This window comes from Couchioplanes azureus (assembly GCF_014648355.1).
Classification (GTDB): Bacteria; Actinomycetota; Actinomycetes; order Mycobacteriales; family Micromonosporaceae; genus Actinoplanes; species Actinoplanes azureus.
Map to the genome: position 1 here is coordinate 170,624 of NZ_BMQY01000007.1, position 41,862 is coordinate 212,485.

Below are 41,862 nucleotides of genomic sequence, written 5' to 3' on the forward strand. Positions count from 1 at the left end.
CCTGCTCATGACGGCGGTCGTGCTGTGGCTGCTCGGAAGGATGTGGTCGGTCATCTGGCCCCTGGTGGTGGCGTTGCTGCTGACCACCCTGACCTGGCCCCCGGCCCGCTTCCTGCGCCGGCACGGCTGGCCCCCGGCCCTGGCCGCGTCGCTGATCACCGTGCTCTTCCTGCTGGTCGGCGCCGGCATCGTGGTGCTCATCGCGGTGCCGGTGGCGGCGCAGTCCGGCGAGCTGGCCGAGGGGGTCGTCGACGGCATCCAGCAGCTGCGCGAGTGGGCGGCCGGGCCGCCGCTGCGGATCGGCGACGACCAGGTGACCTCCGCGCTGGACGCCGCGGTGGCGCGCATCCAGGGCAGCGTCGGCAGCATCGTCTCGGCCACCGTGACCGGGGTCGGCACCGTCGTCAACGGCCTGGTCACCACGGTCCTGGCGCTGTTCCTGATGTTCTTCTTCCTCAAGGACGGCCCCCGCTTCCTGCCCTGGCTCACCCGGCAGCTGCCCGGCCGGCTCGCCACCGACGTGCCCACGGTGGCCTCCCGCGGCTGGGACACCCTCGGCGCGTTCGTCCGCTCGCAGGCGTTCGTCGGCCTGCTGGACGCCGTCTTCATCGGACTGGGGCTGTGGATCGTCGGGGTGCCGCTGGTGCTGCCCCTGGCGGTGCTGACCTTCGTCTCGGCGTTCGTGCCGATCGTCGGCGCGCTGTTCGCGGGCTTCGTCGCCGTGCTGATCGCGCTGGTCTCCAACGGCTGGACGGACGCGCTGATCGTGCTGGCGATCATCGTGGTGGTCCAGCAACTGGAGGGCAACGTCTTCCAGCCGATCGTGCAGAGCCGCGGGCTCGGCCTGCACGCGGCGGTGGTGCTGCTGGCGGTGACGCTCGGCGGCAGCCTGGCGGGCATCGTCGGCAGCCTGCTGGCCGTGCCGGTCGCCGCCCTGCTCGCGGTGCTCTGGAACTACCTGCGCGAGCAGCTCAGCGACCCGGACGACCCGCCCGCCGCACCCGATCCGGCCCCACCCGCTCCGGCGCCCGAGACCGCCTAGGCGGGCCTGCCGGTTCGCTGCGGTGTTCCGCGCCGCAGTGGCGAGGCGGACCCGACAGCAACCGTTCGGCACAGGGTGGAAAGACCGCCGCTCAGAAGGGGTCGAGCGGCTGCCCGACGGCGATGCCGTCGTGGTTGATCTCGAACTCGTGCGCCTGCGGGAGGTGTCTGCTGGCCCGCGTCTTCAGCACGGTCAGCGCCCGCGCCGCCGTGCCGCGCCGGCGTACGTACTGCAGGAGGATCACGTTGTCGGACAGGTGTGACACGCCCAGCTCGGACAGCGCGGTCTGGCCGTACAGCTCGGGCGTCTCGAAGGTCAGCAGCACGCTGATCCCCTCGCGGGAGCAGCGGTCGAGCATCGAGTAGATGAACTCGCGGAACCGCTTGTCGTCGGGACAGGCCGCCGCCAGGTCGCCGAGGCTGTCGATGACCAGCCGGCGCGCCTGCCGCGACCTGATGGTGTCGAACAGCTCGTAGAACCACTGGTCGATGTAGATGTCGTTCGGTGACTCGCAGCGCAGCAGGACCCCGGGTTCGTCGGCGTTCCACCCGAACCCGCGGATCATCCGCTCGAGCTGCACCCGGTTCTCCTGCAACGAGGCGAACACCGTGGGCTCGCCGAGGCGCGCCCCGCCGAAGGCGAACTGCAGGCCGATCACGGTCTTGCCGGACCCGCACGGGCCGATCACCAGGGTGCCCGACCCGGGCCAGTACCCGTCGGCGAGCAGGGTGTCCAGGGCGCCGATGCCCGAGGTCGCCCGCCGGTCGCCCAGCTCGTACCGCGCGGTGCCGACGGCGCTGAGCCGGGGGAACACCTGCAGGCCGTCGGCGCCGACGCGGTATGCGTGAGCGCCGGAGAGATAGTCGCTGCCGCGCAGCTTGAGCACCCGCAGGGCGCGGCTGTCGCGCTGGCCGTCGTCCTGGATGCTCAGCAGGACGGCGGCGTCGGCGACCGCGAACTCGGGGCAGACCGCCAGCTCGTCGCGGTCGTACTCGCCGAGCCACAGCGCCATCGTGCCGGTCGCGGACAGCCGGCCGGCCAGCTGGTGCACGAAGCCCTCGACCTCGCGGGTGCCCACCGCCTGGTAGCGCAGCGCCCGGAAGCTGTCGATGATCAGCACCGAGCACACCCGCCGCGCGGTCAGGTCGCTGATCCGGTCGAGCGTGCCCGTGAGCCCCGCGCCGTCGATCCGGCCGCCGAGGTCGTCGAAGAGCACGGCGCGGCCGACGCGGGCGGGCTCGAAGAACGACAGTCCCTCGGCGAAGTAGAGGATCTTGCTGAGCGGTTCGGCGAGCGTGCTCAGGTAGATCGCCGGGCGCTCCTCGGTCCCGTTCGCGAAGGCGTACTGCTGCGCCAGCACGGTCTTGCCCGTGCCCGGCAGGCCCGCGATGACGGCGATGGACGGGTCGATGAGGCCCCCGCCGAGGATCGCGTCCAGCTGCGACCGGCCGCTCGACAGCCGCCGGCTAGGCATGGGCCGCGGTTCCCGCCGCCGCATCGACCGGTTCGATCAGCTGCCGGACCGCCGCGAGCACCTCCAGCGGGTGCACCGGCTTGCGCAGGAACCGGTCCGCGGGCAGCGTCGCGGGCGGCGGGAGGCTCGACAGCGCCAGCACCGGGATCCGCGAGCGGGTGAGCTCCTCGCAGAGCGCCGTCGTCGCGCCCTGCGAGCTCGTCAGGTCCACGATCGCCAGCCGGGGCGGGCCGCCCGGCGCGGCGCGCCCGGCCTGCGCGGACGCTGCCAGGGTGGTCGGGTATCCCTCCGCCTGCAGGAACAGGGACAACGACCGTCCGGCGAACCGGTCGCCGTCCACCACGAGGAGCCGGGGCCGTCCGGGGACCTGCGCGGAGTGCACCGGCATGTGCAGCCGGACCGTGGTGCCGTGCTCGCCCCGGCGCCCCGCCCGTACGGTGACCTCGTCGGCCAGTCCCAGCACGAGCCTCAACCCGACCCCGCGGTGGCCGGTGGCGCTCACGCCGAGCGCGAACACGCCGTCGTCCACCACGGTGATCCACACGCCGTGCCCGGTGGGCTCCCAGCGCACGGTGACCGCATCCGCGCCGCTGTGCTCGACGGCGTTGGTCGCCACCTCGTTGGCGACCAGCACGATCCGCTCCAGATCCCCGTCCGTGACGCCGGCCGCTTGCCCGAGCCGGGTCACATAGGACCGGATGTCGCGCAACGTCGCTGGACTCGCGGAGAACACGTGCTCGACCGGCTCTGCCGATCCCGGGTCAGGCCATGAGGACATGCCACACGCCTCCTTCGGACCTCCCGCTCAGAGTAGACCCGTCGGCGACGGCGGCCAAAGGGCCGACCGCGGGCGGGGTACGGCGGCGCCTAGGCGAGATCGAGCACGTACGAGTCGCCGTCGCGGCGGAAGCCCAGCCGGTCGTAGTACGGCGAGACCATCCCCGGCGGGCTGACCACGGTCCGGCAGCCCCGCCGGGTGAACAGGTCGCTGCGGCGGTAGACGAACTCCCCGGGCGTGAAGTCGCGGTACCGCTGGGTGACGTAGTCCAGCTCCACCTGCGCCCGGTCGCCGGCCACGCGGAACAGCACCACGCCGACGATCTCGTCGGCGTTCAGCACCAGGAACGCGCACCGGTCGTCGTCCTCGCCGACCGCCCGGAAGCCGGGGTTGAAGGTGACGATGTCGTCGTGGTGCAGGGCCAGCACGTGCGCCAGGACCTCGTCGCCGGGGCGGACCTCCGCCACCCGGTACGCCCGCTCGTCGTGCCGGCTCCTCATCATCCGGGTCAGGTACCACACGTTGATGACGGCGAGCACCACGTTGAGCCCGACCATCGGCCACACCCCGACGGCCGCGTTGAAGCCGATGAGCACCAGGCAGCCGACGAGGTTCAGCGCCCGCAGGCGCAGCAGCCTGGTCTGCAGCAGCGACCACACCAGCAGCGCCGAACCGGTCCAGCCGATCACGTCCAGCCACGTCACCCGATCAGCCTAGGTGATCGGAGCGGCCCGCCCGGGCGGTTCCGCCGTGCCTGCGTACCGGGCGGTCAGCGCAGGCCCGAACCCGGCGACGCGGCCCGCCGGGGTACGACCACCGACGCCGGCACGGTGAACCGGATGCACGTGCCGCGCCCGCCCGGGCCGGGCTCGGCGAGGATCGTGCCGCCGTGCCGCTCCACGATCCGGCGGCAGATGCCCAGGCCGAGCCCGGTGCCGACGTAGCCCGAGGTCCGGTGGGCGCGGTGGAAGTTGTCGAACACCCGGCCGTGCTGCCCGGCGGGGATGCCGATGCCGTTGTCGACCACCCGTACCTCGACGTAGTCGCCGCCCGCGTCGGCCGCGGAGATCATCAGTTCGGGGGTGACGCCCGGCGCGACGTACTTGATGGCGTTGCTGATCAGGTTGTCGAGCACCTGGCGGATCAGCACGGGGTCCGCGTACACCGACGGCAGCTCCTCGACGTGGAAGCGCGGCACCGGGCCGCCGGTGCTCTCGGCCTGGTCGGCGCGGGCGGCGACGATCTCGGACACCAGCGGGCCCAGGGCGACGTCGGCCGGTGCCAGCGCCGCGTCCCGGGCGGTCGTGTACGCCAGCAGGTCGTTGATGAGGTTGCGCATCCGGACACCGGCGCGCCGCACCCGCTGCAGCCCGTCGACCGCGTCGTCGACGGCGGGATGCCGGGGCGCGTCCTCGAGGGCGACCAGCACCGCGTCGGACCATCCCTCGACGGTGGCGAGCGGGTTGAGCAGGTCGTGGGCCACGACGCCGGCGAAGGAGGCCAGCTCGTCGCGGTGGCGGCGCTCGGCGGTGACGTCGCTGAAGATGGTCAGCGCGCACGCGCGCCCGTCGATGAGGTGCGGCAGCCGGGTGGCGGTCACGTGCAGGACGCGCCCGTCGGGCACCTGGGCGTTGCGCACGACGATGTCCATGCCGTGCGGTTCCCCGGTCAGCAGCGATCGCCGGAAGGGCAGGTCGGCGGCGTCGATCGGGGTGCCGTCGGGGTGGAACAGGCCGTAGAACGCGCTGTCGGCGAGGTGGCCGGTGGTGCTCACCACGCCGCCCATCAGCCGGGCGCCGGCCGGGTTGCGCAGGATCAGCCGGCCCTGCTCGTCGAGGACGGCGAGACCCTCGGCCATGCCGTCGACGATCGTGGTGAGCGTGGCGGCCTGGTCCGCCGCGGCCCGTTCGGAGGCGCGCAGGTCGGCGAGCAGGCGTGCGCGTTCGTCGCGGCTCAGGGCCAGGGAGAGGCCGACGACCGCCACCATGCCGACGAACGCCTGGGCGATCAGGGCGCGCCCGGCGTTGTCGCCGACGTGCGCGAACGGCCCGTCGCCGTGCAGGGTGTAGAGCACGGCCACGCAGCCGAAGACCAGGTCGTGCAGGACCACGAACCCGGTGCGCAGCCGCAGTGCCGCCCAGACGGTCATGGTGAGCAGCGGGAAGGCCAGCGGGAGCCCGTGGTCGGCGCCGAACGCGATGAAGTAGGTGAACGACGACGCCACCACGACGGCGACGTACTCGCAGGCACGCTGCCAGGTGAGGGTGGCGAGCCGGTTGCGCACCTGGGCCCGCAGCCCGGTCGCGGGCTCGGCGCGCATCCGGTGCAGCATGTGCCCCACGCGCAGGCCGACCGCGCCGATCAGCAGGATGCTGACCGTGTTGCGGGTCTGCCACACCGCGGTTGCGGGCCACGAGTAGGCGCCGTTGACGACCCAGCCCGCGGTGGGGCCGATCAGCGCCCCGGCCGCGCTGGCCAGGAACGCCGAGCCGATGAGCCGCCAGAGCTCGGCGAGCCGGGCCAGCGGCTGGTCCCCGCCGCCGCCCCACAGATGCGGCAGCCAGCGGCGGAACAGGTACGCGAACAGCGCGGCCTGGGCCAGGTTGGCGACGACGTACATCAGGGCCAGCACCGGCGGCGCCCCGGTCGCGGTGTTCACCCCGAACGTCACGGCCGCCAGGGCCAGCGCGTCGCAGGCCCGCCAGCGGGACCGGTACTGGACCAGGAACCACACCGCCGAGACGCCGGCGGCGGGCCACACCAGGCTGAGGTTGGTGCCGTCCATGATCGTCTGCCGGCCCAGCCAGGTGGCGACCAGATACAGCGACGCGAAGCCGGCCGTCCGCAGCAGGGAGGTGGCCGCGGTCACGGCGGTGTCCCGGGGCGGGCGAGCAGGTCGGCGACGGCGTCGCAGAGCGCGGCCGGAGTGAACGGCTTGGCGACGTACCGGGCGTCGTAGTCCGCGGTCCTGGTCTGCACCTCGGCGCCCCACAGCACCGTCAGGAACAGCGCGGGAAGCCGCGGGTACGCCGCCCGCAGCCGTTCGAGCAGCTCGAAGCCGTCCACGCCGGGCATGTCGACGTCGAGCACGGCGGCGTCGGGCGGGCCGTGCAGGGCCACCTCGGCGAGGGCGGTCGCCGCGTCGTGCGCGTAGAGCACCTCGTGCCCGGCGCGGACGAGGTGCCGGGCGATCAGGGCACAGATGTCCGGCTCGTTGTCGACCACCAGTAGCCGCGCCATCCTCCGGACCCCCTTCCCCGTGTCCTATCGGCAGCCCGCCGGGCGGCGCTGAGCGCGGCCGCGGCCGCGGAAATCTGCAATTGCACGCCACCAGTGCCGAATAATGGACAGAAGTATTGACGAAAGCCTTAGGGATATGCGGATTCCGCACCGCTGGCAAATCGGTTAGCGTGGGGATCCGGACCAGCGGCGATGACGGCGCCACGACTCGGCTTGGGAGTCGCTTTGACGCTTTACCTCACACCGCGAATCGACGCGATACTGCGTTCCGTACTCGACGAGCCGGTCCTGCTCGGGGGCCTGGTCGAGGCGCTGGGGTCCCCGCTCGGCGTGGTGCTCCCCGAACGGCTCGCCGGCAACGTCGCCGCTTTTCGCGACGTCTATTCCGGGCACCGCCTCGGCGGGCAGATCTTCTTCGCGCACAAGGCGAATCAGTCCAGCGCCCTGATCCGGGAACTGGCCGCCGGTGACGCGGGCATCGACGTGGCGTCGCTGGCCGAGCTGCAGCACGCCCTCGGCGCCGGCTTCGCGCCGCAGCGCATCATGGCGACTGGCCCGAAGAACCGGGAGTTCCTGTGGCTGTGCGCCCGGGCCGGGGTGACCGTGAACGCCGACTCCCTCGCCGAGCTCGCCGAGCTGGCCGCGCTCGTCACCGGTCGCGGCCTGCCGCGCGTACGGGTCATGGCCCGGTTGTCGGGCTTCGCCTCCGCCGGCACGGGCGTGGCCAGCGGCCGCAGCCGCTTCGGCGTGCCGAGCGCCGGCCTCGCCCAGGTGCTCGACCTCGTCGAGAAGCACCCGGAGGCGCTCGACCTGGTCGGCGTCGCCTTCCACCTGGACACCATCGGCCTGCCGGAGAAGGTCGTGGCGCTGGAGGGCTGCCTGGCCGCCCTGGACGAGTGCCGCCGGCGGGGTCTGCGTCCCTGGTCGGTGGACGCCGGCGGCGGGTTCGGCGTGGACTATCTCGCCGACGCCGCGCAGTGGGAGCGGTACACCTCGGAGCTCACCCGGGCGGTGCTCGGCCGGCGGCCGCCGCTGACCTGGCGCGGGCACGGCTACGGGCTGCGCAACGAGGGCGGCACCGTCCGGGGCGCGCTGGGGCTCTATCCCGCGCACCGGCCGGTCGCCGGTGCGGCATACCTCGACCGGCTGCTGCGCGCCGCCGGGCCCTCCCACGGCCGGCCGCTGGGCGAGCTGCTGCTGGACAACATGTACGACCTGCACGTCGAGCCCGGCCGGGCGCTGCTCGACCAGTGCGGCATGGTGCTCGCGACGGTCCTGGAGGTCCGCGACGACGACGGCGACACGGTGGTGCGGCTGGACCTCAACGCCCGCGACGTCAGCCTGGAGGAGCACGGGGTGCTCATGGACCCGGTGGTGGTGCACCGCGGGAGCCGCGCCGCCGACCGGCCGGTGGACGTGTACCTGTTCGGCAATCTGTGCCTGGAGGCCGACCTGGTCACCCGGCGCCGGGTGTCCCTGCCGTCCCGGCCGCGCCCGGGTGACCTGCTCGCCTTCGTCAACACGGCCGGCTACTTCATGGACTTCAGCGCCACCCACGCGCTGCGCCAGCCGATCGGCCGCAAGGTGGCCATGTACCGCGACGGCGGCGCGTGGCGGTGGTGTCTCGACGAGCAGTACTGGCCCCTACACCCGCGTGCGGAGGCACCATGAGATACGACGCCATGACCGACGCGATCGGCAACACCCCGCTGGTGCGGATCGACCCGGCCGTGCACGGCCTGCGCCACATCGACCTGTACGCCAAGATGGAGCTGCTCAACCCGTTCGGCTCGGTGAAGGACCGCGCGGCCTGGACCATGGTGCGCCCGCTGATCGACCGGGCCGCCGGGCGCGGCGAGGTGGTGGAGCTGTCCAGCGGCAACACGGCCAAGGCCCTGGCGCTCATCGCCGGCCTGCACGGCCTCGGCTTCCGCAGCATCACCAACCGGATGAAGGTCCCGGAGATCAAGGATCTGCTCCTGCTGCTCGGCGCCGACATCGAGGAGCTGCCGGGCCAGGCCGAATGCCTCGACCCGACCGACACCGACGACCCGCTGACCCGCATGCACCGCTCGCTCGCCGGGTCCGGCACCGGCCACCTGCACACCGACCAGTACTTCAACGAGCTCAACGTCGAGGCCCACCTGCACGGCACCGGGCCCGAGATCGTCAAGGACCTCGACGGGCGCGCCCCGGACTACTTCGTCGCCTGTGTGGGCACGGCCGGCTCCTCGACCGGCGTGGCGGCGGCGCTGCGCCAGCACAACCCCGACGTGCGGGTGATCGGGCTGGTGGCGCACAAGTCCGACTTCATCCCGGGCATCCGCAACATCGACGAGGTGCACGAGGTCGGTCTCTTCGACCCGGGCGTCTACGACGCCATCGAGACCATCACCGCCGACGACGCGATCGACGGGCTGCTCACCCTGGTACGCCGGTGCGGCACGCTCGCCGGGCCCACCGGCGGCGGCGCGTACCAGGGGACCGTACGGCACCTGCGGGCGATCGACGCACACCTCACCGAGCGCCGCACGGCGGTGTTCATCGTCTGCGACCGCGTCGAGAGCTACCTGAGCTACCTGCGCGAGCGGCGCCCCGAGCTGTTCCGCCGGCCCGCCCGCGGGCACTCCACCCGGACGCTCACCGACGCCGAGGTGGCCCAGGCCCCGTCGATCGGCGTCGACGAGGCCCGGACGTGGGTGGCCGAGCGGCGCGGCCTCGTGATCGACCTGCGCGGTCCCTTCGCCTACCAGGCGCTGCACATCGACGGCTCGCTCAACATCGCCGACGAGCTCTTCGCCGAGCTGCTGCGCGGCGGCCTGCCGTTCGGCCGCCGCCAGCCGGTCCTGCTGGTCTGCCCGGTGGGTGAGAAGTCCGCCCGCTACGCGGCCCTGCTCACCCGCATGGGCCATCCCGAGGCGCGGTCGCTGTCCGGCGGCATCATCGCGTGGCGCGACGCCGGCGGCGAGCTGGTCCGGGACTGAGATGGCCTTCCCCGAGCAGCTCCGGCGGTGGCAGCGCGAGCTGCGCGCGCAGTTCCCGCTGATCGTGGCGAACCCCGAGGTGGCCTATCTGGACAGCGCCGCCACCGCGCAGAAGCCGCAGGCGGTTTTGGACGCCGTCCTGAGCTACCTGACCACCGGCAACGCCAACGCGGCCCGGGGCACGTACCCGTGGGCGAACCGCACCACCGCGCGCATCGAGCAGGCCCGCGACCGGCTGCGCCGCTTCCTGGACGACCCGCTGCCGCACGGCTCCGGCGTGCACTTCGTCGGCGGCACCAGCGACGGGCTGCGCGCCGTCGCCCGCGACTGGCTGGCCCCGCAGCTGCGCGACGGCGACGAGATCATCGTGCCGTTCGCCGACCACGCGGCCAACGCCGAACCGTGGCTGGAGGCCGCGGAGCTGCTGCGCCGCCAGGGTGCCCGGATCCGGGTCACGCCGATGCCGTACGACGAGGCCCACGACTACGACGTCGAGCGGCTCGCCGCGCTCGTCAGCAACCGCACCCGGTTCATCGCGGCCACCCACGTGCACCACGTCTACGGCAACGACATGAACGTCCACCGGCTGCGCGCGGCGGCCGGTCCGGAGATCCCGATCTGCCTCGACGCCGCCCAGGGGGTCGGGCACCTGCCGCTGTCCACCGCCGAGCTGGACGTGGACTTCGTCGTCTTCTCCGGGCACAAGGCGATGGCGCTGCCCGGCATCGGGGCCGTCTGGGCCCGCAACACGCGGGGGCCGGCGTACGAGCCGGCCGGCTGGAGCGGCTCGCCGAACACCACCGGCATCATCAGCCTGGCCGCCGCGCTGGACTGGCTGGACGCCGCCGGACTGGGGCGCATCGCCCACTGGACCACGGCGCTCGGCGCGCGGCTCACCGACGGCCTGCGGACCATGCCCAGCTACGAGGTGCTCGGCTGCCGGCAGAGCCTCGCCGCCGGCTCGGCCGTGCAGCAGCGCCAGGGCATCGTCGCCTTCCGCCACCACGCCATCGGCTCCCACGACCTGGGCTTCATCCTGGCCAGCGAGGGGATCCTGGTCCGCGCGGACGGTCACTGCCAGGGCGACGAGGGGGAGAAGACCGCGTCCGTACGGGTGAGCCTGCACGTCTACAACACCCCGGAGGAGGTGGACCGGCTGCTGGAGGTCCTGACCGGCCTGGACCGTTCGTGGTGACCCGAGCGAGTCGGACACCGCCGAGGCCGACAATGGTTATCATGTGCGGGTCCGTGCCACCGCCGTACCCGGAGACCCCCCGCCATGGCCACCACCGCCGGCGCGCTGAGCGCCACACCCGGCGCGGAGCGCCCGCGCGACACCTGGGACGACGTGATGGCCGGCTTCGTGCCCGGACTGGCCACCCTGGAACAGGCGATCCACGACGCCGCCCAGGCGCTGCGCCCGGACGGCCCCCGCCGCGTCCTCGACCTCGGCGGCGGCCCGGGCGTCCTCGCCGCCCGCATGGCGCGGCGCTGGCCGTCGGCCGCCGTCACCCTGCTGGACCTCGACCCGGTACTGCTCGCCCTGGCCCGGGCCGCGGGGCCGCGCGGGGTCGCCGTGGTCGACGCCGACCTCACCTCGCCGGCGTGGACCACCCGGGCCGGCGGCGCCCACGACCTGATCACCGTGGTCATGACCATGCACTACCTGAATCCCCGCGAGGCCCGCGCCCTCTACGCCGACGCGCTGCGCTGCCTGGCGCCCGGCGGCCTCCTCGTCGTCGCCGACCTCATGCCCGACGACGGCGCCCCGACGCTGATGCGCGCGCTGGACCCCGGCGCCGGGGAGGCGGCCGCGGAGCTGGCCTGGGCCCAGTGGTGGGACGACGCGGCGCGGATGCCGGAGCTGCGGCAGCCGATGCGCGCCCGGGCGGACCTCTTCGGCAAGCGGACCCCGGCCGAGTTCACCGCCGGCGTCTCCTGGCACGCCGAGGCGGCCCGCACGGCAGGCTTCGCCGAGGCCGGCCTGTTGTGGCGCTGCGGCCGGCACGCCGCCCTCGCCGCCCTCGCTCCCGCCTGAGAAGGTTCACGCCCGGCGCCGGGACCTCGACACCGCATGAGCCGGTCCTCTCGGGCGCCGTCAGGCGCACTGGGCTCCGGAGAAGTGCGAGTCGGCGATCGTCACGTCGTAGATGCCCTGGTCCACGACCGTGAGATTGAGGTACGTCTTGTCGCCGTCGACGTCGGCGCTGGCGCAGAGCAGGGCCGTGTCGTCGCGTGGCGGTGGCACCTGCGTGACGACCTGCCAGCCGGCGCGCTCCACCATGCCCCGGTAGAACGCGACCACCTCGCCGGGCTCCAGAGCGCTCTGGAACTGCCGACCCCCGTAGGCGACGACCCGGTCGATGTCGCAGCCGGCGGAGAACTCGGACGGCCGCGGGGCCTGCGGCCATTCGCGCAGCAGCGGCAGTCCCTGGAGCCGGGTGCCGCGCTCCTCGCATCGGGCGAGCCGGTCCTGCCGCCACTGCTGGAGCTGCGGAACGGCGACGGCACCGCCTCCGACCAGGAGAAGTCCGGCGATCACGACCCTGACTGGCTTGCGCATCAGCGGACCGTAGCAACACCTCGCCACCGCGGCCAGTTACGGCTCAGGTGCCGCAGAACGTACGGTAGGCGCCGAAGTCGGGCGGGGCGGGTGCCGCGTACCGCCCCATTCCCGGTCGTTCGTCGTACGGGCGGGTCACCGCGTCCAGCAGCCGGTGCAGCGGCTCCAGGTCACCGTCGTCCGCGGCGGCGAGGGCCTCCTCCACGAGATGGTTGCGGGGGATGTAGGCGGGATTGACCCGGTCCATCGCCGCGGTGTCCGGCTCCAGGGCGCGCCAGCGGGCCGCCCAGTCGTCCAGGGCCTCGTCGCCGTGGATGACGGTCCGGGGCAGCGTACGGAAGAACGAGGTGTAGTCGGCGCCCTTCTCCGACAGCAGCGGAAGCAGCTCGTCGACCAGCGGAGCGGCGGCCTCCGCGGACAGGCCCAGCTTGGCGGCCATCCCGGCCGACCACTCGGCGTGGTAGCGGCGGCGGAACCCGCCCAGGGCCTCCACCGCGACCGCGACCGCCTGCTCCTCGTCGTCGTGCAGCAGCGGCAGCATGGCCTCGGCGAGGCGGGCGAGGTTCCATTCGGCCACGGCCGGCTGGTTGCCGTAGGCGTACCGGCCGGCGTGGTCGATCGAGCTGTAGACGGCGCCCGGGTCGAAGGCGTCCAGGAACGCGCAGGGCCCGTAGTCGATGGTCTCGCCGGAGATCGTCATGTTGTCGGTGTTCATCACCCCGTGCACGAAGCCGGCGAGCATCCACCGGGCCACCAGCGCCGCCTGCGCCGCGACCACCGCCTCGAACAGGGCGGGGTACGAGCCGGCGCCCGGGTGGTGCCGGGCGATGGCGTGATCGGCGAGGCGGCGCAGCAGGTCCACGTCGCCGGTCGCCCGGGCGTACTGGAAGGTGCCGACCCGCAGGTGGCTGGCGGCGATGCGGGCGAGCACGGCTCCCGGGCGCAGGGTTTCGCGGCGTACCGTCCGGCCGGTCTCCAGCACGGCGAGGGAGCGGGTCGTGGGGATGCCGAGGGCGTGCATGGCCTCGCTGACGACGTACTCGCGCAGCATCGGGCCGACGACGGCCTGGCCGTCGCCGCCGCGCGCGAACGGCGTCCGCCCGGAGCCCTTGAGGTGCAGGTCGCGCAGGGCGCCGTCGGGGCGGGTGAGCTCGCCGAGCAGCAGGGCCCGGCCGTCGCCGAGCCGCGGGACGAAGCCGCCGAACTGGTGCCCGGCGTAGGCCTGCGCCACCGGCGTGGCGCCGTCGGGCACGGCGGTGCCCGCCAGCAGCCCGAGGCCGTCGCCGCGCAGCCACCCGGGATCGAGGCCCAGTTCGGCGGCGAGCGGCTCGTTGAGCACCAGCAGCCGCAGGCCGGGAGCCTCCTCGGCCTGCCAGGTCACGGCCAGCTCCGGCAGCTCCCGGGCGAAGCGGTTGCCGAGGGTCACGGTCGGTGTCGATGCGATGCCCACCCTTCGAGGGTACGGGTCGCTACCGCGGAAGGTGCTCGCGCAGCCAGGGAGTCAGCATCGGCAGGACGGTACGGGCCTGCATGGCGCCCAGGTGGTCGGCGCCCGGCACGAGCTGCACGGCCCAGCCCCGGGCGGTCAGCTCGTCCCGGTGCCGGCGCAGCGGCTCGGCGATGGCGACGTGGGCGTCGTCCCACCGGGGACCGTACGCCATGTCGTCGTCGGCCCCGGCGAAGGCGAACCGCGGCAGGCGCAGGCGGTCGAGCGCGGCCGGCTCGTCGAAGTCCCGGAGTGACTCGTAGAGCGTGACGAACTGCCCGGTCTGCTCGGGGGTGCGGGTGAACTCGACGGAGTCCCAGTCGCCCGGCCGGGGCTCGGTGGCCGGCGCGGCCGGGCCGTCCCGGTGGGCGAGGGCCATGCGGTGGGCGGCGCGGGTGACGGTCAGCATCGCCGCGTACGGCCCGCCGAGCGGGGGGAAACCGCCCATGACCAGGGCCGTGAGCCGGTCGGTGCGGATCGCGAGCTGCAAGCCGGTCAGGGCGAGCCAGGAGTAGCCGTAGTAGGCGAACCGCTCCACGCCCGCCGCGTCGGCCACGGCGAGCAGGTCTTCCGCGGCGGCCGCGGCGGTGAGCGTGTGCGGCTTCGGATGGTGGGTGAGGTGGTCCTCGTAGTCGGCCGCGACGACCCGGAAGCCGGCCTCGGCGAGCCCGGTGGCGAGGGTGTGGCCGAGGTGCGGGTCGGCGCCCCAGGCGCGCATCTGCTCGGCGGCCTCGCCCTCGGCGGTGGCGGTGCCGACCGGCAGCAGCACCGCCGGCCCGTCGCCGAGAACCGTCACGTCGATGGGGGAGCCGTCGTGGAGCCGTGCGACAGTCATAAAAACACTCTACGCTGTAAGCGATATGACGACGACCCCGAACCGAGACGCCGACGCCCACGTCCGCCGGCTCTGGCGGCACCGCGGCACCACGCCGCCCGGTCCCCGCCGTGGCCCCCGCCAGCAGCTCGACCTGGACGACATCCTCGAGGCCGCCATCGCGCTCGCGGACGCCGAGGGGCTGTCCGCGGTGTCGACCCGCGCCGTCGCCGCGGCCTTCGGCAGGACCGCGATGGCGCTCTACCCGTACGTCGGCACCAAGGAGAACCTGCTCGCGCTGATGCAGGACCAGGCCTCGGCGATGCCCGCCTGGGAAGACCCCCCGGCCCTGGCGCCGGCGCTGTCGGCGTGGGCGCAGGCGCTGTACGAGGTGTACCTGGCGCACCCGTGGCTGACCGAGCGGCCGTGGTCCGAGGCGACGCAGGGCCCGCACGAGCAGGACTGGCTGGAACGCCTGCTCCGGATCTTCGACGGATTCCAGGTGGCACCGCGGGCCCGGCCGCCGGCGGTGACCATGCTGTACGCGACCGTCCGGGCCACGGCCGCGACGGATGCGGCGTACCGGCGGATGCGCGAGCACGGAGCGGGGGAGTGGCTCGAGGTGGCGCGCGCGACCCGGAGACATGTTCCCGACCTGGCCGACCGGTATCCACTCTCGACCGGCCTGGCACCGCTCACCACGCACTGGCAGGACGCGCCCCGCGCCGCCCTCCTGAGCGGCGTCGACCTGCTGGCACGCGCCCTCGCGGACGCGCCGGCCCGCTAACGCCGCCCGATCGGCGTGTTCTGCGCGGCGGCCAGCCACCACCGCCCGTCGCGTTCGACCAGCACGTAGAGGGCCATCTCGGAGAAGCCGTCCGGCACGAGTGACTGCCGGCGGACCTGCGCCACGACGACGCCGGGAGCGGGCGCGAGGACCGACACGACCTCGAACCGTGACGCCGCGACGGGGGCCGGGGCGGATGCCGGCGGCGCCGGCTGGTTCATCAGCCGGCGGTGGATCGCGTTCAGCTGCGCGAAGCCCGTCACGGTCGCCCCGAAGGGGCTGCCCCAGAGGATGTCGGCGGCGAACCAGGCGTCGTACACGTCCGCGTCCAGGGTGTCCCCGCCTCGTTGCAGCTGCGCCGCCAGGGCGGCGGCCACCTCCTCCGCGGTGGCGCGAGCCGCCGGATCGTCCAGCGCGATGCGGTGCGTGGTCCCGCCCATGGGTTGCTCCTCGCTGTCGGTGCCCGGCATGCGAGGGACGCTAAGAGGTCAACCGTGGTTGAGGTCAAGCCGCCCGCTTGACCTGAAGTGCGGTTGAGGGCACAGCATGGGCGGCATGACGACGACGGACGAGGCGAGGCAAGCGCTGGAGCGGCAGCGGACGGTCGAGATCACCACGACCGGGCGCCGCAGCGGGCGCCCGCGCCGGATCGAGACCTGGCGGTATCGAGCGGCCGGGCGCTACTGGCTGACCGGCAGCCCGGGCTCGCGCGACTGGTACGCCAACCTGCTCGCCCACCCCGGGTTCACGCTGCACCTGCAGGATCGCGATGTCGAGGTACGCGGGCGCGCCGTGACCGACCCGCAGGAACGCGCGCACGTGTTCGGCGAGATAGTGCCCGGCCTGGGCTGGGGCGGAAGCCTGGAGAGCTGGATCGCCGGAAGCCCACTGGTGGAGATCGAGCTCGACTGACACCAGGCGGCCGGCGCAGGGCACCGATCACGCAACGTGGCGGCCGTGTTGCGTGCAGCTGCGACGATGAGAGCGGCCTTGTCCGACTGCCGTCGAGACCCTGAAGGAGGGTGGCGGGTGACCTTCGCGCTCGGCATCTACGATCTCTTCGCCTGCTCGATCCCGGGGTTCCTCTACATCTCGGTGTTCGGCTACATCGCGAACCGGGTGGGATGGATCGCGATCGACCTCGAGGACGTGAAGGACGTACCGTCCCTGCTCCTGGTGCTCGGAGTCGCGATCGCCGCGTATCTGATCGGTCATGTCACCTGGCCGCTCAGCAGGCTCGTCGATCATCTGTCGTACCGGTGGTGGCCCGCCCCGGACGCCGCGAAGATCATCGTGGACCGCGATCCCGAGGTGGAGAAGAGCGGATATCTGAAGCACAGCCGCTTCCTGCTGCAGGCCCGCACGGAGCTGACCAACCGGGAAGTCGCCTCCGAGATCAGCCGCATGCGGGCCATCAGCCTGATGCTGCGGAACTGCACCATACCGCTGTTCATCGCCTCGGCCTGCGCGGCGGTGGAGCTGGCGACAGGCGGGAGCCGCGTGTTCGCCGGCGTCTCGGCGGCGCTCCTCCTCCTCGCCGCACTCGGCGCCGCGATCCAGAGCCGGACCATGGGCCAGTGGTCCGTTCTCAAGACCTTCGAGCTGTCGTACTGGAGCTTCACCGAGGGCGGCCCCCACGCAGTACCAAGCCCCGCCGACCCCAACGGAAAGGCCCGAATCACCGGCGGCTAGCACTGGTGATCTCGCCTGGCATGCCGGGTGGTAGGAAGGGAGTGTGCTGACGATCGGAATGCTCGGCGGAATGAGCTGGGAGTCCAGCGCCCACTACTACCGGCTGGTCAATGAGCTGGTCCGTGAGCGTCTCGGCGGCCTGCACTCGGCGCGGTGCGTGCTGTACTCCGTCGACTTCGCCGACATCGAGCACCTCCAGAGCACCGGGCGGTGGGAAGAGGCGGGACGCCTGCTCGGCCAGGGCGCTGCCGCGGTGCAGGCCGCCGGCGCGGACCTGCTGCTGCTGTGCACCAACACCATGCACAAGGTCGCCGACCAGGTGCAGGCCGCCGTGACCATTCCGCTGCTGCACCTGGCTGACGCGACCGCCGACGCGGTCACCGCCGCGGGCCTGCACACCGTGGGGCTGCTCGGCACCGCCTTCACCATGGAGCAGGACTTCTACCGGGATCGGCTCACCCGCCACGGCCTGCGGGTGATCGTCCCGGAACCGGACGACCGCGCCGAGGTGCATCGCATCATCTACGAGGAGCTCTGCCTCGGCGACGTCCGCCAGGCATCCCGGCAGACCTACCAGAAGGTCATCGAGCGCCTCGTCCGCTCCGGCGCGCAGGGCGTCATCCTCGGCTGCACGGAGATCGAACTCCTGATCTCACCCGCCGACAGCCCGGTCCCGGTCTTCCCGACCTCCAGGCTGCACGTCGAAGCCGCCGTCGACGCCGCACTACGAGACGCGACGCCGGCACCCGGCCCTGGCGCGGCGTGATCCCGGGGCGGCCGACCACGAGCGATCCCGACGGCCGTCGTCACGGCCGGAAGACTGTCAGGCTGAACCACCGGTCGCCGATCAGCGCATGCTAGGTCGATGCTTCGGCCCGGGTCAGGGTTGCCTCGACCGCTGCCGCACCCGGTACCTGGTGCACCGCGACGACCGCGCCGAGGGTCAGCGACCCGTACAGGTGCGGGTACGGCCCACCGTTCGGCATCATCTCCCACCGCAACTGGTCACCGTACGCCCGCGCGTCGATCGCCAGGACGACGAGGGACTCCTCGTCGGCGAACCGTCGCGTGGCCGTGCTGACGACCTGCGCGCGCGTGGAGAGATGGAGGTACCCGCTGGTGCGGTCGAACGGCGAACCGTCGAAGCGTCCCGAGCTCCGGAACTGTGCCCATTCACTGGGCAAGAGGATCTTGTAGATGGGCACGGCGGAATGCTGGCACACCGCCGGCATGGACATCAACGGCACGCCGTGCTCGCCGTCAAGGTACGCGCCGAGGGCTCGCACGTCGCGTACGGGAGGCTCGATGATGGACGGATGTCGCTGCCCCCGCACGCACCTCGCCATGCTGTCGTCATCGGTGGGAGCCTCGCCGGGCTCTGCGCCGCTCGTGTGCTCGCCGACCACGTGGAGACCGTCACCGTCGTGGACCGTGACGAGTTTCCCGCCGGGCCCGCCGTACGCACAGGGCTGCCGCAGGCACACCACCTGCACGTGCTGATCCCGGCCGGCCAGGATGCGCTCGACCGGCTGTTTCCCGGCCTGATCGCGGGCCTGCACGAGCATGGTGCGGTGCCGGTCGCGGCGCCGGCCGAGGTGCTGTACCTCAGCCCCACCGGGTGGCGTGACCGGTTCCCGGCCACGCACCGGCTGGTCGGTGCCAGCCGGGAGCTGATCGACTGGGCGCTGCGCCGGCGTCTGATGCAGGACGGGCGGGTGCGGTTCCGCACCGGCCACGAAGTCGTGGGGCTGTTGCCGGCTCCGGGCGCGTACGGGATCGGCGGCGTGCTGCTGCGCGGCCGCTCGCCGGACGCCGACGTCGAGCCGCTGCCCGCGGACCTGGTCGTCGACGCGAGCGGGCGGGCCTCGCGGGCCGCGGACTGGCTCGAGCAGCTCGGGTACGGACGGCCCGGGGAGAGCCGCGTCGAGTCCGGACTCGCCTATGCCAGCCGCCGCTACGCCCTGCCCGAGGGGGCGACCGGCGGTTGGAAGCACATCCTGCTGATGCCCAAGGCGCCGGACGTGCGGCGGGGCGGTGTGCTGTACCCGATCGAGAACGGCAGGTGGATGGTCACCCTGGGCGGGCTCGGCGGCGACGTCCCGCCCACCGACGAGCGGGGGTTTCTGGAGTTCGCGCGGGACCTGCGCAGCCCGGTGATCTATGAGGCGATCCGGAACGGCACGCCGGACTCGCCGGTCCACGGCTACCGGCGGACCGCGAACCACCGCCGTCACTTCGAGGCCATGCCGCGCTGGCCGGACGGTTTCCTGGTGGTCGGCGACGCCGCCTGCACGTTCAATCCCGTGTACGGCCAGGGGATGACGGTCGCCGCCCAGGCCGCGCTGCTGCTCGACGAGCATCTGCGCGCCCACCCGGGCACCTTCGGTCGCGTCGCGCAGGCGGCGGTCGCGCGGTGCAGCGAAGCCCCCTGGCAGATCGCCACCGGCGCGGACCTGCGGTACCCGACGACGGTCGGCCCCCGGCCGGGGTGGGCGGCGCGGCTGAGCAACTGGTACCTCGATCGCACGTCCGATGTCGCCAACCGCGACGAGCACGTCGCCCGGGTGCTCGCCGACGTGCTGTATCTCGTCACACCGCCCACGGCGTTGTTCCGCCCCGGCGTCGCCGTGCGGGTGTTCCGCGGCCGGCGCGGCCCCGCCCTGCAGGCTCCACCCGCGCCGGCCGTCCCCTGACCTAGCCGCCCGGCCGGGCGAGACCTCGGGCGGCGCCCACGTACCGGTCGGTGACGTACTCCTGAACGATGCGGGTCAGTGCGCCACCGGATCGCGCGAGAAGCGATGCGGGGCGGCTGAAGGCTCGGATGCGGATCCGGACGTCGCCCGCATCGGTCAGCACGACCAGGAAGGCTTCCTCGCCCCGCTCCGGATGGCCGGGCAGGGTCCCGTACGCGAATCCCCGGCAGTCGTACGACTCCACCGTGTAGACCACGCGGCACGGGATCGTCAGCCGGAGCGGACCCCACCCGGCGCGAAGGATCACGATGGCGCCCGTCGCGGCCCTGTCCGCGGTGCTGGTGACGGCGAGGCCGGCTCCCCGGTGCATGTGCCAGCCGAAGAGCCCGCCGGCCGCCCGCTCGAACGCCGGCCGTCCGGTGCCGATCGAGACGTCGCGGAGCACATGCCCGTATCCCGTCGGCAGGCGGTCGTCACGAGTGGCGCCCGCCTGCGGGTAGGTCAGGTCGGCAGCGGCCAGCCGGGCGAGGGCTCTTGCGTCTTTCGAGCGCACCGGATCACGGTACGCGAGCAGCGGCGTACGGCATGCGCCGAACGTGCCGGTCTCAGTGGCGGTGCGCTTCGTCGCAAGCCGCCTCCGTCCCGGCAAGGGCCGCGATGAACGGCTCCCGTACGCCCGGATCGCAATGGGCCTGTTCCAGGGCACGTTTGTCCGCGTCGGGGTCCGGGCCGGCGGTGTGGTCGGTCCCCGGCCCGCAGGCGACCGGCATCGAACCCGCCCCGTCCCAGCCTCGGTGCCCCGCAAAGGTGACGTCGATGACGACCGGCTCGCCGCCGAGCCTGATGGTCAGATAGCGGTGCACGTCCCACAGGCCCTCCTCGGGCACCGCGGCGGCCGCGCGGGCTCCGAAGCTGCGGGCGGCGTCCCGCGGCGTGCACCGGTAGACGCGATGGACCAGCTGCGGTTCGACGTGCGGCCAGCGTTCCGCCAGGACGGCTGCGAGCAGGGCGTGCTTCGTGGAGCAGGTGCCCCGCCATTCGGCGAGTGCCCCGCGGGCGCTCCGCTCGGCGGGGCGCCCGTACGGCATCGAGTGCACCGCTGCCACGACGTCCACGATGGAGGCGTCCGCAGGAAGACCGGCTCTTGCCCTCAGCGATTCCCACACCGGTCCATTATCGGGTACGCCGCCTGTCGCGTGCGGGCCTGCCGTCGGGGTCAGTGGGGGAACGCACGGACAGTTCGGGTGGAGACGAATCACCGGCGCAAACGACGTGCCGGAGAGCTTCCCTACACCGCCCCGTCCGGTTCGGCGGCGAACCTTGCGGCGAACTCGTCCTGCAGGGAGAACAACTCCGCCATGGGTGATGGTTGTCGAGTGGTGCCGGCCAGGTTCTGCTGTGCCTCCCGAGACCAGAGGAACGGGAAGATCGTGATGCCGTGTGTCAGGGGCAGCGGGCGCACTTCTTCCCGCCATCCCGGCCACCGCAACGCGTCGTAGAACTCGGCCGTTCCGCCCTCGGCGATCCACGACAGCCACCCACCGTGGCCGGCGCCGACATACTCCCACTGCAGCGTGTCGGGCCCGAAATAGCACACGTCACCCGGGTCGCCGGGACGGCCGAGGGCCCGGGGCGCCGGGCCGTTGACCTCGAACCGCCCGCCGAGTACGTCGTACCCCACCAGCAACGCCGACGGCGGGCGTTGGTCACCCGGCAAGCCGTTGGCCTCCGCGAGTGAGGGCACGCCGTGGCCGCCGTCCCCGCCGAGCACCCGCAGCCAGCCATCGTCGACCAGCAGGCCGCCGGTGTGCAACGCCAACGCGCCGAGCCGCGACCGCGCGGTCACCTGTAGCCGGTGCAAGGTCTCCCGGCCCGCGGCCGGGGAGACCGGCAAGATCCTCACCTGAGGATTGGCCAGCAGCTCGACCTCGAGCTCCGGCCACGCGGGATCCGGGATGTCCATCAACTCATCGGCGGTACGCATCCGATCATCATCCTCTCCGGATCTGGACGCGGTTGTGCAGCGAACCGTGCTCACGGGTGAGGAACCGGTCCGCGAGGTCGTCCGCACCGAGGACGACAGCTGGCTCATCGCGGACGGCGGGGCACATCGTCGCGCGCGTCGATTCCGGCCTGCCCTGGGTCGTCAGCCGCCATGAGTGGACGGAGTGAGCTTCGTGTCGAGGCCCGCCTCCGGCTCAATCTCGTCTGAATCGGGGGCCGAGGGAGTGTCCCAGGGCGGTGCCGAGAATCTTGTGTGCCGGGTCATCCTTCAGCCACAGCAGCTTGTGACGGCTGCCGTCACGCATCTTCAGCGCCAGTCGGTCCGTCAGGATGCCGCGGTGAAGCCGGGCCTCGGCTACTTCGTCGAGTAGGAGGAACTTGTTGGTCCGGTGGGCGGATGTGATGTCTCGCTGAGCCAAGGCCGACGCCGGTACCTCGGGCAGTGGGACCGGGACGGTGCGGCCGTTCTTGTTCGCTCGTGTCTCGTGCAGGGTCAGTCGACGCCGGACCAGATGACGTGGCAGCAACCACAGCTCACCGTGGATCCAGTCGGCCCATCCCGTCGTGCAGCTCCTGCTGATCAGCCGTGCTGTCTCGTTCACGGCGACACGCTAGCGAACAGCGGTACGGAGCTTCCTTCGCGTGCCCGCTACCCGATCGCACGGCAGGCTGCGGTCGGCAGCGATCATCGGCGGGGCCGGACGACGAATGCTTCGACCAGTCGCCGATCAGTGGCGGTTCATCCAGTTGTGCGGCACCGGCTTACGCAGGGCGGCATGTCAGGGATTCCGCTTCTCGTCGGCAGTCAAGTCGTCGACGGCGTCGCTGAAACCCGGCTCGAATTCGCCGTACGAGTGCTGTTTCACGACGTCCCCGCGCGGCGTTTTCCGGCATTGTGAGAAACCGGCGGAGCGAGTCGCCGTCGGCCTTCATCTCCCGGGCCATCGCTGCGAAATCGTTCGGTGGTCACGTCGATGTATCTCCTGAAAGCCATCGAGCAGAATGCTCTAGATTCTGCATGCTCGCAGCGCGTCCGGCGGATCCGGGTTTCGGCCGGGTGGTTGCGGCCGTTTAGCGGCCCGGCCCGGCGGCAATATGATCCGGCATGAGGCGGGGCATCGGTGCGGCCGCGGCAGCCGCAGTGTCGGCGCTGGCGGCGGTCGCCGTCCGCGATCTTCTGCAGCGCGACCATGCGCTGCTGCGCAACTTCCCGGTCATCGGCCACGGCCGGTACCTCATCGAGGCGATCGGGCCTGAGCTGCGGCAGTACGTGGTGGCCGGCAACAACGAGGAGCGGCCGTTCACCCGGGACCAGCGGCGCTGGGTGTACGCGTCGGCGAAGAAAGAGAACAACTACTTCGGCTTCGGTACGGACAACGACATCGAGTACACGGCCGGGTATCCGATCATCAAGCACCGTACGTTCGGGCGGGCGGTGCCTCGGTCCACGCCGGCGGCCGGGTACGAGGCGTCCGTACCGTGTGCGAAGGTTCTCGGGGCGGCGCGGGGCCGGGCGCGGGCGTTCCGGCCGGACTCGGTCGTCAACATCTCCGGTATGAGCTACGGCTCGCTGTCCGGCACGGCGATCGAGGCGCTGAACCGGGGCGCGGCGCTGGCCGGGTGCCTGCAGAACACCGGGGAGGGCGGGCTGTCGCCGTACCATCGGCATGGCGGCGACCTGGTCTTCCAGATCGGCACCGCGTACTTCGGCTGCCGGGACGCGCACGGCCGGTTCGACCTGCGGCGGCTCAAGGACCTGGTGGCCGGCGCCCCGGTGCGGGCCCTGGAGATCAAGCTCAGCCAGGGCGCCAAGCCCAGCCTCGGCGGGCTGCTTCCGGGCGCGAAGGTGTCCGCGGAGATCGCCGCCACCCGCGGTATCCCGCAGGGCGTCGACTGCGTGAGTCCCTCCCGGCACGCCGAGTTCGGCGACACCGACAGCCTGCTCGACTGGGTGGAGCTGCTCGCCGCGGAGACCGGCCTGCCGGTCGGCATCAAGTCCGCGGTCGGTGACCTGGACTTCTGGGACGAGCTGACCTCGCTGATGGCCACGACCGGGCGCGGCGTCGACTTCGTGACGATCGACGGCGGCGAGGGAGGCACCGGCGCGGCGCCGCTGATCTTCACCGACACGGTCTCGCTGCCGTTCCAGGTCGGCTTCGCCCGGGTGTACGCGATGTTCGCCGAGCGCGGCCTGCACGAGCAGGTCGTCTTCGTCGGTGCCGGCAAGCTCGGGCTGCCGGACAACGCCGTGGTCGCGTTCGCGCTCGGCTGCGACATGGTGAACGTGGCCCGTGAGGCGATGCTGGCGATCGGCTGCATCCAGGCGCAGAAGTGCCACACCGACGCGTGCCCGACCGGCGTGGCCACCCAGAACCCCTGGCTCACCCGGGGGCTCGACCCGGCGCTCAAGTCCGTACGCGCCGCCAACTACGTCAAGACCCTGCGCCGCGACCTGCTCAAGGTCGCCGAGGCGTGCGGCGTCGAACACCCCGGCCTGATCGACACCGGCTCGGTGGAGATCCTCGACGGCCGCACGGCGGCCACCGGACTGGACCACGTGTACGGCTACCGCCCCGGCTGGGGCCTGCCGTCGGAAGCGGACCGGAAGGCCATCGCCGAGCTCATGCGCGCCACCGAGCCGCAGGGCGGCAGCGCCCCACCGTCACGCTCGGCGATGGCATGAGCCGCTGCGCGCCGACCCGCGTGCCGGCGGTGCGAGGAGATGGCAGGCAGGCGTGGTGTAGCGGCTCGCGGGGTGGGCATCCCTTCCGCCATGACCGCACATTCTCCGTACCGAGAGTCCGATCTTGATCGACTGCACCGCGACACGAAGCGGCTCGCCCAGCGCGGACGGGAGGCGGCCGACCGGTTCGCCGAGGTCGAGCTGCGGGTGGCCGCGGTCGAGGACCAGGTCGCCGAGACGTACGACCGGCTGGCCGACAGCCGCGGTGACGCCGGCTACCGCGCGCGGGCGGATGCGGCGCGCGAGCACGCCGAGCAGGCCCGCCGGATGGCCGACCGCGAGAAAGCCGCGGCCCAGGGGGACTAGCTGATCGCGCACAGGGCCCGGCTCAGGTGGTGAGCTGCCGCAGCCGGTCCGCCTGCTCGCGCAGGTTCGCCGCCGCGCCCAGCACTGTTTCGGCGCCCTGGGCGGCGGCCGTCGCCGACTCGGCGACGGCGTGCATGCCGGAGGACATCTCGGCGCTGGTGGCGGTCTGTTCCTCGACCGCCGCCGCGATCATGGTCTGTTGTTCCGCGATGTTCTCGATGAGCCCGACGATGCCGGAGATGCCGTCCACCGCCTGCAGGCTCTCGGTCTGGATCGCCTTGATCATGCCGATGATCTGCTGGGTGGCCTCGGCGCTGCGCCCGGCCAGCTCCTTGACCTCCGCGGCCACGACCGCGAAGCCCTTGCCCGCCGCGCCCGCCCGCGCGGACTCGATCTGGGCGTTGAGCGCGAGCAGCTTGGTCTGCTCGGCCACCGCGATGATGAGCTTGGTGACGTTGCCGATCTCCTGGCTGGAGCCCTGGAGCTGGTTCATGCTGTTCGCGGTCGACCGCGCGGACGCGACCGCCGTGTCGGTGCTCGTCGTCGCGCTCGTCACCCGTCCGGCGATCTCGCGGATGCTCTCGGCCATCTCGGTGGAGTTGCGCGAGATCGCGTCGGCCCGCTCGGCGCTCCGGCCGGCGGCGTCGGCCAGCTGGCGCCCGGCCTCGGCCAGCTCGGAACTGGCCCGGGTCAGCTCGGTGACCAGCGAGTTGACGAGCTCGTTGGCCTCCACCTTCTCGGTCTCGTCCGACCACGTGAAGATGAAGCCGCCGGGGAAGCGGTCGATGGTGACGCCCCCGTGCAGTTTCCTGCCGTTGACCTCGGTCGGGATGTGCGTGGTGAGCGGGAACTCGGTCGCGGTCTGCATGATGCGCATCATCCCGCTGCGCAGTTCGAGCATTGCCTGCTCGCCGTGTTGCCCGACGGCGCGCCGGGTGAGTTCGTCGGCGGCCTTGTTCCGGAAGACGATCTCACCTGCGGCGTTGGCGATGATCAAGACGGTTGGCGCGGCGTGCAGCGCGGCCAGCAGCGTCTCCGCCGAACGCAGCATCGGCGGCACACCCGGCCCCGTCCCCGCGGATCCCTTCCTGATCATCGGTTCTCCTCCTCCGAGCGAACATCGCGACACCCCACCTCCGAGGGTATGGAACGGGCCGTGCCCGCGATGGATCTTCGGGAATCAGCAGGAGACGGAGCGCGGCAAGACCCGGCCCAGATCTTGCGCTGGACCTGAGCTTGCCGTTTAACCTCCGGCTTCAACCAAGAGTCGCCGCGGACCAGTCCGCTGCGTCATCGAGGGCGACTACGGTGAGTGCCGGGCGATCGCGCCGGTGTGGGTGGCGACGAGCCAAGACAGCGCGTTGTCTGCGGCATGTGAGTGCGTTCCAACCTCGGCGGAGCTTCCGACGCTCGATAAGTCATGCTCGTGGTGTGGATGTGATCTACGTGAGCATCGAAGGCGAGCGAGAGGTACTTGCTCTGCATCGGTTCCTTTTCGAGGCGAAGCTGGAAGACCCCGGCAGCATCTACGCCGGCAGTCCGTACGTCGCGTCCATCCAACGCCGCCTGGCGGACGCGCTCGAAGCCGCCGATCCGGGCTCCGGATGGGCGAGATGGCGGGCAGCGGAAGGGCACGAGGAACGAGTCGGCATCGTTCGACGTCACCTCTCGACCGCGGGCCATTGGTGGAACGACTTGAACCGCGCAGAACGCGAGACCTATGTGAGAGACATCCTGGCACCGCTGAACCTATCGGCAGATCTACTTGCCGAACTCACCGCGACACACGGCGAATCGTCGCCGCGCGGTGATGCCGCTGCGCCCTAAGCGGGCCTGGTTGATGGCGGCGGAGACAAGCATCAGCTGGATCGAGTCTCGTCGACCAGCCGACGCGAGCTCGGCGGCAGATCAGCGCACGCGGTAACCGGTGGCCGTGGACCGGGCATTGGACGATCATGTGTCGGTGGAGAACATCGAGACGGTGTTGTTGTGGCGACCGACCGGCCCAGAGGAGCTGGCGCTGGTGGAGGCTTCGGGTTGGCGTGCCTGGCCACCGCGCCTGCCGGACCAGCCGATCTTCTACCCGGTGCTGAACGAGGAGTACGCCACCATGATTGCCCGGGACTGGAACGTCCCGGCGTCCGGGGTGGGGTATGTGACCCGATTCGAGGTTCGCCGCTCCTTCCTCGACCGGTACGAGGTGCATCAGGCCGGCGGTCGCACGATCCTGGAGTATTGGATCCCCGCCGAAGATCTGGACGAACTCAACGCCAATATCGTCGGCTCGATCGCCGTCGTCGCCGAGTACCGCTGAGCCGTCGCCGCCGTACTGCCGATCAGATCCGCTGATCGGCAGTATGGAACCGAATCCCAGTGAGCGACCGCGCTGACACAGCGGCAGATCCGGATATTCGATCGAGGCGTTGTAGACAACCGGGCATCATCGTGCGATGACTGACCGTAAGTCGGCGATCGTCCTCGTCGACGATCTCCGCTCATTCGTTGACGGCCGTCCAGCCGAGGTAGCTCGCACAAGCTCAGCTGGAGTGGAGCTGCTCGACCGTCACCGGAGCCACCGTCTCGATGAACTCTGGCTCGATCATGATCTGGGCGACGATGACACCATTTGGCCGGTCGTGGAAGTCCTTGAACGCGCTGCCTTCGAGGGCCGGCCTTTCGATGTCGGTGTGGTCATCATTCACTCGGCCAATCCCGCGGGCGCTACGAAGATGGCGCAGGCCCTCCGGCGTTGGAACTATCCGGTCCGCGTCGCGTCAGGTGACCCCGCGGTGGGTTACCTCGACGGAATCGACTCCGCTGGATGACCTGACGTAACCCATCGACCAGAAGGCCGCTCCGCGGCAAAATTTGCGTGTCCGGCTTCCGTCGCACCTACTGACGGTCCGGGACGGCCTCAGAACCAAGTCCAGGGGTGAGCAAGCCGCCACAGACGCCCACGCCAGCGTGCACGCCGAGGGTGTAAGAAGACCTCGATATCCTCCAGCGCGTTGCCGGCATTTCCCCTGACGTGGGGTCTGGCACGCGCCTGCCGAAGTGCGGCGACTACACGGTCTTCGTCGAGCTGACCGTAAACCCTTGCCAAGTGCCCAAGGCACGTGGCAGCGAGCGCCTGCACCTGGCGGTCATCGTGATCTAGCAGAGTCAAGTAGAGATCTTGCGACTCCCTCCAGTCGCCGTCGCCGTATAACGCGCACCCCACCATGGCATCCAGCGCGCCGCTGACGTCATCGCTATCCAGAGCCATCCGCACCTCAGCTGGCGTGGCCGGCGGAGGGTAGTGAAAGGTGTGGTGCTGATGGCTCATGGGCACATTCTTGATCATATCGCCCTCAGCGAACATCCGCTCTTCGGCAAGAGTTCGCGTCGGCAAGCCGGAGGCGAGCACACGAAGCGTGACCCTGGTGCAGGCAGTTGGCGCGCACCCTCGGCGGCAAATCCGCGTGTTGATCAAAGGCTCCCTACCTCAAGTCGAGGCGCGGCAACGTCGGCCAGCGTTCGCTCGCCCATTGCGGCCAGCTCTCGAAACCGGTCGGCGGCGGAGGGAGCGGCTCATAGGCCAGCTCCTGCTCGGTCGGCGGCTGAAATAGTGCCAAGAATCGATCATGATCCGCGTCCGTCATCGGGAACGTCGACTCCGGGCTCTCGCGCCACCGACGACTGGCTCGCCTCCGACGTTCCGGCTCCGCGACTCTGACATACCTCAGCTCGAAGGTGGCCCCAGCGATCTCCGCGATCGACCGGATTGCGTAGCGTTCGTCGCGCGCCCAGCATCCGAAGTCCAGAACGACAGAGGCTCCACTGCGAACCACCTCGTGTGCGGTCCAAATTATCCTGCCCTCCAGGATGTCGCGCCGGCCCTCCGCTTCGCCGTTCCCGAACAGTGGTGCCATCCAGTCATCGGGAGTCAGCCGCAGGATCCGCCGATCAGCCGCGACCTGCTGGGCGAGCGTCGTCTTTCCCGAGCCGGGCAGGCCGGCAGTTAGCAAGAGGCTGGGTCGGAGAGACACGCGGTCATGATCTCGCTTCCTTACCTAACCGGACAGCGATTTACCGTCTCGTCGGCATCGTCGAGTCCACTCTTCTCGGCACGAGCGGGTGTTCCACGGACGTAAGCTACGGTGGGGGGCGCGCACGATCGGCAAGATGGAGCGTGCTACTCGTACCCGGTCGCGGCCCGAACGATCTCGGCAAACAAGCGCCAAGAGGCTTGCTCCTGAGCAGGCTCCGACGCTTCTACGGCCCGGGCACCGGCGAAGGCCGACAGCCCGTCGAGGAAACGGTCCAGGGTGCCGTTCTCCCACTCGGCCTCTCCCGTAGACCGGAAGTCAGCAAGCACAGCCGAGAGGAAGCGGGCGAACTCATCGCGCGTCCCGACGTTGCTCGGGTCAACGTCGGCGTGCCGTCCAGTCTCGTGGTTCACTGCACCATGGTGCACGAGGCGGCCGGCGACTACATGTTCATCGGGCCGCGCCCTACCGGCGGCATGAAAGTAAGCAGGTAGCACCTCGGCCGCCGGCGAGTGCAGCTCAACCAGGTCAGCCGGGGAAGGCCGTCCGCCGCTCAGGATGCCAGTCCACCGATTCGACCGCCGCGAGGTCAGTGAAGACCAGGACGGACTCGTCCAGGCGAACGAGGCGCAATCGATCGCCGCCCACCTCGTACGCTTCGCCAGCCATCAGCACTACAGGCCGACCTCTGACGCGGAGGACCACCTCGGCCACGACGCCTTCGTCGAGCACCACGGAGACCTCCTCGATCTCACCAGTCGGCAACATCGACAGATCTCGCAGGCGGTAGATGCCCGTCCACTCCGCTGATAGGTAGTCGGCATTCGCGCCCATTCGCAGACCGCAGACATCGTCGTCCTGATACGTGTGCACCGTCAGGAGAGGTCCATCGCCGAACCCGACCCCAACAATCAGCATTTGCAGACAGGATATAGCGGGGTCCTCGAACTGCGGACCACCACCGTCGGGAGCTTCATCACGCAGCGCCATCTCGACACCCGACCACGACGTCACGTGCCGACCGCGCAATCGATCGAACTCGTCGATGCAAGCCACCAGCCAATTGTCACGCGCCACGTCTCATTGTCACTGACGGTCCGGCCCGCGTGATCGCATCGGCACGCCGCGAGGGACTGTAAGAAATTCGGTGTAACTCCTGATCAAGGAGACACCTGATGATCGCGACGAGCGAGGCTGCCGTGGATACTTCCGCGGTGGCGAAGAAGAAGACTCCAGCGACCATGTCGGAGGGCGTGGACGCCGATTTGGTCGGTCGGCTGGTCGAGCAGGCCCGCGCAGCGGGCCTGCAGTTGACCGGTGAAGGCGGCCTGCTGCAGCAGCTGACCAAACGGGTGATCGAGGCCGCGTTGGACGGGGAGATCACCGACCACCTGGGCTATGAGAAACACGACCCGGCCGGTAAAGACGGCGGGAACTCCCGCAACGGGGCTCGGGCCAAGACGGTGCTGACCGATGTCGGCCCGGTCGAGGTCACCGTGCCACGCGACCGCGACGCCTCGTTCGAGCCGCAGATCGTCAAGAAGCGGCAGCGCCGGCTGACCGGCGTCGAGGACATGGTCCTGTCGCTGTCGGCGAAAGGCTTGACGACCGGGGAAATCAGCGCGCATCTGGCCGAGGTGTATGGCGCGGTCATCACTCGGTGGCCGTGTTCCTCACTGAGATTGTTGATGTTCGCGCCGCAGGCTTCGAAGATGCGCAGGCCGAGGAGGCCGAGCACGGCGATCAGCGCGAAGTCGTTGATGTTGGGCGACAACCGGGCAGCGGTGATCAGGGCTTCGAACTGCAGGTGTCCGAGCCCGAGGGTGGGTGACTCGGCAGGTACCGGTGGCCGACGGACGTAGTCGGCCGGCGAGTACGGCAGGATCTGGTCGATGACGCACGTCCGGTAGAAGCCGACCACCACCGATAGCCGTCGCGAGACCGTGGAGGGCTGGTAGTAGCGGGTCTCCTGCAGCCAGCGCACGTACCGTTCAATGTCGGCCCGACCCATCCAGAGCGGGTCCAGGTCCTGGTCCGAGCACCACGTTAGGAAGATCTTGAGGTCGGAACCGGTATGCAGTCGGGACTGGCCTCGGTAGCGGCCGAGGTACGCGGCCACTGCCGCGCGCAGAGCGCGGCCGTCGGGAGTGATCGCAGCTTGCTCGGGACTATTGAAGGCAGGCATAGCTCACGGTGCGTCACCACTGATGAAGACCGCCAGTGCCCGCGTTGCGGCAAATCCGGACGCCGGCAGCGCCCTTTGGGCGTTCGAGGTAGCTGGCTGATGTCGTCATACCGTAACTCCAGGCGGTAGCCTGGCGCGGCGGAGGCATGGCGTGGAGATCAGCACAACGGAATGGAAGACTGCGGGACGACGGCTGGTTGCTGCGGCCGGCAGTGTCGTGGGCACCCGGTATGACAAGAACTACGACATTTTCTACGTAGATTCCCCGCGTCTGCTGGCAGTCGTGGCCGACGGAATGGGCGACGGGCCAGCGAGTTCCACCGCAGGGCGCACCGCCGTGGACACTTTCGTCCGGCACGTCGGGATCGGAAACGGCCCATCTACGTTGCGCAGGGCCGTCGCCGAAGTTCAAGGGGCGGTACGGGCTGCCGGCCGCGGCCTACCTGATCTGACCGGATGCACGCTCACCGCCTTCGTTGGCGACTCCATTGACGAAGACGCGGCATGGCTGGTGCAGCTGGGTGATTCCCGGGCTTACCGCCTTCGCGATGGCCTGCTCGAACTTCTCACGGCTGACCATACGGCCGCATGGCTTGGCGTACTCAACGGCCAGTACACGCCGCAGTCTGCGCAGGGCCGATCCGCTCGCCGCCGGCTCACTCGATACGCCGGACACCCGCAAGCACCGGAGCCCGATGTCCTTAACGTGAGCCTTCGCCCAGGTGATCGAATCCTGCTGTGCACTGACGGAGTAAGCGACACGGTCGGCGACCAGGACATCGCTAACGCTCTGGCAGGGACCAGCAACCCGGCCCGAGCGGTGGAGACGCTCCTCGGCCAGTCCGCAGGCGGCGACGACAACGCCACCGCAGTCCTCATACACGTCATGTAGGCCAGGCCGCTCTTCAGCTCACACCGGGCTGACACGTGCTCGGCGGTAGATCCGATTGTCGAACAGAGGCAGCCTCGACTACCGAGCCCGACATGCTCACGGCAGTCGGCGCGCCCGCACTGCGGCAGAGCAATACTCCGTCGCACGCGGGTTGGGCAGTCAGATGCAGTCCTCGGAAGCTTGGCGCTTTTGATTCCGGCGCAGAGGATAATCGCTGTTGCGGCCGAGTCCACGCAGGGGAGGTTCAAGGCATGTCCATGACGTCGGGTGGCGCGCCCGGCTCGCACCTGGCTGCTGAGCTTGGCGCGATGGACAACAACATTTACGGCTTCATGCACAACGCCTCGGACCTGGAGTCGCTTGCGCGCACGTTTGCGCGGCTGGGATGGCAGGCTCGCAGGTCGGCAGAGGGCGAGTATGAGGTCGAATGCTGGTGGTGTCAGGTGAACCTCTTCGATTCCGGCGGGATGCCGAAGTTCGCCGGCGTGGTGGAGCCGACCCGCGTCGACGAGCTGGCGGACATCTTCCGCTCACTCGACGTTGACTATGAGATTGAGCTGTATGACGTCGAAGGGGAGCTCGTCCGAAAAATTCTGCCTTGAGTACGGCAGCCGATTCGCCGAAAATCAGCGCGCACTCTCATCGGCAAATCCGTGCACTCGTAGGGTCCCGCCGCCGAGCCGACTGACTGCGACCCAGCGTCATCCGGAGCGGCGGTCGGTTGCCAGCGGCGGCGCGGCCTTCGATGGTGTGCTGTTCGGCGGTGTGCCGGAGACAGCCACAATGAGGATCTGTTCGACCTCGCCAACACGACGCCGGGCGGGTCCGCGAGCGCCAAGAACGGCGTCGCGAAGATGTAGCTGCGGCAAGCGCACGTGTCGCCGCTGAATCTCGGGAAGCGGCCGTACCGGATCCGCCGGGATCGTTCGTCCGATCCCGGCGGGTCACGGAATTCCCGTGGCGGCCCGGGTTGCGCACCACCCGCCTGAGCTCTGTCGCGTGCCGGGACGGCCGGACTCCGCGCGTCGGTCAGGCGCCGCTCGCGGTCGCCGGGCCGGACAGCGATCAGTAGGTCCTCACGGTGAGCGGGCTCGAGCTGACGTTCATGGCGTTGATGTCCAGTCCCGACCACCACCGTTCGATGCAGGTGGTCGTCCCCGGCCTGATCTCCATGAACTCGATGCTGCCGGCGGGACGTAGTTGCTGCACCCGCAGCAGGCCGTAACCGTCCCCGACGTTGGTGCCGCACAGCGTCGTCGTGGTCCATGGCCAGGTGGACAGCACCACGCTGTCGCTGAAGAACGGCAACGACACCGGTCCTTCGCCGACGACCGGGTGGGTGGGGACAGCCACGGTTGCACCTTGTGCGTGACCGATACCGGGAGTTCCTCCGAGTACCGCCGCTGCGAGCGCCATGGCGACGACCGCGTGCCGGGTCGCTGGTCTCAGTCTCATCGTTCGATCCTGTTCTCTGGTGGCCGTCAGGGCGGGCCCGGCCGGGCATACGATCCGCAGCCGGTCAGGACCGCCCCCGGAACAGCCGGTGAATGGGCGTCTGGTTCCTGGGCGACGAGCAGTCGTCCGAGGTCTGCCCCGTCCGGGGACGCGGCCTGCGACAGGAATGGCTCGACCGGGTGGGGAGTGCCCAGGTGACGGAAGCAACCATGTTCGCCATTGGCAATTCGTGGTTTTCTTCTACGTTTCGGGAAAACAGTTGCCTGCGGATGCCGGCGTCAGCAGTTTCGCCAGACGAAGCGGTAGATCGTGCTGACCGAGGCGTCCGTGGAGTCCATGGTCATGATGCTGGTCGGCGTGCTCGACCGGCCGCTCACCCGGAGCTCGCTGTTGATGTTGATGTTCCGGATGGTGGAACAGGGGGCCCAGACGTAGGACTCGGCCCGGTGCGTCACGGTCCAGTTGTCGGTCTTGGGTCCGTTGAACGAGCGCTGCACCTCTGCCGTGGACGTGTTCCCGGCGAAGTAGTAGGACGCCTTCTGCAGGCCGGTGGCGTACCGCTCCAACTGCATGAAGCCACGGTAGGTGACCTCGGCGATGGCGTAGGTGAAGCCCTGCGGCACCCGGGCCTCGACCGCGAGCTGGCAGTTCTTCCGGTTCTCGGCCGGGCTGACGCCGCCGCCCCCTTGGGCTATGTAGCTGCTGTACGTAACGGTGAATCCCTCGTTGTCGGCGAACGGTGCCACCGTCGTGGTGCCGAGCGGACAGCCCGAACCATTGGCGGTCACCAGGCGTATGGTGATGCGCCCCGGAGGGGGATCTTGCAGCACAGAGCTGTTCGCAGCGGGCGCTCCGAGAGCCGGCAATCCTCCCACGAGGATCGACAGGGTCGCCCCCGTCACAAGCAGCGACTTCAGCAGTTTCGACATCGTGTCTCCATTCCCTGATGCCGAAGCGGTACGTTCCGACTCCACTTCGGCGATGGTGCGGACACGACGGTCTTCGGGCAGGGCGGTCAAGACGCGGGCATGCAGTTTTGCCGCTGCGGCACCCACGTCCGGCATGACAAGGTTCAGATCTTGACAAGGGCAAGGCCAATCTGGCGCCCATCCTTCGACCGTCTTTCCCTTCATGGTGGCGATCGACATTCAAGAGCACTATGGCCCGACCAAGAAGTTATTCATTGCAATAGAGATGAAGCCCGGCCGCACGCATTCAGGCGAGCAGATAAGGAGCCTGGGAAAAGGCGCGCTCCCGGAGTGCAGAACGATATTGTTCCGCACATCCACGCATCGATGGGCATTCACCCGGTCAAGTCGGGCTCCTGATCGTTTGCGAGCAAATCCAGCGGTATTGCGCACGATAACTGGCCCGGCACTGCGGGGCGCACCGCCCGGGCGACCCGCGCAGCGCGCCCCGACGGACCGGCACTGATGCGGCAGGCCGACCCGGAACCTGCGGCTGCGCGGCCCGGACGACACCGCGACGGACTCGAACGCCGCGGGACGCTCTGAGGGCGATCCGGTCGGGGCGACGTGCCGACAGTTGCGCCGCCGCGCCCCGATCGCGCGGGTACCCGCCGGCGGTCGGGGCAGGCGTGCCCCCGGGATCAGGTGCCGCGGTCGTGCGGGCGCGTCGGTTCTCTTGACCGCCGAATCGGCGCTTTACTATGGTACTAGGAAAGCAGTAAGGGGTTACCGTGTTCGTCTTCCGGCTCGACACCCACTCCGGCGTGCCGCCGTACCTGCAACTCGTCCAGCAGGTCCGCCAGGCGGTGCTGCTGGGCTTTCTCCAGCCCGGTGACCGCCTCCCGCTCATCCGCGAGGTGGTCGAGGACCTGGCGATCAATCCGAACACCGTCGCCAAGGCGTACCGGCAGATGGAGCAGGAGAACCTGGTCACCGGCCGGCCGGGCCAGGGCACGTTCGTCAATGAACAGCAGACGGCCGCGATGTCGGCATCGACGTACACGTCGCTGCGCCGCAGCCTGGCGACCTGGCTGCGCCGCGCCTACGCGGCCGGCCTCGACGAGCAGGCGGTCGACGCGCTTTTCACTTCCGTCCACCAGCAGACGAGGAATGAGGACGTGGCGTGACAGCGACCGAGTTCGCGCTGCGCACCGACGGTGTGGGCAAGCGGTACCGGAAGGGCTGGGCGCTGCGCGACTGCACCCTGGCCCTGCCGGCGGGCGGCGTGATCGCCCTGGTCGGGCCGAACGGCGCGGGCAAGACCACGCTGCTGCGCCTGGTCGTCGGGTTGCTGGCACCGAGCACCGGCACGGTGGAGGTCCTCGGCCACGACGTCACCGCCAGCACCCCGCAAACTCTGTCCCGGGTCGGGTTCCTGGCCCAGGACCACCCGCTGTACAAGCGCTTCACCGTCGCCGAGATGCTCCGCTTCGGCCGGGCCTGCAACCTGCGGTTCGACCAGGGGCTGGCCGAGCGCCGGCTGGCGAAGCTGGGCATCCCGCTCGACCGCAGGACCGGTACGCTCTCCGGCGGGCAGCAGGCCCAGGTGGCGTTGGCTCTGGCCCTGGCGAAGCGGCCGGACCTGCTCGTCCTCGACGAGCCGGTGGCCAGCCTCGACCCGCTGGCCCGGCACGAGTTCCTGCAGGTCCTCATGGGCGCGGTGGCCGAAGGCGGGGTGACCGTCCTGTTCTCCTCCCACGTCGTGCACGAGCTGGAGCGCGTCTGCGACCACCTGGTCGTGCTCGACCACGGCCGGGTCACGCTCGCCGGCGACATCGACACCCTCCTCGCCGAGCACCGGCTGCTCGTCGGCCCGCGCACGGCCACCGACCTCGACCGGGCCGGGGCCGTCGTGGAGGCCGTCCACAGCGACCGGCACACGACCCTGCTGGTACGCGACGGCGCCGTCCCGGCCGCGCCCGGGTGGCAGGCCCAGCCGGTCGCGCTGGAGGACCTGGTGCTGGCGTACCTGCGCCGGCCGTCCGAGCCGAGCGCCGCCGTCACGTCGGGAGCGGCGGCATGACGTGGTTGATCTGGCGCCAGCACCGGACCGAGGTCTGCGTCCTGGGTCTGCTTGTCGGCATGTTCGGCATTGCCCTGCTCGTGCTCGGGACGCAGGCCCACGACCTGTTCCCCGGCGGTCCCGCCCGGTGTGCGGGAGAGGCCGGTGTCGACGAGGACTGCGCGGCCTCCTTCCGCCGGCTCGACGAGGAGTACGGGTACGTCGAGAACCTCCTGGCGGGCTTCTATCTGGTCCCCGTCGTCATCGGTGCGTTCCTCGGTGCGCCGCTGCTCGCCCGCGAACTGGAGGACGGCACCTGGCAGCTCGCCTGGACGCAGGCCGTGCCGCGGATGCGCTGGCTGGCGGCCAAGCTCGCGGCACTGGCCGGCGTCACCGTCACGCTCACCGGGATGTTCACCGCGGTGCTCACCTGGTTCCGTCAGCCGTTCGACGCGTGGGAAGGGCGGTTCCAGTACGACGCCTTCGATCTGGAGGGACTTGTTCCGATGGCGTACGCGCTGTTCGCGTTCGGCGTCGCCACCGCCGCCGGGGCGATCCTGCGGCGCAGCCTGCCCGCGTTCGGCGTCGCGTTCGGGGCGTTCCTCGCCGCCCGGATGCCGGTGGCGCTGTTGGCCCGTCCCGCGTACGCCACCCCGCTCACCACCGTGGAGCCGGTCCCCGTCGGCGGCTCGAAGGACCTGGCGGGGCACCGGCCCGTGCCCAGCTTCGCCGACTGGACAATCGAACACGGCTACGCAGACGCCGCCGGGCGCAGGCTGAGCTGGACCGAGTACGAGGAGCTGGAGGGCGCCGCCGACCAGGCCGGCATCAACCTCAACCAGTTCCTGCACGCGCGGGGCATCCAGCAGTTCGGGGTCTACCACCCGGCCGACCGGTTCTGGACGTTCCAGCTCATCGAGGCGGCCCTGTTCGTCGCCGCCGCGGCGGTCCTGATCGGTGTGGTGGTGTGGCGGGTACGGCGCCGTGTGATCTAGCTTGATCTTGACCGGCGGTGAGCGTGTGGGTACCCCCGGCCTGTCATGCCCACATCCCTGGTCGATCACGGGGGCTGTCCTGTGTTCAGTGTGCAGGATGCTGCCCCCGCCGAAGGCGTTCGGGGAGCCGGCGACGTTCCGACGGGCGTTCTATGGCTGTCCGAGCGCGCGGGCAGACGCGTTGTCTTGAGCTGACCGACGCGGTGTTGTGCGCCGACGGGCCGGTGCGGTCGCTGGTGGAGTGGTTCCTCGTCGATGAGCATCGGCGGGGCCGGACGCGCAAACCTCACCAGAGCGGATTCGGTGTCACACCTACGGCCGGGGCCAGGATCAGCACGTGATGATCCCCGGCTGGCCGTACTCGTTCATCACCGCCCTGGTGCCCGGCCGCCGCTGTGCTGCGTCGGCCGACCCCGCCCCGACTGCCCGGTGCCACCGGGCGCCCGCCCCGCCACGGCGGCGAGTTCACGTCGCCCACCTCCCCTGCGGCGCCATCCCGAAACCGGTGTGGCTTTGGGCTCTCAGCCCCAGGCGGCACCCGCCGAACGTCGACCGGCTCTGGCAGGCGTTCCTGCGCCGCTTCGACATCGAGCACGCCTTCCGACGGCGCGACGAGTCGTAGCGGGCCTCCGTCGGCGTCCCGCAGGGGCACACCAAGCGCCGCCGTCGCCGGCGGAGACCGGTTGCCGGCGGAGACCGGTTACCAGCCCTTGCTCGGTGAACGCAGCCGACTGCACTGTCGCCCCAGATAGGGGAAGGATCCGGTTGAATGCTGTGGTGAGCCGCACAACATGATCAACGAGTAGCGCAGATGGCGGCTCATGGCGGTCGTTATGTGATCGGAGTCAGCAGCGCCACGATCGCCGAGTGGTCGAGCTCGACTGCAATGTCGAGCGCGGTCTTGCCGGTTTGTACGCCGCTGCGAATAGAGCGGTGCGGGTCGGCGCCAGCGGCGAGGAGCAACCGCACCATGTCGGCCTCTCCGCTGATTGTGGTCGCCATCAACGCGGTGCAACCGCTGTTCGTCGTGTCGTCGACGGCAAGGCCCTGCCGGAGCAGGAACGCGACGGTCTCTTGGCTGCCGGCGCCCGCGGCTTCCATCAGCGCGTTGTCGCCGGTGTGGTCTACCTGACGAAGGTCGGCCCCCGCGGCCTGCAGCATCCGCAACCCCTCACAGGTGCCGATCCGGGCCACCACCATCACCACCGACTCGCCCTCCGCCGTCGCGAAGCGGGGATCAGCGCCCGCGTCCAATAGAACCCTTATCACCGCAGGACTTCGAGCGGCGAGCATCAACGGCGACCAGCCGAAGTCCACCTCATCCGACTGGGGCACGTTGGGGTCTGCGCCGGCGGCGAGCAGCCGACGGACACCGTCAAGATCACCGCGCCAAACGGCATCATGAAGCGTGGGCCCAGCGCATCATTCGAGGAGGGCGGCTCCGAAGGAGACGGAGAAGCGGGCGCACCAGATGGTGATGCTGCGGTAGTCCTCCGGGTCGATGTCGTCCGGCACGCGGTAGACCTGGTCGCCGCGGTTGCCCTTGAGGCGGCCGAGCTCCACGTGGCGGCCGTCGTCGAAGACGCGCCAGGCGGCGACGCCGGTGCCGACGGTCTGGTCGGTCAGCCAGACGCGCAGGTCGGGGCCGTCCGAGGTGTCGAGGTCGGCCAGCTCGAGCTGGTGGCCGCCGTCCGGCGTGCGGACGAGGCGGGCGGCGCCGGTCGTCTCGTGCTCGTGGGTGACGAAGGCGCCCTGGCGCACGATCACCGGGCCGGGAGCAGGCGCCGCGGAGGGCCGGGAGGTGCCCGTGCCGGGCGACGTGCCGAAGGTGGGGGAGGCGGCGGGCGCCGCGGCGGAGAGCTGGTCCGTGACCGTGGTGCTCGTCCACAGCCGCCACGGCTGGAACCACTGGAGAGCGACCGCCGCGCCCGCGGCGAACAGGACGATGGCCACCCAGGTGACGGGCTTGGTGAGGAGTCGTCGGATCACGGGATCGAGTCAACCCGCCCGCTCGCGCCCGGGGAAGGGCTGCGGCGCTTACCAAGTTCTTACGGTTTCCGGCGGGCCGCGCGGACCAGGCCCTCAGGCGGCCACCCAGCAGCCGCGGCCGGCGCGCTTGGCCTGGTACATCGCCGAGTCCGCGGCGCGCAGCAGCGTCGCCGGGCGCCAGTCCGCCGCCGGGTCGTCCGGCATCCCGCCGGCGATGCCGATGCTCACCCCGACGGAGTACGTCGCGCCGTCGTGCTCGACCGGCAGGGCGACGTCGCGCAGCAGGCGCTCGGCCACCCCGACGGCGGCCGCGTCCCCGAGCCCGTGGAGCACCACGGCGAACTCGTCACCGCCCAGCCGCGCCACGGCGTCGCAGTCGCGGACGGCGGCCCGCAGCCGGGCGGACACCGCGCACAGGATGGCGTCGCCGGCCGCGTGCCCGGCCTGGTCGTTGACCGCCTTGAACCCGTCGAGGTCCAGGAAGAGCAGCGTGCTGCCGGGTGGCGACGCCTCCAGCCGCTCGCCGAGCGCGGCCCGGTTGAGCAGGCCGGTCAGCGGGTCGTGGGAGGCCTGGAAGCTGAGCTGGCGTTCGATGCGTTCGAGCGAGCGCAGGGCGGCGGTGAAGCGGACGAGGACGAACATCGTCGTCGCGATCGTCGCCGCGAACAGCACGCTGCGCTCCACCGGCGCATAGTTCGCGCGCAGGAACAGGATGGCGGGCGCGGTCAGCAGGGCCACGCCGAGGAACCACGGGCGCGCCGGGTGGACCGTCGGCGGCCGGTACGCCGGCGCGGTCAGCTCGCCGCTGTTGGGGTGCAGCGCGGCGCTCACCAGGACGGCGTTGCTGAGCAGGATCACGCCGGTGGCCACCATGGTGGCGAGGGCGTCCGACGGGATGAAGGAGATGCCCAGGTCGGAGGCGATCCGCAGGACCGCCGAGACGACCAGCAGCCCGGTGGCGCCGCCGCGGGTGCCGGGCGAGAAGACGACGAGCAGGACCCCGCCGAGGATGACGATGTCGCCGAGCGGGCCCATCACCGTCAGGTAGGCGTACAGCGGCTCCTCGGCCGCGTCCTGCAGGAACGGCGAGACCCAGACCACCCAGACGATGATGGACGCGGCCGTCACCAGGGTCAGCATGTCCAGCACCGCCGGGCGCAGCCAGCGTCCGGCCCGCCGCCGCGCCATGGTGGTCAGCGCCATGCCGTAGGCGAGGTACCCCGCGGTCCACAGGACCGCCTCGGCGATGCCGTCCTCCGGCCGTCCCAGCAGCAGACCGACGGGGTAGACGGCGTCTCCGGCCAGCCACAGGAACTGCCCGCCGGCGACCCACAGCCACGGCACCCGGTCGTGGGCCCGCTGCCGGCGCACGGCCAGTACCGCGGCCAGCACGCAGACCATCAGGTATGCGCCGAAGTACCACAGATCGCCCGTGGGGGTGGCCGCCGTGGCCGCGGACACCGTGGCCGCGAGCAGGGCGGCCATCAGGTAGAGCCACAGCGGCCGGTGCGTCATGTCCAAGCCATCGGTCGGGTGCGCGGCGGTCGTCAGCGCCGCGGCCGTGCCGCAACCCGACGGCACCCGACAAACTGCCGCCGGGGAACCGACCGGGCCGCAATGGCGAGAAGTGGGTATGTCGGCCCCGGACGGTGGAGGCAACACTGCGGTGGTCCCGTCACCGCCTCGAAGGAGCGCCCGACATGACCTCCCGCTCACCGTCGGCCCGGGTGCGGCGCCTGGCCGGCGTCGTGGCCGTCGCCACCGCCGGGGATCGGCACGGCCCGCGGGCACGTCCAGGTCACCGCCTACGGCACCGGCGGGGAGTGGTGCGCCGCCTCGAACGGGGCCGCCTCCGGGACCGCCGGGCGGATCCAGGTGAACGTGACGTCGGTGGGCGGCACCGGCACCCGCGGCAAGGTCGAGTCGTGCGACTCCGCCGGGCTCGCCACGGTGGCGTGCCACACCACCGGCGGGCGCCGGTGGACGCGTGCACCAGGTGGGCCCGTTCGTGATCGGCTGAGCGCCGGGCTCAGCCGGCGCCCGGCAGCAGGCCGAGCGCCCGGGCCCGGAGCACGGTCGCCAGGCGGTCGCCGGTGCCGAGCTTGCGGTACAGCGCGGCGAGGTGCTTGTGGACCGTGCCCGTGCTGATGCCGAGCCGCCGTCCGATGGCGGCGGCGGTGAGCGCCTCGGCGAGCAGCGCCAGGACGTCCATCTCTCGGGGGGTGAGCCGGCGGGTCCCCGGATCCGCCGGCTCCGCGGGGTGCGACGGCCGACGGGCGGCCGCGGGAAACGGGGGTGCGGCGGCCCGGGAGGACGCGGGAAACGGGGGTGCGGCGGCCCGGGAGGCCGCGGGAAACGGGGGTGCGGCGGCCCGGGAGGACGCGGGTCCGTCACCGGCATCGAGGGGGATGCCGGTGATCCGGGCCAGCCAGTGCGGCCGGGCGCCGCACCGGGCGAACTCGCCCCGGGCGGCCGCGATCTCCCGGTCGGCGCGGGCCGGGCTCGCCGTGTCCCGGTATGCGGCGCCCAGGTGGAGCCGGGCCCGGGCGATGCCGAGCCGGTCCCCGGAGCGGGCGAACAGCTCGGCCGCCCGGGCCGCGTGAGCGGCCGCGGCGCGCGGGTCGGCACGCAGCCCGGCGTGCATCTGGGCCATGGCGATCATCCCGGCGTGCCGGGGCAGGACGGGCCCGGTGCTCAGCCGGGCCGCGCCGGCCGCCAGCTCGGCGGCGAGCCGGCGGTCGC

At 71.1% G+C, this 41,862-nt stretch carries 44 protein-coding genes and 2 pseudogenes (1 of these 46 running past the window's edge); 21 read left to right on the plus strand and 25 right to left on the minus strand.

The window, feature by feature from the left end; translation table 11 throughout:
• Nucleotides 1-1,042, plus strand: the 3' portion of a protein-coding gene (locus IEY99_RS24390) for an AI-2E family transporter (protein WP_189206387.1). Its footprint begins 80 nt before the window's first position; the window shows 1,042 of its 1,122 coding nt (coding positions 81-1,122); the start codon falls outside the window, past its left edge; its stop codon occupies nt 1,040-1,042.
• Nucleotides 1,043-1,133: 91 nt separating this feature from the next.
• Here IEY99_RS24390 and IEY99_RS24395 read toward each other — a convergent pair whose 3' ends face one another.
• From IEY99_RS24395 to IEY99_RS24415, 5 genes are all read right to left on the minus strand, one after another.
• Nucleotides 1,134-2,516 (minus strand): ATPase domain-containing protein, encoded by a 1,383-nt coding sequence (locus tag IEY99_RS24395; protein WP_189206388.1) that lies wholly within the window; start codon nt 2,514-2,516, stop codon nt 1,134-1,136.
• Nucleotides 2,509-3,294, minus strand: a complete 786-nt coding sequence (locus tag IEY99_RS24400; protein ID WP_189206389.1) for an ATP-binding protein — start codon at nt 3,292-3,294, stop codon at nt 2,509-2,511. The genes IEY99_RS24395 and IEY99_RS24400 overlap by 8 nt, the downstream gene beginning before the upstream one ends.
• A gap of 89 nt (nt 3,295-3,383) precedes the next feature.
• On the minus strand, nt 3,384-3,998 hold the full coding sequence (locus IEY99_RS24405; RefSeq protein WP_189206390.1) for a hypothetical protein: 615 nt from the start codon (nt 3,996-3,998) through the stop codon (nt 3,384-3,386).
• 65 nt (nt 3,999-4,063) lie between these two features.
• Nucleotides 4,064-6,163, minus strand: coding sequence for a sensor histidine kinase (locus IEY99_RS24410; protein WP_189206391.1), 2,100 nt, complete (start codon nt 6,161-6,163; stop codon nt 4,064-4,066).
• Entirely contained in the window at nt 6,160-6,534 is a 375-nt protein-coding gene (locus tag IEY99_RS24415) for a response regulator transcription factor (protein WP_189206392.1), read from the minus strand. The genes IEY99_RS24410 and IEY99_RS24415 overlap by 4 nt, the downstream gene beginning before the upstream one ends.
• 225 nt (nt 6,535-6,759) lie before the next feature.
• Between IEY99_RS24415 and IEY99_RS24420 the strand changes: the two genes are divergently transcribed.
• The 4 genes from IEY99_RS24420 to IEY99_RS24435 all read left to right on the plus strand — a co-directional run bounded on the left by IEY99_RS24420 (nt 6,760) and on the right by IEY99_RS24435 (nt 11,556).
• Entirely contained in the window at nt 6,760-8,205 is a 1,446-nt protein-coding gene (locus tag IEY99_RS24420) for a type III PLP-dependent enzyme domain-containing protein (RefSeq protein ID WP_229799201.1), read from the plus strand.
• Entirely contained in the window at nt 8,202-9,518 is a 1,317-nt protein-coding gene (locus IEY99_RS24425; protein WP_189206394.1) for a pyridoxal-phosphate dependent enzyme, read from the plus strand. The genes IEY99_RS24420 and IEY99_RS24425 overlap by 4 nt, the downstream gene beginning before the upstream one ends.
• A 1-nt stretch (nt 9,519) precedes the next feature.
• Nucleotides 9,520-10,713, plus strand: coding sequence for an aminotransferase class V-fold PLP-dependent enzyme (locus IEY99_RS24430; RefSeq protein WP_189206395.1), 1,194 nt, complete (start codon nt 9,520-9,522; stop codon nt 10,711-10,713).
• Between the two features lie 84 nt (nt 10,714-10,797).
• Nucleotides 10,798-11,556, plus strand: coding sequence for a class I SAM-dependent methyltransferase (locus IEY99_RS24435; RefSeq protein WP_189206396.1), 759 nt, complete (start codon nt 10,798-10,800; stop codon nt 11,554-11,556).
• 60 nt (nt 11,557-11,616) lie between these two features.
• Here IEY99_RS24435 and IEY99_RS24440 read toward each other — a convergent pair whose 3' ends face one another.
• From IEY99_RS24440 to IEY99_RS24450, 3 genes are read right to left on the minus strand one after another with little or no spacing between them, the layout of a single operon-like run.
• Complete coding sequence (locus tag IEY99_RS24440) at nt 11,617-12,081, minus strand: hypothetical protein (RefSeq protein WP_189206397.1); 465 nt, start codon at nt 12,079-12,081, stop codon at nt 11,617-11,619.
• 43 nt (nt 12,082-12,124) lie between these two features.
• Nucleotides 12,125-13,531, minus strand: a complete 1,407-nt coding sequence (locus IEY99_RS24445) for a protein adenylyltransferase SelO (protein WP_189206398.1) — start codon at nt 13,529-13,531, stop codon at nt 12,125-12,127.
• A 19-nt stretch (nt 13,532-13,550) separates the two neighbouring features.
• A complete protein-coding gene (locus IEY99_RS24450) occupies nt 13,551-14,402 on the minus strand; it encodes an alpha/beta hydrolase (RefSeq protein ID WP_189206399.1) in 852 nt (283 codons plus the stop codon).
• A 25-nt stretch (nt 14,403-14,427) separates the two neighbouring features.
• Between IEY99_RS24450 and IEY99_RS24455 the strand changes: the two genes are divergently transcribed.
• Complete coding sequence (locus IEY99_RS24455) at nt 14,428-15,168, plus strand: TetR/AcrR family transcriptional regulator (protein WP_189206400.1); 741 nt, start codon at nt 14,428-14,430, stop codon at nt 15,166-15,168.
• Here IEY99_RS24455 and IEY99_RS24460 read toward each other — a convergent pair.
• On the minus strand, nt 15,165-15,638 hold the full coding sequence (locus IEY99_RS24460) for a DUF4440 domain-containing protein (protein WP_229799202.1): 474 nt from the start codon (nt 15,636-15,638) through the stop codon (nt 15,165-15,167). The genes IEY99_RS24455 and IEY99_RS24460 overlap by 4 nt on opposite strands.
• Nucleotides 15,639-15,723: 85 nt before the next feature.
• Between IEY99_RS24460 and IEY99_RS24465 the strand changes: the two genes are divergently transcribed.
• From IEY99_RS24465 to IEY99_RS24475, 3 genes are all read left to right on the plus strand, one after another.
• Nucleotides 15,724-16,080 carry a nitroreductase/quinone reductase family protein gene (locus IEY99_RS24465; RefSeq protein ID WP_189206401.1) on the plus strand — a complete coding sequence of 119 codons (357 nt, stop codon included), beginning with the start codon at nt 15,724-15,726 and terminating at the stop codon, nt 16,078-16,080.
• 117 nt (nt 16,081-16,197) lie between these two features.
• Nucleotides 16,198-16,860, plus strand: a complete 663-nt coding sequence (locus tag IEY99_RS24470) for a hypothetical protein (protein WP_189206402.1) — start codon at nt 16,198-16,200, stop codon at nt 16,858-16,860.
• A 43-nt stretch (nt 16,861-16,903) separates the two neighbouring features.
• Nucleotides 16,904-17,626 carry an aspartate/glutamate racemase family protein gene (locus IEY99_RS24475; RefSeq protein ID WP_189206403.1) on the plus strand — a complete coding sequence of 241 codons (723 nt, stop codon included), beginning with the start codon at nt 16,904-16,906 and terminating at the stop codon, nt 17,624-17,626.
• 91 nt (nt 17,627-17,717) lie between these two features.
• Here the strand turns inward: IEY99_RS24475 and IEY99_RS24480 are convergent, their stop codons facing one another.
• The gene (locus IEY99_RS24480) at nt 17,718-18,194 is read right to left on the minus strand and encodes a DUF952 domain-containing protein (RefSeq protein ID WP_229799203.1); all 477 of its coding nucleotides are present in this window, start codon (nt 18,192-18,194) and stop codon (nt 17,718-17,720) included.
• Between IEY99_RS24480 and IEY99_RS24485 the strand changes: the two genes are divergently transcribed.
• Nucleotides 18,177-19,553, plus strand: coding sequence for an NAD(P)/FAD-dependent oxidoreductase (locus tag IEY99_RS24485; RefSeq protein WP_189206404.1), 1,377 nt, complete (start codon nt 18,177-18,179; stop codon nt 19,551-19,553). The two genes, IEY99_RS24480 and IEY99_RS24485, sit on opposite strands and share 18 nt — an antisense overlap.
• Before the next feature lies 1 nt (nt 19,554).
• Here the strand turns inward: IEY99_RS24485 and IEY99_RS24490 are convergent, their stop codons facing one another.
• The 4 genes from IEY99_RS24490 to IEY99_RS24505 form a co-directional block, all read right to left on the minus strand.
• Nucleotides 19,555-20,106: a DUF1990 domain-containing protein gene (locus tag IEY99_RS24490; RefSeq protein ID WP_229799204.1), complete on the minus strand. Its 552-nt coding sequence runs from the start codon at nt 20,104-20,106 to the stop codon at nt 19,555-19,557.
• Between the two features lie 52 nt (nt 20,107-20,158).
• Nucleotides 20,159-20,659, minus strand: coding sequence for a hypothetical protein (locus IEY99_RS24495; protein WP_189206405.1), 501 nt, complete (start codon nt 20,657-20,659; stop codon nt 20,159-20,161).
• A 182-nt stretch (nt 20,660-20,841) separates the two neighbouring features.
• A complete protein-coding gene (locus IEY99_RS24500; RefSeq protein WP_189206406.1) occupies nt 20,842-21,537 on the minus strand; it encodes a DUF2625 family protein in 696 nt (231 codons plus the stop codon).
• Between the two features lie 214 nt (nt 21,538-21,751).
• Nucleotides 21,752-22,159, minus strand: coding sequence for a hypothetical protein (locus IEY99_RS24505; protein WP_189206407.1), 408 nt, complete (start codon nt 22,157-22,159; stop codon nt 21,752-21,754).
• 503 nt (nt 22,160-22,662) lie between these two features.
• Between IEY99_RS24505 and IEY99_RS24510 the strand changes: the two genes are divergently transcribed.
• A complete protein-coding gene (locus IEY99_RS24510; RefSeq protein ID WP_189206408.1) occupies nt 22,663-24,240 on the plus strand; it encodes an FMN-binding glutamate synthase family protein in 1,578 nt (525 codons plus the stop codon).
• 90 nt (nt 24,241-24,330) lie between these two features.
• Nucleotides 24,331-24,606: a hypothetical protein gene (locus IEY99_RS24515; RefSeq protein ID WP_189206409.1), complete on the plus strand. Its 276-nt coding sequence runs from the start codon at nt 24,331-24,333 to the stop codon at nt 24,604-24,606.
• 22 nt (nt 24,607-24,628) lie between these two features.
• Here IEY99_RS24515 and IEY99_RS24520 read toward each other — a convergent pair whose 3' ends face one another.
• Nucleotides 24,629-25,702 (minus strand): methyl-accepting chemotaxis protein, encoded by a 1,074-nt coding sequence (locus tag IEY99_RS24520; protein ID WP_189206410.1) that lies wholly within the window; start codon nt 25,700-25,702, stop codon nt 24,629-24,631.
• A gap of 335 nt (nt 25,703-26,037) precedes the next feature.
• Between IEY99_RS24520 and IEY99_RS24525 the strand changes: the two genes are divergently transcribed.
• The 3 genes from IEY99_RS24525 (at nt 26,038) to IEY99_RS24535 (ending at nt 27,431) form a co-directional block, all read left to right on the plus strand.
• On the plus strand, nt 26,038-26,433 hold the full coding sequence (locus IEY99_RS24525; RefSeq protein WP_189206411.1) for a hypothetical protein: 396 nt from the start codon (nt 26,038-26,040) through the stop codon (nt 26,431-26,433).
• A 145-nt stretch (nt 26,434-26,578) separates the two neighbouring features.
• Nucleotides 26,579-26,920 (plus strand): hypothetical protein, encoded by a 342-nt coding sequence (locus IEY99_RS24530; protein ID WP_189206542.1) that lies wholly within the window; start codon nt 26,579-26,581, stop codon nt 26,918-26,920.
• 136 nt (nt 26,921-27,056) lie between these two features.
• Entirely contained in the window at nt 27,057-27,431 is a 375-nt protein-coding gene (locus tag IEY99_RS24535; protein WP_189206412.1) for a cyclic-phosphate processing receiver domain-containing protein, read from the plus strand.
• Nucleotides 27,432-28,085: 654 nt separating this feature from the next.
• Here the strand turns inward: IEY99_RS24535 and IEY99_RS24540 are convergent.
• The 3 genes from IEY99_RS24540 to IEY99_RS24550 all read right to left on the minus strand — a co-directional run bounded on the left by IEY99_RS24540 (nt 28,086) and on the right by IEY99_RS24550 (nt 29,690).
• Nucleotides 28,086-28,634 (minus strand): P-loop nucleotide/nucleoside kinase family protein, encoded by a 549-nt coding sequence (locus IEY99_RS24540; RefSeq protein WP_189206413.1) that lies wholly within the window; start codon nt 28,632-28,634, stop codon nt 28,086-28,088.
• A 146-nt stretch (nt 28,635-28,780) separates the two neighbouring features.
• On the minus strand, nt 28,781-29,047 hold the full coding sequence (locus IEY99_RS24545) for a DUF7660 family protein (RefSeq protein WP_189206414.1): 267 nt from the start codon (nt 29,045-29,047) through the stop codon (nt 28,781-28,783).
• Nucleotides 29,048-29,162: 115 nt separating this feature from the next.
• On the minus strand, nt 29,163-29,690 hold the full coding sequence (locus tag IEY99_RS24550) for a hypothetical protein (protein ID WP_229799205.1): 528 nt from the start codon (nt 29,688-29,690) through the stop codon (nt 29,163-29,165).
• 185 nt (nt 29,691-29,875) lie between these two features.
• On the opposite strand from IEY99_RS24550, the pseudogene IEY99_RS24555 reads away from it, so the two are divergent.
• The 3 genes and pseudogenes from IEY99_RS24555 to IEY99_RS24565 form a co-directional block, all read left to right on the plus strand.
• Nucleotides 29,876-30,290 (plus strand): annotated as a pseudogene (locus IEY99_RS24555) (transposase); the annotation flags it as partial.
• 680 nt (nt 30,291-30,970) lie between these two features.
• Complete coding sequence (locus IEY99_RS24560; protein WP_229799206.1) at nt 30,971-31,711, plus strand: PP2C family protein-serine/threonine phosphatase; 741 nt, start codon at nt 30,971-30,973, stop codon at nt 31,709-31,711.
• 251 nt (nt 31,712-31,962) lie between these two features.
• On the plus strand, nt 31,963-32,313 hold the full coding sequence (locus IEY99_RS24565) for a hypothetical protein (protein ID WP_189206416.1): 351 nt from the start codon (nt 31,963-31,965) through the stop codon (nt 32,311-32,313).
• Between the two features lie 463 nt (nt 32,314-32,776).
• On the opposite strand, the gene IEY99_RS24570 is transcribed toward IEY99_RS24565, so the two are convergent.
• Nucleotides 32,777-33,064 carry a hypothetical protein gene (locus tag IEY99_RS24570; protein ID WP_189206417.1) on the minus strand — a complete coding sequence of 96 codons (288 nt, stop codon included), beginning with the start codon at nt 33,062-33,064 and terminating at the stop codon, nt 32,777-32,779.
• A 380-nt stretch (nt 33,065-33,444) separates the two neighbouring features.
• A complete protein-coding gene (locus IEY99_RS24575) occupies nt 33,445-34,314 on the minus strand; it encodes a DUF4360 domain-containing protein (RefSeq protein WP_229799207.1) in 870 nt (289 codons plus the stop codon).
• A 551-nt stretch (nt 34,315-34,865) separates the two neighbouring features.
• Here IEY99_RS24575 and IEY99_RS24580 point away from each other — a divergent pair.
• From IEY99_RS24580 to IEY99_RS24590, 3 genes are read left to right on the plus strand one after another with little or no spacing between them, the layout of a single operon-like run.
• Nucleotides 34,866-35,261: a GntR family transcriptional regulator gene (locus tag IEY99_RS24580; protein ID WP_189206418.1), complete on the plus strand. Its 396-nt coding sequence runs from the start codon at nt 34,866-34,868 to the stop codon at nt 35,259-35,261.
• Nucleotides 35,258-36,157 carry an ABC transporter ATP-binding protein gene (locus IEY99_RS24585; protein ID WP_189206419.1) on the plus strand — a complete coding sequence of 300 codons (900 nt, stop codon included), beginning with the start codon at nt 35,258-35,260 and terminating at the stop codon, nt 36,155-36,157. Before IEY99_RS24580 ends, IEY99_RS24585 begins: the two co-directional genes overlap by 4 nt.
• Nucleotides 36,154-37,131: an ABC-2 membrane transporter-related protein gene (locus tag IEY99_RS24590; RefSeq protein ID WP_189206420.1), complete on the plus strand. Its 978-nt coding sequence runs from the start codon at nt 36,154-36,156 to the stop codon at nt 37,129-37,131. The genes IEY99_RS24585 and IEY99_RS24590 overlap by 4 nt, the downstream gene beginning before the upstream one ends.
• An 831-nt stretch (nt 37,132-37,962) precedes the next feature.
• On the opposite strand, the pseudogene IEY99_RS24595 reads toward IEY99_RS24590, so the two are convergent.
• The 5 genes and pseudogenes from IEY99_RS24595 to IEY99_RS24615 all read right to left on the minus strand — a co-directional run.
• Nucleotides 37,963-38,529, minus strand: a pseudogene (locus IEY99_RS24595) (ankyrin repeat domain-containing protein); the annotation flags it as partial.
• 24 nt (nt 38,530-38,553) lie between these two features.
• Nucleotides 38,554-39,120, minus strand: coding sequence for a DM13 domain-containing protein (locus tag IEY99_RS24600; RefSeq protein WP_189206422.1), 567 nt, complete (start codon nt 39,118-39,120; stop codon nt 38,554-38,556).
• A gap of 93 nt (nt 39,121-39,213) precedes the next feature.
• A complete protein-coding gene (locus IEY99_RS24605; protein WP_189206423.1) occupies nt 39,214-40,635 on the minus strand; it encodes a GGDEF domain-containing protein in 1,422 nt (473 codons plus the stop codon).
• Nucleotides 40,636-40,925: 290 nt separating this feature from the next.
• Nucleotides 40,926-41,069 carry a hypothetical protein gene (locus IEY99_RS24610; protein ID WP_194505973.1) on the minus strand — a complete coding sequence of 48 codons (144 nt, stop codon included), beginning with the start codon at nt 41,067-41,069 and terminating at the stop codon, nt 40,926-40,928.
• Between the two features lie 80 nt (nt 41,070-41,149).
• Nucleotides 41,150-41,862: helix-turn-helix transcriptional regulator (locus tag IEY99_RS24615; RefSeq protein WP_189206425.1), on the minus strand; the 713-nt coding region annotated here is incomplete at its 5' end.

Excerpts from the sequence above, each read along its gene's own strand:
- IEY99_RS24510 (WP_189206408.1), top strand. The coding sequence starts at position 22,663 with ATGAGGCGGGGCATCGGTGCGGCCGCGGCAGCCGCAGTGTCGGCGCTG.
- IEY99_RS24395 (WP_189206388.1), bottom strand. The coding sequence starts at position 2,516 with ATGCCTAGCCGGCGGCTGTCGAGCGGCCGGTCGCAGCTGGACGCGATC.
- IEY99_RS24415 (WP_189206392.1), bottom strand. The coding sequence starts at position 6,534 with ATGGCGCGGCTACTGGTGGTCGACAACGAGCCGGACATCTGTGCCCTG.
- IEY99_RS24425 (WP_189206394.1), top strand. The coding sequence starts at position 8,202 with ATGAGATACGACGCCATGACCGACGCGATCGGCAACACCCCGCTGGTG.
- IEY99_RS24400 (WP_189206389.1), bottom strand. The coding sequence starts at position 3,294 with ATGTCCTCATGGCCTGACCCGGGATCGGCAGAGCCGGTCGAGCACGTG.
- IEY99_RS24515 (WP_189206409.1), top strand. The coding sequence starts at position 24,331 with ATGACCGCACATTCTCCGTACCGAGAGTCCGATCTTGATCGACTGCAC.
- IEY99_RS24465 (WP_189206401.1), top strand. The coding sequence starts at position 15,724 with ATGACGACGACGGACGAGGCGAGGCAAGCGCTGGAGCGGCAGCGGACG.
- IEY99_RS24440 (WP_189206397.1), bottom strand. The coding sequence starts at position 12,081 with ATGCGCAAGCCAGTCAGGGTCGTGATCGCCGGACTTCTCCTGGTCGGA.
- IEY99_RS24460 (WP_229799202.1), bottom strand. The coding sequence starts at position 15,638 with ATGCCGGGCACCGACAGCGAGGAGCAACCCATGGGCGGGACCACGCAC.
- IEY99_RS24455 (WP_189206400.1), top strand. The coding sequence starts at position 14,428 with ATGACGACGACCCCGAACCGAGACGCCGACGCCCACGTCCGCCGGCTC.
- IEY99_RS24485 (WP_189206404.1), top strand. The coding sequence starts at position 18,177 with ATGTCGCTGCCCCCGCACGCACCTCGCCATGCTGTCGTCATCGGTGGG.
- IEY99_RS24590 (WP_189206420.1), top strand. The coding sequence starts at position 36,154 with ATGACGTGGTTGATCTGGCGCCAGCACCGGACCGAGGTCTGCGTCCTG.
- IEY99_RS24520 (WP_189206410.1), bottom strand. The coding sequence starts at position 25,702 with ATGATCAGGAAGGGATCCGCGGGGACGGGGCCGGGTGTGCCGCCGATG.
- IEY99_RS24605 (WP_189206423.1), bottom strand. The coding sequence starts at position 40,635 with ATGACGCACCGGCCGCTGTGGCTCTACCTGATGGCCGCCCTGCTCGCG.
- IEY99_RS24450 (WP_189206399.1), bottom strand. The coding sequence starts at position 14,402 with ATGACTGTCGCACGGCTCCACGACGGCTCCCCCATCGACGTGACGGTT.
- IEY99_RS24500 (WP_189206406.1), bottom strand. The coding sequence starts at position 21,537 with ATGCGTACCGCCGATGAGTTGATGGACATCCCGGATCCCGCGTGGCCG.
- IEY99_RS24435 (WP_189206396.1), top strand. The coding sequence starts at position 10,798 with ATGGCCACCACCGCCGGCGCGCTGAGCGCCACACCCGGCGCGGAGCGC.
- IEY99_RS24430 (WP_189206395.1), top strand. The coding sequence starts at position 9,520 with ATGGCCTTCCCCGAGCAGCTCCGGCGGTGGCAGCGCGAGCTGCGCGCG.
- IEY99_RS24535 (WP_189206412.1), top strand. The coding sequence starts at position 27,057 with ATGACTGACCGTAAGTCGGCGATCGTCCTCGTCGACGATCTCCGCTCA.
- IEY99_RS24575 (WP_229799207.1), bottom strand. The coding sequence starts at position 34,314 with ATGTCGATCGCCACCATGAAGGGAAAGACGGTCGAAGGATGGGCGCCA.
- IEY99_RS24565 (WP_189206416.1), top strand. The coding sequence starts at position 31,963 with ATGTCCATGACGTCGGGTGGCGCGCCCGGCTCGCACCTGGCTGCTGAG.